Here is a 55,641-nt window from a genome sequence, read left to right as displayed (position 1 = left end):
CATGATCGCCTTCAGCGTCGTCGTCTTGCCGGCGCCGTTGCGGCCGAACAGGCAAAGCACCTCGCCCTTGTGCAGCACGAGGTCGAGGCCGTAGAGCACCTGGACCTCGCCGTAGAAGCAGTCGAGCCCGGAGATGGTCAGAGCTTCAGCCCATGGTTGAGTCATGGGGTCGTCCCCAGGTAGGCGTCCTGCACCTCGCCATTGGCGCGGACCTGCTCGGGCGTGCCTTCGGCCAAGATCTTGCCGGCGTTGAAGACGGTGATGCGGTCGACAAGCTGCATGACCACCGGCATGTTGTGTTCGATTAGAAGCACGGTGGCGCTTTTGGCGATCTCGCGCACCAGCCCGATGAAATTGTCGATCTCGCTGTCGGCCAGCCCCTGCGTCGGCTCGTCGAGGATCAGCAGGCGCGGCTTTAGCGCCAGCCCCATCGCCACTTCGAGCAGGCGCTGATGGCCATAGGACAATTGCCCGGCCGGCATGTGGGCGCGGTCGGCAAGGCCGGTGCGCTCAAGCGCCGTCATGACGCCGACATGTACGGCACCTTTCGAGCGGCCATCGGTCAGCGTGCGCTGCACCGGCAGCGCGACGTTGTCGTAGGCGGTGAGATTGGCAAAGACGCTGGTGATCTGGAAGGTATAGGCGATGCCAAGGCGGACCCTGGCGTAGGCCGGCAGGTTGGTAATGTCGGCGCCGTCGAAGACGATCATGCCCGACGACGGCTGGATGCGACCGCTGACCAGACTGATGAAGGTGGTCTTGCCGGCGCCATTGGGGCCGATGACGGCGCGAATCTCGCCCGGCATGAGGGCGAAGTCGACGCCGTCGACGGCGCGCAGGCCGCCGAAATTGCGGGACAGGCCCTTGGTCGTCAGCAGCGGCATCATGGCAGCCATCCGAGCCAGCGCTGGCGGATGGTGCCGAGGATGCCCCTGGGGAAGAACAGCACCAGCAGGATGAGGGCGATGCCGACGATCAGCAGATAGGCCGAGGTGTAGCCGCTGGTGACGTCGACGACATAGTACATGAACAGCGTGCCGATCAATGGACCGAGCGTGGTGGCAGCACCACCGAGCAGCACCCAGAGCAGCGGCAGGATGGAATATTGCACCGAGGCGAAGGTCGAGCCGACATAACCGAACAGCAGCGCGTAGGCGGCGCCCGAAGCCGCGCAGATTGTGCCGGAGACGAGGACCGCGGCAAGCTTGTTGGAAAACGTGTCGTAGCCGAGCATTTTGGTCCGCTCCTCGTTTTCGCGGATGGCGACCAGCACACGGCCATACCTGGAGCGGACGACGGCGAGCGTCACCAGCAGCACGATCGAGAACAGGACGAGTGCGCTCATGTAGCGCACGGTCGGATTGGTGAGGCCGAGCGACGTGCTGCCCAAAACAAGCACACGCGCCGACTGTGGCACGACCAGGCCCTGATCGCCGCCGGTCCAGGAGGCGAAATAGAGGATTATGAGGTAGAACACCTGCGCGAACATCATGGTGACGATCATGAAGGCGACGCCGGAAGTGCGCAGCGCCAGCACGCCGATCACCAGCGCGAGAAGCGCACCGCAGGCAAGCCCGGCGGCGAAGGCGGCCGGCACGCTCCAGCCGAGATGGATGACGGCAAGGCCGGCGCCATAGAGCCCGGCCGAAAAGAACATGGCGTGGCCGAGGCTGAGCAGCCCGACATAACCGAACAGCATGTTGTAACCCATGGCGAAGACCGCCAGCACCATGATGCGGGCGAGCAAGCCGTGATGGTATTCCGGCAGGACGAAGCTTAGGGCGAACAGCAGGGCGATGACGCCCAGATGCAACGCATAGGCTTTTGCCGGTGAAGCCTCCTTCATCGCGATGCCGTCCCGAACAGACCTTGCGGCCGGAACACCAGCACCATGGCAACCAGCAGCGTGGCGATGATCTTGGCCAGCGTCGGCGAGAAGAACACCGAGATGATGCCGTCCGACAGGCCGATGAGCACGGCGGCGACCACGGTGCCGCGCAGCGAGCCGAGGCCGCCGATTATGACGACGATGAAGGACAACAGCAGCGGGTCCTGCCCCATCAGATAATGCGCCTGGCTGATCGGCACGATCAGCACCGCGGCCACCGCCGCCAGCATGGCGCCGAGCGCGAAGACACCGGCATAGACGCGGTCGACCGGAATGCCGAAGGCCTGCGCCGTCTCGCTGTCGTATTGCGTGGCGCGCATGACAAGGCCGATTTTCGTACGCGTCAGCACGAACCACGTCGCGACAAGCAGAAGCGCGGACGCGGCGATGATCGACAGCTTGTAGCCGGAATAGCCGAACCACGGCAAAAGGATGCGGTAGCTGAAGGGCGCCTCAACCGGCCGTGCCTCGGGACCGTAGAAGGTCAGCGCCAGTTGCTGGATGATGTAGAGCATTCCGATGGTTGCGACGATGGTGGCTTCCGGATTGTAATTCAGCCGGCGCAACACCAGCCGTTCAGCGACCAGCGCGATCAGGCCGACGATCAGCGGCGCCAGCACCAGCGCCGCCAGAAAACCGAGCGCCGGATGGCCCGATATCGCCGTGGAGATCGCCCAGGCAAGCACCGCACCCAGCATAAAGAGCTCACCATGGGCGACATTGACGACACGCATGACGCCGAACACCAGCGACAGCCCAAGCGCCGTCAGCGCCAGCACCGCGGAGGTGACGAGGCCTTCGAGGGCAGCAAGGAGAAGATGAGGTCCGAAGTGCATCGGCTAAGCACCGGCGGATGCGCGAAGCACCCCCCTCTGGCCTGCCCTCTTTGCCAAGACTTGCCATCTCCCCCTCAAGGGGGAAGATTGGCAGTTCCCATGAACGCGGCCATCTATCAACCTTGGCGATTGGCGAAAGTGGTGATGACAGCCAATCTCCCCCCTTGAGGGGGAGATGCCCGGCAGGACAGAGGGGGGTGGATCGAAGCGCACTGTGCTTACAGAACCAAGCTTACAGCGGCTGGGTCGTGTAATCCCCTTCCGGCTCGTAGAGGCCGTCCTCGATCTTGGTCTTGTGGACGACGTTCAGCCGGCCGCCTTCGACCTTGGAGATGTTCTGGATGCCAAAACACTGGTGGATCTTGCCGTTGAAGGTCTTCGGCCCCTGCGGATGCTCGGGGCCTTCGGCGAACTCGGTCAAGGCCTCGGTCGCCTCGACCAGCTTGGCGCGGTCTTCGGGACCCTTGTAGCCAGCATCCTCCATCGCCTTCTTGACGACATAGAGCGTTTCCCAGCAGCCGAACATGTGGGCGGCGGTGGAGACGTCCTTCGGATCGCCGACGGCGGCACCGTTGTCGTCGATGCCGACGGCGGCGCGATAGGCCTTCTGCGCGGCGGAATCATCGGGCTGCGCGTAGCGCGGCGAGCCCTCCCAGAAATGGCTGCCGTCGAGGAATTCGAGGCCGGGGCTGTTGATGTCGGTGGCTTCGAGCGAATCGATGAAGCCGAACAGCTGCGGCCGGTTGGAGCCGTAGAATTCGCCGAGTTCCTTGACGAAGGTGAGCACCGCCGGGCCGACCATGACGTGGTAGATCACCTCGGTTTCGGCCGGGATCTGCGGAAAGTATTTGGTGAAGGACGATTCCGTCGGCGGGATGGCTATCTGGGCGATGACCTCGGCGCCCTGCGCTTTCAGCGCTGGCGGCAGGTAGTCGCGATGGTCGTAGCCGAAGGCGAAATCGGGGAATATCTGCGTCACCTTCTTGCCGGCATTCGCCGCGATCCATGGCGCCATCGCCTGGATCTGGCTCTTCACGTCGGTGATGCCGGGCTGGAAAACGTAGCGGTTGAGCTTGGTCGAGGCGACGTGGTGGCCTTCGCTGACGACAAAATAGGGCATCTTGGCCTCGCCGGCGGCGGGTGCCGAGCCGATGACGACATGCGAAAACAGCGTGCCGTAGACGATGTCGGTCTTGTGCTGGGTGGCGAACTTGCCGACCACTTCGGCGCCGCGGCCGGGATCGGTGCCGTCATCCTCGATGATCACCTCGACCGGCCGGCCGTTGATGCCGCCGGCTTCGTTGATCGCCTTGACCGCGGCGGCGGTGGTCCTGTCGTACCAGCGGCCATAGGCAGCGCCGATGCCGGTGCGGTGGCACTGGAAGCCGATCTTTATCGGCGCCGCGCTCTGCGCCTGGCTGTAGCGCACGAACCCGGGCGCGACGGCGAGACCGGCGCCCGCGGCCAACCCCTTGAGCGCCGTGCGGCGGGTGAGACCGGTCTTGGAGAGATCGAAAAACCCATTCTTGTCAGTCACGGCAGTTCCCCTTGTTTTTTTGAGTTTTGACCAATGGCTGTAGCGAGGCGGGCCACTCTTGATAAGAGCGCCGAAATTGCATGTGTACAAACTAAATCACCAAAGCCCTGATGTGGCAAGCGGGCTTTCCCGAGGGATCAATCGACGCCGTCGAAGTGGGCTTTTGTCTCATCCGGCAGCCGGCGTGGCAAGCAGCCACAGGCCTAAGACCGTATAGGCGATCATCAGCACGGTGAGCGGAAACTGGCTGAGCGCGGCGCGGGCGGGAACCGGATGCAAGCGCCAGGCGAGGCCATGCGCGACGAGCACGGCGAGCATGTGGCCGGCGATGATGACGCCGGCCTGAAAATTCCACAGCCACCATGCCGAGCCGGCGCCGGCGGCCGTGCCGGCTTCGACCCGCATGTCGGCGGTGCCGAACAGGTCCCAGCCCAGCGCAAATGGGTCGGAAAGCGCAGCCATGGCGTATTGGCCGTCGACGAGCAGCGCCGTCAGATAGTGCGCAACATGATAGGCGAGCGCGATCGGCACGATCGACCAGACCAGCAGCCCTGCAGCCTGACCGAGGGAATGCGGGCTGCCGGCAAGACGCTGGCCGAGGACAATTGCAAGGATGAACGCGGCCGCAAGCAGGACGAACGTCAGCACGAGCCCGAAGGTGCCGACGCCGATCACCGCCGTGCGGCCTGGAAACTCCAGCGGATTGAGCCCGAACAGGCCGAGCCAGAAGAAGGTTTTGGACAGGCCGTCGAAGGAGACCGACGACAGCGCAAGCAGCAGGAAAGCAATGCCGCTGAGCGACAGCGGCGCGGCATCGCTGAGCTTGGCGCCCGGCCAGCACAGACTGAGTCGACCGCCTTCATTGCGCCCGCCTTCATTGCGCTCGACTTCATTGCGCTCAAGGAGGGCGAATCGCGCAACCATGGCGAAAAAGACGGTCAGGAACTCACCGTGCCGGCTCCAGTCGCGGTAGCCGAACATCAGCATGGCGGCAAAACTCAGCAGCCAATAGAGGCCGGCGGCCCGGGCGAGCCGCGCCGGATCATCGGGCGCCGGGTCGATCAGCTCGAACCAGGCGAATGCGAAGAACAGCACGACGGCCGGCCAGTAGCCGAGCCACCGGGGCGGGCGCCATGTCTCGCGCGCGCCGAACAGGCTGGAAATGACACGCCAAGGCCCGTACCAGGGGTTCAGCCATGACCAGAGATTGCCGAGCAGCCCCTGCAGCAGAACCAGCCCAACCCAGAGCAGCGTCCAGACGGTCAGGGGCAGCGGGTTGGAAAGCGGATCGCGGCTGCCGAACAGGCCGGCCGCAACGAGAATCGCGAAGCCGGCAAAGGATATCAGGCTGACGGTTGCCCGTGCGCCGTCGCCGAACGCGAACAGCGGCAGACGCCGCCGCCAGAAGCGGGCAGGAAAGTCTGAGGGCAGCAGTGCCAGGACAAGGAAACTGGCGGCGACCGCGAGCGCACCGCCGGCGACGTAGTAGCCGGTGGGCAGAAGCAGGACGTGGCCGCGATCGGAGGCATGGGCGAAGGCGGGGGTGGGCGATGCGATGAAATCCGAACAGATGAAAGCTCCCGTCCAGAAAGAATATGCTCGCCCGCAGTGATCCTTCGCACCCCCCTCTGTCCTGCCGGACATCTCCCCCGCAAAGGGGGAGATTGGCTGGCATGTCGGCTTTCGCCAATCTTCGACGTTGCAGGAAGGGCGCCGTTCGAACGAACTGCCGATCTCCCCCCTTGCGGGCCTTGCGGGGGAGATGTCCGGCAGGACAGAGGGGGGTGGGCGGGAACTCACGCTATCCGAGATTTCCCTTTTGGCGACGCGAAACCATTCGCAGCCTTCACACCTTGACCAGCTGCTCCACGCGGTCTTTCTCGCCAAATAAACGCAGATACCGCTCGATCTCTTTCTCGTCACCGGTGGCCTTGGCTGGATTATCGGAGAGCTTTACCGCCGGGCGGCCATTGGCCTCTGTGACCTTGCAGACCAGTGAGATGGCGTCGAGCCGGTTGGTGTTGGTCGGCGCGCAGCCCTCGAAATCATTGGTCAGGTTGGTGCCCCAGCCGAAGGACATGCGCACCTTGCCGTGGAAATGGCGGTAGGTTTCCTCGATGGTCTCGACCTCGAGCCCGTCGGAGAAGATGAGCAGCTTCTGCCTGGGGTCCTTGCCCTTTTCGCGCCACCAGGAAAGGATCTTCTCGCCGCCCTCGATCGGCGGCGCGCTGTCGGGGCGGAAACCGGTCCAGTCGGCGATCCACTCCGGCGCATCACGCAGGAACGCCGCGGTGCCGAAGGTGTCCGGCAGCACGATCAGCAAATTGCCGCCATAGTAGCGCTGCCAGTCCTGCAGCACCTTGTAGGGCGACTGTTTCAATTCCTTTTCCGAATTGGCGAGCGCGGCGAACACCATCGGCAGTTCATGCGCGTTGGTGCCGAGCGCTTCCAGGTCGTTGTCCATGGCGAGCAGCACGTTGGACGTACCGGTGAAAGCCTCGCCGATACCTTCCTTGAGCGCTTCGACGCACCAGCGCTGCCACAGGAAGGAATGGCGGCGGCGGGTGCCGAAATCCGAAATCCGGATATCGGGCAGCGCTTTCAGCCGCTCGGTCTTGGCCCACATCTTGGCCTTGGCGCGGGCATAGAGCACGTCGAGCGCGAAGGGCCCGAACGCCCGCATGGCCGCGCGAGATCGAAGTTCATTGATAATTGCCAGCGCCGGAATCTCCCACAGCGTCGTGTACATCCACGGGCCGCTGAACCTCAATTCGTACTGGCCATCGCGCTTGGAAAGCTCGTATTCGGGCAGCTGGAAATTTTCGAGCCAGGCGAGGAATTCCGGTTCGAAAATCTGCTTGCGGCCATAGAAGGTGTTGCCGCCGAGCCAGATCATCTCTTTCTTCGAGAAGCGCAAGGTGCGGGCATGGTTGAGCTGATCACGCAGTTCCACCTCGTCGATCTCCTCGGCAAGGCGAACCGAGGTGGTGCGGTTGATCAGTGAGAAGGTGGCATCGACCTCGGGATACATGCCCCAGATCATCTGCAGCATCAGCAGCTTGTAGAAATCGGTGTCAAGCAGGCTGCGGACGATCGGGTCGAGCTTCCAGGTGTGGTTGTAGACGCGCCGCGCTATATCGGTCTTAGTCATGTCTCGATGCCGCCTTCACTGCTGGCTCCCTGCGGAATGCCTCTTAGCATTGAATTTTTGAATGCGCCTCCCGCTTGGCGGGCTGGCCCGACAAAAAGAAAACCTGCGGCAAGCGCGCGGCTCCGGCAATTGCAGCCTCAGGACGCGGTCTTGGCGCCGATCACTCGCAGCGCCGGGCGCTTCCTGCGGATGCCAATGCGGCCCGCCACCGGCGCATCGGCGCGGCTGTCGGCCTGTTCCTTCTCGGCAAACAGCCAGTCGATGAACAGCTGCACGATCGGCGCCGACCTCATCTCGTTGCGGCAGACGACGTAGAAATCGTCGACCGCCGGCACCGACAGGCTGAACGGCGCGACAAGCAGTCCCCTGGCGAGCAGTCCGCTTGCGGTCACCGTATCGCCAAGCGCCACGCCATGGCCATGAACCGCCGCCTCGGTCGCCATGCGAGCATCGCCGAGATGATGGCGGCGGCCGCGCTCCAGATCCAGCGCATCGGCGGCGGCCAGCCAGGTGTGCCACTCACGGCCGTCGTCGCCATGCAGGAAGACATGATCGGCGAGATCGCGCACGGTGCGGATCGGACGATTGTTGATCAGCGTCGGGCTGACCACCGGGAACAGTTCGAGGCCCGACCATTTGCGCATCCAGCAATCGGTCCAGCTGCCGTCGCCATAGTGCACGCAGACGTCGATATGCGGTGCGCGGATGTCCTTGGCGTCATTGGACGGAATCAGCGTCAGCCTGATGTCGGGATATTGCGAGGTGAAGCTGCCGAGCCGCGGGATCATCCACAACAGCAGCAGCGCCGGCACGCAGGACACCGAGAGGGCGCCGGTGCTCGCCGGCCTCGTCATGCGCTGCGTGGCGGCGGCGATACCGTCGAAGGCGGTCGACACCGCCGGCAGCAATTCGGCGCCGTGCGGCGTCAGCTTCACCCGCTGACCAGCGCGCTCGAACAGCTTGACGCCAAGCGACTGTTCGAGCGCCTTGATCTGGTGGCTGATGGCGCCATGGGTGACGTTGAGCTCAGCCGCGGCCTTGGTCAGCGAGGCGTGGCGCGCCGTCGCCTCGAAGGCCCGCAAAGGATTCAGGGGAGGTAGACGCTTGGCCATCGGGGCCTCAAAGGAGCACGATCCCGAAAAGTGGGGACCCGGTTTTCGGATAAGATCGTGCTCAACATTAATGTGAGATTTTCTCACAGCAAAGACCCTAACAATATCAATTGATTTTTCAATGCAGCTGCAAGACACTTTGGGTCGAACAGCATCAAGACGTGAAATCCGCAGGCAGCCGGCAGGATGGCGACCGTCATTGATGGCCGCTCCGCACCAGCCATGGAGGACCGACATGGGTTATGATCGCGGCAAGCTCGAAGCGTTGCGCCGCAAATATGGCGAGAGCCATGGCGGCGAGATGTTCGACCCGAAATTCCGGCGCGTCGCCGACAAGATCTTCTCCAAGAGCGGCACACGGCTGGCGCCCTATTCCGGCATCCCGACCTTCCTCGCCGCGCCCTACCGGGAAATTGCCGCCGACAATCCTGATTTCGGCGACCTGCAGGTGGCGATGATCGGCGTGCCGATGGACCTCGGCGTCACCAACCGGCCGGGTGCCCGCTTCGGGCCAAGGGCGCTGCGCGCCATCGAGCGCATCGGCCCCTACAACCATGTACTGGAATGCGCACCGACGCATGAGCTGAAGGTGGCCGACATCGGCGACGTGCCGTTCCAGAGCCGCTACCGGCTGGAGACCAGCCATGACGACATCGAGCGCCGCACCAACCAGATCGTCGATGCCGGCGTCATCCCGCTTTCGGTCGGCGGCGATCATTCGATCAGCCATCCGATCCTGAAGGCTGTCGGCAAAAAAGCGCCGGTCGGCATGATCCATATCGACGCCCACTGCGACACCAGCGGCTTGTTCGACATGACCAAATTCCACCATGGCGGGCCGTTCCGCAACGCGGTGTTGGACGGCGTGCTCGACCCGTCGCGCACCATCCAGATCGGCATTCGCGGCTCGGCCGAGTATCTATGGGAGTTCACCTACGAATCCGGCATGACCGTGGTCCATGCCGAAGAGGTGACCGGCCTCGGCATCCCTGCCATCATCGCGAAGGCGCGCCAGATCGTCGGCGATGGCCCGACCTATGTCTCCTTCGACATCGACAGCATCGACCCGGCCTTCGCGCCGGGCACCGGCACGCCGGAAGTCGGCGGGCTGACGACGCGGGAAGTGCTTGAACTCCTGCGCGGCTTCAAAGGGCTCAACATCGTCGGCGGCGACGTCGTCGAGGTGGCGCCGCAATACGACGCAACCACCAACACGGCCCATGCCGGCGCGCAGGTGCTGTTCGAGATCCTCAGCCTGATGGTGTTCAGCCCGGCGATCTCAGGCAAGGGAGCCTGACGCATCAGACCATGAAGTTCCAAGGCGACCGCCGCGCTGGAGCCGGCGGCCGCATTCAAACAAAACAAGCTTCCAGCAGGGGAACGAAAATGACACTTCACATGAAGCTCAAATCATCCATCGCAGCCGTGCTGATGCTCGCCGGCCTTGGTCTTGCCACCCAGGCCGCCAATGCCGACGCGCTCGACGACATCACCAAGGCCGGCGCCATCAATGTCGGCATTTTCTCCGACTTTCCGCCCTTCTCCTCGGCCAGTGCCGACATGAGCATCAAGGGCTATGACATCGACGTGGCGCAGTTCATCGCCGACCAGCTCAAGGTCAAACTCAATTTGGTCAGCGTGACCGGCCAGAACCGCATTCCGTATCTTACCGACAAGCGCGTCGATATCCTGATGAGCGTCGGCTATTCCAAGGAGCGTGAGCAGGTGATCGATTTCGCCGCCGCCTACGCACCCTATTATATCGCCGTCATCGGCCCGGCCGCGCTCAAGGTCGAAGGCAAGGACGACCTCGCCGACAAGTCGATCGCCGTCAACCGCGGCACGCTGGAAGATACGTCACTGACCGAGGCAGCACCCGCCTCGGCCGACATCCGCCGTTTCGACAACTACAACTCCGTCATCCAGGCCTTCATCTCGGGTCAGACCCAGCTGATGGTCGTCGGCAACGATGTCGGCGCCCAGGTGCTCGCCCGCCAGGAGGCACTGAAGCCTGAACAGAAGTTCCAGCTTCTCACCTCGCCCTCACATATCGGCCTCAACAAGAACGAGGACCGCCTGAAGCAGGCGGTCAACGACGCGGTCGCCAAGATGCTGGCCGACGGCAAGCTGGACGAAAGCTCGAAAGCCTGGCTCAAAACACCGCTCAATCCCGACAACCTCAAGGATTGATCTCCGGGGTAAGGACCTATCATGGGCTACAGCCTCGACTTCGGCTGGCTTGCCGATGCGATAGGTGCGATCGCGCGCGGGGCGGCCATGACGATCCTTTTGATCGCCGTGACCACGCTCGCGGGAACGTTCCTCAGCATCCTCGGCGCGGCAGGGCGGCGAAACGGCCCCTTGCTGCTCAAGCGGGCAATCGGCGTCTATGTCGAAATTATCAGGAACACGCCGTTCCTGGTGCAGTTGTTCTTCATCTTCTTCGGGTTGCCCAGCATCGGCGTGAGGCTCGATCCGCTGCTGGCCGCCATGCTGGCAATGACGCTCAACATGGCGGCCTACACGATCGAGATCGTCGGCGCCGGGCTCGACGCCGTGCCGCGCGGGCAGACGGAAGCAGCCCTTGCGCTTGGGCTCAGGCTGCGCCAGGTGTTCGTCAAGATCGTGCTGCCGCAGGCGCTCAAGGTGATCTATCCGGCGCTGACCAGCCAGATCATCATCATGATGCTGGAGTCGGCCGTGGTGTCGCAGATCGCGGTGCGCGAACTGACCTACGAGGCCGACATGCTGCAGGCGCGCACCTTCCGTGCTTTCGAGACCTATTTCGTGGTGACGATCGTCTATCTCGTTCTTTCCGTGGGGCTGCGCCGGCTGCTGGTCAGCGGCGGCCGCCACGCTCTGGGAGCCGGCGTGTCATGATCGAATTTACCTTTTGGGATATCGTCCGCAACCTTCTGCTCGCCGCGCGCTGGACGGTGCTTCTGTCGCTGGCGGCCTTCGTCGGCGGCGGTGTGGTCGGCATGCTCGTGCTGTTCTTCAGGATCGCCAAGAATAAATGGGCGCGGCGGCTTGCGTCGGGCTACATCGCGCTTTTCCAGGGAACGCCGCTGCTCATGCAGCTCTTCCTGATGTTCTTCGGCCTGCCGATGCTGGGCTTGCGCATCGAACCTTGGACCGCCGCAGCACTTGGCCTTACCTTCTTCGCCAGTGCCTATCTCGCCGAAATCTGGCGCAGTGGTGTCGATGCGCTGCCGCGCGGCCAGTGGGACGCCGGCGCCAGTCTCGGCCTTCACTATCTGCAGGAACTGAGGCTGATCATCCTGCCGCAAGCGTTTTCGATCACCCGCGCCCCGACCGTCGGTTTCCTGGTGCAGCTGATCAAGTCGACCGCGCTGACCTCGATCATCGGTTTCGAGGAACTGGTCAGGACATCCAACGCGATCAACAACGCGACCTTCGAGCCGTTCACCGTCTATGGGCTGGTCGCCTTGATCTTCTTCGTCATGTGCTTTCCGCTGACGCAATATGCACGCAGGCTTGAACGCGCGACGGCTACAAACTAGGGATCTGCCTCTGCGGTCAGCGCTCGAATGTCTCCCTTGGGTCAGAACTGCCGTTCACCAACGTCCGGTTCTGACCCAAGGAGGTCGTTCGCGAGTTGAACTTCGAACGTCCGCAACGGGTGGCACGCGCCGTTGAGCGGCGCGGCCTGGGAAGCTTCTTCAGTTCGGGAGACCGGCGTTGATATACCCTTCGACAAAGTGCTCCCGGTCAGCGGGATTTTGAAACGGATGTATGTCAGCCCAGCGTCGAGCCTTAAAATTAGGGTTGTCGGAAAGAAACAGTGCAGCCTCCGCCTTCGCTTCATCGAGACGACCAAGTTGCGCCAAGCTGGCCGCCAGAACACGCTGGGAGCCCGTTCGATACGTTGCTTCGTGCTTCAATGCCTCGATCGCCTCGATCGCTTCCCCATATCGGCGCGCGGCATAGTTGGCGAAGCCCAGCACCCAAAAATAGACTCGCGGGGGATATGGGTTGAGCCGGAAGGCCCTCTTGACGCTTTCGACCCCTTCACTCGCCCTTCCTTGGAAGACACGTAGATCCGCCTGCAAGGCCCATGCGTCAGCATGATTGGGATTGAGACGCAGGGCTTCGCCGAACTCCATGTCACCACGGGAAAGATCTCCCTCATAAGCATGGATGTAGCCCAATATCATCCGGGCATCTGCATTTTCCGTGTCGAGGGCTCCCGCGCGATCGGCAGCCTTCAGAGCTGTCGCACGGTGACGCTCCAGATCCTCTCCCCACATCGCCCAAGCCGCACAGTGGCTCATTGCAAGCCATGCATGTGCCGCGGCAAAGCCGGGGTCTTTTTCAATTGCCGCCCGGAGCAGCGGCCGAGCCGCTTCGTTGCCCTTCGTCGATTGCATGACCAATGCTCGACCACGAACAAAATGGTCGTACGCGTCGATGCTTGTTGCACGCGGCCCCACTGAGAGTCGCCCACGAGGAAGCGCCCCTGCAAGTGCGGCGACGATTCGTCCGACTACGTCATCCTGAAGCTTGAAGACATCATCGAGGTCGCCGTCGAAACGATCCGCCCAAACTTGCGTTATCTCAGCCACTTTAGTGAGCTCGGCATTGATACGCACGCGTCCCCCGGCGCGGCGGACGCTTCCCTCGACAATGTATGCGACGCCCAACTCCGCTCCGATCGCGCGGAGGTCGATTTGCTTTCCTCGATAGGCAAAGGATGAATGCCGCGCGATCACGGTCATGCCCGGTACTTTCGATAAGTCGGTAATCAGGTCTTCCGACAAGCCCTCGGAAAAAGGCACCTGCTCAGGGTCGTTGCCGAGGTTTCTGAACGGGAGGACGGCAACCGACAAATGGCCCTGTGCGGATCGTCGTGCTGCATCGCCCTGCGGTTGAGGCTCCATCCCATCTTCATCGTCATGGATCGATCCTGCAAACCGGTAGCCGACGCGCGGCACGGTCTTGATCCACTCCATGCCGTCGCTCGCTTCGCTCAGACTCCTCCGGAGAGCGGCAATCTGAACGGTGAGGTTGCTTTCCTCGATGCTTGTCGCTGGCCAGGCCGCGTCCATTAGTTCCGCGCGGGTCACCACACCGCCGCCTGCTTCGAGCAGCACCTCCAGGAGTGCAAGTGCGCGTGCTCCCATCGGTGTCGGCAGCCCGCGCGCCAAGAGGAGCCTCCGGCGGCGATCAAATACAAATGGTCCGAACCTTAGCGCTTCCCCAGCCATGGCTAGAATTTACACAATCTACCTTCGAATTTCGGAATTTTTCGTAGCTTTCCCCACGCCTGCGATCGGCCGGTTCTTCATTCTCCAGGCATCGGAAGATGGCTTCCGCTTTAGGAGAGTAATCATGTCGACACTGACAGCACTGGTCGGGTTCTCGCTTCTCGCCACCTCGGCACTCGCCGATCAGCCGGTAGCAAACCCAGCATATCTCGGCGTTCGATCCAACAATCCGGAACAGGAAACCTACGCCAGCCGCGTCGATAGCGCTACACTCGCGAGAACCTTAGCGTTCATTGGACCGGCCCGCAGTTTCGGCCCGGTCACCCGCGAGCCGGAGAAGGATACAGTCGCGTACACTCCGCTCTTCGTCGATCCGGACTCATGCAGGGTATCACTCAACATATACCACTGAAATGAAGTTCAACAGTGACGGTTCGAGGGACCGGACCCCCGCAGACGAGGATTCCACGCCGCGTCACCAAGGCTGCTCAAGGCATCGTTTAACAGCCCGCTTCATACGCATAACCGCATGCTATTCGACCTCGACGGCAAACTCGTTTGGGCCAGCCGAGGCTTAATCTTTCCAACAAAGAGATGAGCCGTGTCGGACTTTAAAGATATCTTAATGGAAGTACTTCGGATCGCGACCTTCCAACCCCGCGAGGCCCGCATGCGCTATCACCTTCCCCAGTGGGAAGACAGGGCGCAAGCGTCCGAAAGAAAGAGGGCGTTTGGATGCCCAAGCGCCAGTGCCTTCGACGGGAAACCTGGTGAAAGGGGGGTCGAATGAGCTTGGTGACTCCTGTGTCCTCCCTATCACCCGCTAGATCGGCTTGGTCGCGCAGAAAGCCGCTATTTGCAGGCCGGCATCACCTGATTCTAACAAACCTTGGTCTAAGTCTGGGTATAAACGCCAAGTCGCCCTCGATGGGTCCAGCCATGCGCCCGGTCGTTGTTGTCTCAGAGAACCCCGAAAACGCTGATTATCAAACGATTTTCGGGGCCTGGCCAGCAGGACATCGAACGCGATCAACAACGCGACCTTCGAGCCGTTCACCGTCTATGGGTTGGTCGCCTTGATCTTCTTCGTCATGTGCTTCCCGCTGACGCAATATGCACGCTCGCTTGAACGACGGGCGACTACAAACTAGCAAGCTGCCTCTGCGCTTAGCGTTTCGAATGCCATCTTTTGGGTCAAAAGCAGTCATTGGGGATTATCCGGTTCCGCGTTGTGAAGAACGATTGGTGACGATAACCGTGTTTCCGGCTGCCTCTTCGGAGCTATCCCCTTGTTGGAAGAAGAGTTCTGTGTACTCTCACAATGCTTTATCAAGGGCTTGGGGATGAGAATTGTAATATTCGTCGCGTTGGCCGCGACAGCGGCTGGATGCGCGACCTCTCCGGTCGACTATGGAGCGTCGCTTTCGAAGCAAGACCGGAAATGGGCGTCGCCGGAATGCCAGCAAGCCCGCATGGAGGCTTCGGACTACGACGCTCGCGAAAAAAAGCAGCCGGGCTGGGGAACCGGCGTCTTTCTTGGCCCGTACGGATTGGGGCTCGCAGCAGCCATCAAGGAGCACCAGCAGAAGCAACGAAAATTGTTCGCTCGCGCGGTGCACTTGCGGTGCTCAAGCCTTCCACTGCCAAAGGAGTTGCAAAGCGACTTAAGCCCACAGGCCGCGAGTGCAAATCAGACGAAATATCCATAGACCTCACGACCCCGCCCTCCTCGTGAGGAAGCCGCTTTCATCAATGCCCAAAGGAGAGCGGCGGCGCGATACGATCCCGGCGCAGCCAGCGCGCCAGAAGCAGCGCCGCCACCACCGCCAGCCCCAACGACAGGCCGATCCAGATGCCGACGCCGTCGAGCCCGGAATAGAAGGCGAGCAGCACGCCGAGCGGCAGGCCGATGCCCCAATAGCCGATCGCGGCATAGATCATCGGCAACTTGGTGTCGTGCAGGCCGCGCAGCATGCCGGCCGCCACGGCCTGTGCGCCGTCGAAAATCTGAAACAGCGCGGCAAAGGCCAGGAACGACACTGCAAGCCCGATCACTGTGGCATTGGCCGGGTCACCAAGATCGATGAAGGCGCTGATCAGCAGCTGCGGCCACAGGATCATCACCAGCCCCATCAGCGCCATGAACGAGACGCCGATGACAAAAGCGGTCCAGCCGGCGCGGGAAACACCTTCCGGATTGCCGGCGCCATGGGCGAGCCCGACGCGCACCGTAGCCGCCTGGTTGAGGCCGAGCGGCACCATGAAGCTGATCGAGGCGATCTGGATGGCGATGGCATGCGCGGCGAGCGAGGCCGCGTCGATCAGGCCCATGAGAAGGGCTGCCGCGTTGAAGATCGTCACCTCGAAAGCGAGGAGGCCGGCGATCGGCAAGCCGAGCCGCAGCAAGCCCTTGAAGCGCGGCCAGTCGGCCCGCCAGAAGCGCCCGAACAGTTGGTAGCGCCGAAACTTCGGCTCAAGCATCACCACCGCCGCCATGCCGGCGAACATCAGCGTGCTGGACAGCGTGGTGGAGAGGCCCGATCCGGCGATGCCCATCGAAGGGGCGCCGAGATTGCCGAACATGAACACCCAGTTAAAGAAAACATTGCAGGCGACGGCAACGAAGACGATGACCAGCGCCCAACCCGGCCGCTCCAGCGCCGAGATGAACGAGCGCAGGACGATATAGCCGTAGAAGGGCAGCACCGCCCATTCGAGCCAGCGGAGGTAGATGCCGGCCTGATAGGCCAGCGCCGGTTCCTGGCCCATGGCCAGCAACACGGCCTCGCCGTACCAGAGAAATATCCATATCGGGATTGAGATGAGGATCGCCAGCCACAGGCCCTGCCGCACAGTGCGGCGCAGATCGCGCACGGAATGGCGACGGCGGCCGAGTTCTGTGGCGATCATCGGCGAGGTCGCCAGCATCAGGCCGAGCCCGAAGATCAGAGGCATGAAATAGAGGTTGGCGCCGAGCGCGCCACTGGCCAGCGTGTCCGGACCCAGCCGCCCCATCATCATGACGTCGGTGGCGGTCATCGCGGTCTGGCCGAGATTGGTGAGAACCATCGGCCAGGCGAGCGCCAGCGTCGCCCTGATTTCCTGACGCCAAAGGTTTTCCGGCGCGCGGGCACCGGCTTCGATCGCAGACATTTTTTCGCCTATCCGATTGCGGCGCATCGGCTAAAAGCCGGAAGCCGCGTCTCAGCGCGGAAAATGGCCGTGATCGGTCCGGATTCCGCATTAACAGCACGGCTTGTCTACGAAAGGGGCAGCTATGGCAAGAGGCTGACTCAGAGTAAGAGTTGAGCCAGCAAGGGCGTACGGTCTCAACTCCGCCTGTCTGGCCCGCCTGTTTGGCCCGTCTGTTTGGAGAGAGCGCAAGCCGTTATGGTTGCGTCGTTGGCCGATCTGAAGAGCGGGCATCATATCGATTCCATCGAAAGGCATGCGGATGAGCGCGTTTCCCGAAATCTATATGGTTCGGCATGGCGAGACGGAATGGAGTGCCTCCGGGAAGCATACCGGCCTGACCGACATACCGCTGACGCCTGCCGGTGAGGAGGCCGCCGGGCGGGTCGCTGAGCGGTTACAGGGCCTTTCGTTCCAGGCTGTCTGGTCGAGCCCGTCTCAGCGCGCCTTCAAGACTTGTACGCTGGCCGGCTTCGGTTCGGCCGGCGCGAAAAAGGCCGATCTGGCGGAATGGGATTACGGCGCTTACGAGGGACTGACCACAAAGCAGATCCTCATCGAGCGCCCCGGCTGGCGTCTGTTTCGCGACGGCTGCCCTGACGGCGAGACGGCAGAGGATGTCGGCGCGAGGGCGGATCGGATCGTCAGCGAGTTGCGTGACGTCCACGGCAATGTCCTGGTGTTTTCAAGCTCTCACTTCCTGCGGGTGCTGGCCGCGCGCTGGCTCGGCCTGCCGCCGCAAGATGGCGCCTTGTTTGTGCTGGATACCGCCAGCACAAGCGTTCTCGGCTACGAGCACGACCTTGGCGAACCAATTATCCGGCGATGGAACCAGAGATAGCAGACGCATTGCAGGGTTGTTCGCGCCGCGCCTACCTGATTTCGTCCAGCGCCTGTCTCTGCCGGTGCATCTCCAAAAACACGCGGTAGTCGCGATCAAACCGGCTGGCGGCGGCCGGATTCGACGCCCGCTTCCTGCCGCCCTGCTGCATGGCGAGGCAAGCGGCGTTGAGATCAGGAAAATGCCCGGCGGCGGTGGCCGCGATCATGCCGGTGCCGAGCAGCACCGCCTCGTCGGCCAGCGGCTCGACCACCGTACAGCCGGTGGCGTCAGCATAAAGCTCCATCAGCAGCGGGTTTTTGGTGTGACCGCCGGTGACATGCAGCGTGTCGATCAGATAGCCGTTCTCGTTCAGTGCTTCCAGCACATGGCGCACGCCGAGCGCGATGCTTACGGCGGTGCGCCAATAGAGCTTGCACAGGCTGTCGAACGAGGACTCCAGCGTCAGCCCGCTTATGACGCCGACCGCATGCGGATCGGCGAGCGGCGAGCGGTTGCCGTGGAAATCCGGCAGCACATGCAGCCTTGCCGCAAGGTTCTCGCCCTCGACGGCGCGCAACTCGGCAACGCGCCGGGCGATCCTGGCGTGCATGGCGGCGTCCGGTTCCCCGCCGGCGCCATGCCAGCGGATGATATGATCGAGCAGCGCGCCGGTGGCCGATTGGCCGCCTTCCGACAGCCAAAGCCGGGGTAGGGCCGCGCCATAATACGGGCCCCAGACGCCGGCAAAGGGTTGCGGGTCGGGCGACATCGCCATGACGCAGCTCGAGGTGCCGGCGATCAGCGCCAGATGCCGGCCGATGTTGGTTTCGTCGCCGGCAAAACCGCCGAGCACGCCGAGCGCGCCGGCATAGGCGTCGATGACGCCGGCGCCGACCCGGCATTTTTCTGTCAGGCCGAGCTCAGCCGCAGCTTCCGCGCTGAGACGGCCGATATCGGCGCCGACCGGGCTGGCCTTGTCAGGCAGATTGCCATGCTCGAAAAGGTCGCCGAGCCCGACGGCTTGAAAGAAGTCGTGCCGCCAGCCGGTCTCTTCATGCGCCAGATAGGTCCATTTGGCGGTCAGCGTACATTGCGAGCGGGCGAGCGAACCGGTCGCCTTCCAACTGAGAAAGTCGGTGAGGTCGAATAGATAGCCGGCTTCGTTCCATGTTCCGGGCAGGTTGCGCTTCAGCCACATCAGCTTCGGCGTCTCCATTTCCGGCGACATCACGCCGCCAATATAGTCGAGCACGGCGTGGCCGCTTTCGGTGCATTCATCGGCCTCGGCAATGGCGCGGTGATCGAGCCAGACGATGGTGTCCCAGCGCCTTTCGCCTGACACCGACACGCTGAGCTGGCCACCATCCCTGTCCCGCACCACCAGCGAGCAGGTGGCATCGAAGGCGATGCCGACGATACCCTCCGCTGCCACGCCGGCCTTTTCGCGAGCGGCGCGCACGGCAATGCAGACCGCCGACCAGATATCCTGCGAATCGTGTTCGGCGTGGTCGGCCTTCGGCCGGTTCATGACGATCGGGTGCTCGGCGCGGCCGAGCAAGGTGCCTCCGGTGTCGAGAATGCCTGCACGGGCGCTCCCGGTGCCGACATCGACCGCGCAAACGAAACTGTTCGTCAAGGTGTTCTTACTCTCGCTCCCAGGCCTGCAATCAGATCGGGCAGTTGCAGCATGTCAGCGAATATAAAGTCCGGTTCACTCGACGCAAGCCGCGCTTTCAGTGCCGGGTTGCCGGCATGCGAACCGCCGGTGAAGGCAAGGACGCGCATGCCCGCCGCCCGTGCCGCCGCGACGCCGACGGGGCTGTCCTCGACGACGAGACAATTTTGCGGGATCGCTCCCATGTTGGCGGCTGCGTGGAGAAAAAGGTCCGGCGCCGGCTTGCCCCGCGCCACCATGGCGGCGCTGAACAGATGCGGCTCGAGCAGCCCGAGCAGCCCGGTGACGTCGAGCGCATAGCGGATGCGATCCAGCGTGCCGGAGGAGGCGACGCAGCATGGCATGGCGAGCCTCGGCAGGACCTGCCCGATGCCGGGGATAGGCCTCAGCTCGTCGCGAAATTTGCGCATCAGCCCGACGCGCATCTCGCTCAGATGCTGGTCGGTGATATCAAGTCCGAAGTCGCGGTCGAGGATTTCGCGAACGCTTTTCATGCTCTTGCCGAGGAAATGCTCATAGGCGGCGTCCTCGCTGACACTGCCGCCGGCGAGCGCGATCATGCCGAGCAATGCCGAAACGGACAGCCCCTCGCTGTCGACCAGCACGCCGTCGCAGTCGAAAATGACCAGTTCAGGCGCCATTCAGAGATTGCCGGCGAGGTAGCGCGTCAGCGTCGTACGCGCGCCATCGCCCCAGAGCGCCTTGAGCGCATTGGCAAAGGCCTCGACGAACGCCGCCGAGCGGCCAACATCGCCATAGATGTCTTCCATGGCCAGCCAGGCGGCAGGCGCATCCTTTGCCGCCCTGGCTGTGGTCTGCAGCCGGTCCCAGCTCGGATCGTTGGGTTCGATGACGGCGCCGCTATCGGTCGTGCCGAAGCAGTAGCGGCACCAAAGTGCCGATTCAAGCGCCAGGCCGGCGACGCCCTTGCCGGCCTTCAGCCGGTCGGCGATGGTCGGGATGATGAATTTCGGCTGCCGGTTGGAGCCGTCGAGGCAAAGCCTGCGGATGGTGTCGCCAATCTTCGGATTGGAAAAGCGGTGCTCGATGAGCTGGTAATAATCCTCCAGCACGGTGTCCGGCACCGGCGGCACGGTCGGGATGATCTCGTCGTGCTCCAGTCTGTCGAGAAAGCCGCGCACCAGCGGCTCCTGCATCGCCTCGTGGACGAAATGGATGTCCATCAGCCCGGCCGGATAGGCGATGGTCGCATGACCGCCATTGAGGATGCGGATCTTCATCAGCTCATAGGGCGCGACATCGCTGACGAACTGTACGCCGACCTTTTCCAGCGCCGGGCGGCCGTCGGTGAAATGGTCCTCCAGCACCCATTGCCTGAAGGGCTCGCAGAACACCGGCCAGTTGTCTTCGAGGCCGAACTCGCTCGACAGGATGCCACGCTCACGGTCAGTGGTGGCCGGCGTGATGCGGTCGACCATGCCGTTGGGAAAGGCGACGTTCTCGCTCACCCATTTCGCCAGATTCTCGTCGATCAGCCGGGCGAGCCCGATGACGCCATCGGCGGTGACATGGCCGTTGTGGGGGATGTTGTCGCAGGACATGATTGTGAAGGGCACGATGCCGTCTTTGCGTCGGCGCAACAGCCCGGCAAGAATGATGCCGAACACGGTTTTGGGCGTCGCCCCGGGCTCAGCATCGGCGACAATGTCGGGATGGGTCGGGTTGAACACGCCGGACGCCGGATCGATGAAATAGCCGCCCTCGGTTATGGTCAGCGAAACGATCCTTATCGCCGGGTCGGCAAGCCGTTCTATGATCGCGGCCGCGGCGCCCGGCATCAGAAAATCGATCATGACACCGGTGACGCGGGCGCTCATGTGGCCAGAATCCTGCTCGACCACGGTGGTCAACCAGTCCTGTTCCTGCAACTTGCCGCGGCCGACCTTTTCGCCCTCGAAGACGCCGGCGCCGACAATTGCCCAGTCGTGGCCGACGCCCGCATTGAACAGATCGTCGAGATAGACGGCCTGATGCGAGCGATGGAAATTGCCGACCCCGAAATGAACGATGCCGGCCTTGAGCGCGGCGCGATTATATTTCGGGCCGGCGACCTTTGGCGGAAGCTTGGCGAGGATGGAAGAAGAGAGTTTCACGGTCATCTGCTTTTATCCTTTGGCCGGACGGCTCTTCTCCCCGTGGAGGAGACGGGGAGAAGAGCGCCTTCGCCCCCTCAACTCATCCACTGGCCGCCATCGACATTGTAGGTCTGAGCGACGATGTATTCGGCGTCGTCGCTGGCCAGGAACACCGCCATGCCGGTGAGGTCTTGCGCCGTGCCCATGCGGCCGTACGGCACGGCCTCGCCGACCAGTCTCTTCTTCTCGCCCTTCGGACGGTTTTCGTATTTGGCGAACAGAGCATCGACATGGTCCCAGTGCTCGCCGTCGACGACGCCCGGCGCGATGGCGTTGACGTTGATCCGGTGCTTGATCAGGTCGAGCCCGGCCGACTGGGTGAGCGAGATGACGGCGGCCTTGGTGGCGCAATAGACGGCGACCAGGGCTTCGCCGCGGCGCCCGGCCTGGCTCGCCATGTTGATGATCTTGCCGCCCTTGCCGCGGGCGATCATTGAGCGGGCGGCGGCCTGCAGCATGAACAGCGTGCCGGCGACATTGACGGAAAACAGCCTGTCGTAGCTCGCCTTGCTGATCTCGACGATCGGCGCCAGGTCGAACAGAGCGGCGTTGTTGATCAGAATGTCCAGTCCGCCGGTCCTTGTCTCGACCGCTTTCACCGCCGCCTCGATCGAAGCGAGGTCGGTGACGTCCAGTTTCACGGCGTAGGCGTTGCCGCCGATCTCCGAAGCGGTCTTTTCCGCAGCTTCGAGATTGATGTCGCCGATCGCGACCGTGGCGCCCTCGCGGACATAGGCTTCGGCGAACGCCCTGCCGATGCCGCGCGCCGATCCGGTGATCAGCGCCGATTTACCCTCGAGCCTCATTGCATCATCGCCTTTCCGTCTACGCCGAAGCGGTGCAGCTTGGTCTTGTCCGGCGTCAGATAGATCGTGTCGCCGTGATGGACGGCCAGTTCGCCGTCGGCCCGCACCGTCAGCGGCCCGACACCGTCGGCTTGAACGTGCAAAAACGTGTCGGAGCCGAGATGCTCGGCGACGCCGACCGTGGCTTTCCATTCGCCTGAAGTCTTGGAGATGTTCATATGCTCGGGACGGATGCCAACGGTCTTGGCGCCATGTTTGGCCGCCGGCGCGCCTTCGATCAGGTTCATCCTGGGCGAGCCGATGAAGCCGGCGACGAACAGGTTATTCGGCGTCTTGTAGAGCTCCATCGGCGAGCCGACCTGTTCGATGTTGCCGGCGTTGAGCACGACGATCTTGTCGGCCATGGTCATTGCCTCGACCTGATCGTGGGTGACGTAGATCATCGTCGTCTTGAGCTGATGATGCAGTTCGCTGATCTCCAGCCGCATGGTGCCGCGCAGCGCCGCATCGAGGTTGGACAAAGGTTCATCGAACAGGAAAGCCGAAGGCTGGCGCACGATGGCGCGGCCGATGGCGACGCGCTGGCGCTGACCGCCGGAGAGCTGGCCGGGGCGGCGATCGAGATAATTGGTGAGGTTCAGGATCCGCGCCGCGTCCTTGACCTTCCGATCGATGGTCGCCTGGTCCTCGCCCGCCATCTTCAGCGGGAAGGCGATGTTCTTGGCCACGGTCATGTGCGGGTAGAGCGCGTAGGACTGAAACACCATGGCCAGCTTGCGCTTGGCCGGCGCCTCGCCGGTGACGTCGCGGCCGTCGATGTTGATGGTGCCGGCGGTAGTGTCCTCCAGCCCGGCGATCAGCCGCAGCAGCGTGGACTTGCCGCAGCCCGACGGGCCGACGAAGACGACGAACTCGCCGTTCTCGATGACCAGGTCGATGCCCGGAATGATGACCGTCGACCCGAACGACTTCGAGACGTGCTTGAGCGTGATGTTTCCCATGGTTTCCTCCCCGAGGGGTTATTGTCCGTCGTACATCGCTTGCGGCGGTGCTACTTCACGGCGCCAAAGGTCAGGCCGCGCACCAGCTGCTTCTGGCTGAACCAACCCATGATCAGGATCGGCGCGATCGCCAGGGTCGAGGCGGCCGAAAGCTTGGCCCAGAACAACCCTTGAGGGCTTGAGAAGGAACTGATGAAGGCGGTGAGCGGGGCGGCCTCGGTGGTGGTCAGCCGGATCGTCCAGAACGCCTCGTTCCATGCCAGGATGATGTTGAGCAGCATCGTCGAGGCGATGCCCGGCACCGCCATCGGCGTCAGCACATAGACGATCTCGTTCCAGAGCGATGCGCCATCCATGCGCGCCGCTTCCAGGATCTCGCCCGGGATTTCGCGAAAATAGGTGTAGAGCATCCACACCACGATCGGCAGGTTGATCAGCATCAGCATGATCATCAGGCCGATGCGGCTGTCGAGCAATCCTGTGTCGCGGAAGATCAGGTAGATCGGGAACAGCACGGCAACCGCCGGCATCATCTTGGTGGAAAGCATCCACATCAGGATGTCCTTGGTCCACTTGCCCGGCGAGAACGCCATCGACCAGGCCGCCGGTATGGCGACGAGCAAGGCAAGGATGGTCGAGCCGACCGACAGGAACACCGAGTTGAGGAAGAACTTGAAGTAACCGCGCTGCGCCTCGACCGCGGTATAGCTCTCCATGGTTCCCGACGGAAACAGGTTGAAGCCCTGGATGGCCTCCTGCTCCGACTTGAACGACGTGATGATCGTATAGAGGATCGGGAAGAAGATCAGCAGTGCGACGATCCAGGCGGCCGCGGTCGCGATCGTCTTGTGCTGGGTGCTGACTGCACGTGCCATCGTTTCCTCCCTTATTTGTCCAGGTTCTTGCCGACCGCGCGCATGGCGAAGAAGGCGACGATGTTGGCGAGAATGACGGCGAGGATACCGCCGGCGGATGCCTGGCCGATTTTGAACTCCAGCAACGCCTTCTGGTAGACGAGGAAGGGCAGGTTTGTGGAGGCGTAACCCGGGCCGCCATTGGTGGTGACCAGGATCTCGGCATAGACCGACAAAAGGAAGATCGTCTGGATCAGGATGACGACGGTGATGGCGCGCGACATGTGCGGCAGCGTCAAATAGATGAAGCGGCTGATGAAGCCGGCCCCGTCCATCTCGGCGGCTTCCTTCTGCTCGGCGTCGAGCGACTGCAGGGACGTCAAGAGGATCAGTGTCGCAAACGGCAGCCACTGCCAGGCGACGATGATGATGATCGCCGGCATGGGATATTGGCCAAACCAGTCGATCGGCTGCCCGCCGAAGAAGCGCGCAATGTCGGCAAAGACGCCGTATTGCGGATGCATGATCATGTTCTTCCAGACCAGCGCGGCCACCGGCGGCATGACGAAGAACGGCGAGATCACGAGAATGCGGACGATGCCCTGTCCCCACATCGGCTGATCGATCAGCAGCGCCAGCAGGATGCCGCCGATCACCGTGATCAAAAGCACGCTGGCCACGAGGATAAGCGTGTTGAGGATCGACTGCAGGAATGCCGGATTGGAATAAAAAAGCGCGTAGTTCGAGAAGCCGACGAACCCGTCGCGGATCGGGTTGAGCGGGTTGTACTGCTGGAAGGAGAACCACAGGGTGAATGCCAGCGGCACGATCATCCAGACGAACAGCAGCACCACGGATGGCGCGATCATGTAGCGGGCAAGCGAACGGGTCTGCTGAGTAGCCATGACGGTCACCCTTCGAAGGTCAGCCAAATTTTCAGAGTTTGCCAAGTTTTCAGAGCTTGAAGGTGGCCGCCCGAACTGGGATTCGGGCGGCCCCTGCCGGCCATGATGGGCAACCGGCTTTCGGCACCGGGAGGAGCCTACTGGATATAACCGCCCTCGGTCATCGTCGCGGTGGAAGCGTCCTGGGCCTGCTTCAAGGCGTCGTCGACACTGGTCTGGCCGGCGAGCGCCGCTGAAAACAGCTGGCCGACGGTGGTGCCAAGGCCCTGGAACTCAGGGATGGCGACGAACTGGACACCGACATAAGGCACCGGCTTGACGGTCGGATGCGTCGGATCGGCGGCGTTGATCGAGTCCAGCGTCATCTTGGCGAACGGGGCGGCCTTCTGGTATTCGGGGTTGGCGTAGAGCGAGGTGCGCGTTCCGGGCGGAACATTGGCCCAGCCTTCCTTCGAGGCGACGAGCTCGAGATAGTCCTTGCTGGTTGCCCAGGACACGAACTTCTGAGCCGCGTCAGCCTTCTGCGTGCCGGCGGGAATGGCCAGCGACCAGGCCCACAGCCAGTTGCCGCGCTTGCCCAAGCCATTGTCGGGCGCCAGCGCATAGCCGACCTTGTCGGCGACAGTTGAGCTCTTCGGGTCTGAGACGAAGGAGGCAGCGACGGTGGCGTCGATCCACATGCCGCACTTGCCCTGCTGGAACAGCGCCAGGTTTTCATTGAAGCCGTTCGAAGATGCGCCCTCGGGGCCATTGGCCTTCATCAGGTCGACATAGAACTGCAGCGTGTTCTTCCACTCGGGCTGATCGAACTGCGGCTTCCAGTTCTCATCGAACCAGCGTGCGCCGAAGGAGTTCGACATGGCGGTCAGGAAAGCCATGTTCTCGCCCCAGCCGGCCTTGCCGCGCAGGCAGACGCCGTTCACGCCATTGGCGCGATCGGTCATCTTCTCGGCGGCCTGCTTGATGAAGTCCCAGGTCGGCGCGTCGGGCATCGTCAACCCGGCCTTCTCCATCAGGTCCTTGCGGTACATGACGAAGGAGCTTTCGCCGTAGAACGGTGCCGCATAAAGCTTGCCATCGACCGACAGGCCGTTGGCGATGGCCGGGATGATGTCCTTGACGTCATAGTCGTCGCCGAGCTTGTCGAGCGGCAGCAACCAGCTCTGCTTGGCCCAGATCGGAACCTCGTAGGTGCCGATGGTCATCACGTCGTACTGGCCGCCTTTGGTGGCGATGTCGGTGGTGACGCGCTCGCGCAGCACGTTCTCCTCGAGCGTGACCCACTGGAGCTGGATGTCGGGGTTCTTGGCGGTGAAGTCGTCGGTCAGCGTCTGCATGCGGACCATATCGCCATTGTTGACGGTGGCGATGGTGATGGATTCGGCATGCGCGGCGAACGCGAGGGTGCTGGCCGACAACAGACCCAGGGTGAGCGTGCGAAGTTTCATCAAATTCCTCCCATAGACCAAGCTGAGCATTTGCCTTGGCTATGAGCAATTACTCACCTCGCGTGATTTATGTCAAGCCGGATTCGTTGCTGCAGCGCAGCACGCAGCCTCGTGCGGCATCCGGTTCCAGACGCGTTCGGGGTATTTTGAAGACGGTTGCGATGGATCTCGGCATCCGCGTGGAACGACCTATTGGCCGGCAATCTCGGCCAGGATCCATTCGCGAAAAGCGCGGATCTTCGGCACGTTGCGCCGCGCCTGAGGATAGACCAGCCAATAGGCGTGGCCGTCGTCGCCGACCAGATCGAAAGGCTGGATCAGGCGGCCATCGGCAAGCTCGGCCTTGAAGAGAGCGGCCGTCACGATCGCTACGCCCTGCCCGGCAATCGCGGCGTTCGCCTCGTAGGCCTGCGCCCCCATGCTGGTGCCGGGGCGCTTGGCGAGTTCCTCGACCGGCAGGCCGGCGGCAATAAACCAGTCCCGCCACCAGATGTCGCCGGGGTCGAGGATCGGCAGGCGTAACAGATCGGCAGGCTCCTTCACCCCGCCGATGGTCGCCGCGAGTTTCGGGCTCAGCATCGGCGTGAAGTCCGCATTGAAAAGCTTGTGCACCTCCACGCCCGGCCAGTTTCCGCCGCCCGAACGGATGGCGATGTCGATGTCCTCGCGGGCGAAATCGACGAGGCGGTTCGATGTATCGAGACGCACGGCCAGCGATGGATGCGCGACCTGGAACGAGCCGAGATGCTGCGCCAGCCAGTTCGAGGCAAAGGTCAGCAGCGTCGAGACGCAGAGCACCCCATCGGCGCCGCTGCGCGCCGCGGCATAGGCTCCACCCAACAGGGCGAATGCCTCGCTGACCGCAGGCGCCATGCGTTGCCCCGCCTCGGTCAACACGATCTGCCTTGGCCGGCGCAGGAACAAAGGCGCCCCGACGCGCTCCTCCAGAAGCTTGATCTGATAGCTCGCCGCCGCCTGCGTCATGCCGAGCTCGCCGGCGGCCTTGGTGAAGGAAAGATGCCGCGCCACCGCCTCGAACACCCGGATCGCCTGAAGCGGCGGGAGCTGGGAGACCTGCCGTGACTTGAGTTCAGGCATAAGCCCTCCTTATGGGCCGTGATCGACGTTTGATTGGCAGCAAGGCCCGATCCAGCCGATATTTGAGGTCGACGATCACTCTCGTCTACAGCGCCGCGCGTCCTTTTGGACGCGCAAAGGACGCTGTAGCACTTTTGATTTTGCGCATGATCCTTTCCGAAAATCGATATCGATTTTCGGGTCATGCGCCAGGCATAACGAAGGCTGACGATCATGACCACGGTACAGGAAAAGCTATTTCTGACGCCAGGCCGAGGCTGGTTTTTGCGGCTGGCGCGCGGATTGGCACGGCACGGACCCAGGAATCGGGCCTATCTCGACATCAGGGAATTGCCGCCGCATCTACAGCGCGACATGGGTTTTCTTGACGGCAACGATCCTTGTGGCCGGCGCAAATAGCCTTGCTGGACTTATCGCAAATCAGCTGGTGGCCAGCAAGGCGGCGGCGGTCCGTTCGTCGGTGATGAGGCCGTTGACCAGCCGCCGGTTGACAGCCGCAAGGATGCCCGGCAGTTTCCGCTCGCCCATGGCGAGCGCGATCACCAGCGACTTTTCACGCGACGGCAATGATGCCGACGACACCCTGTCATTGGTGATGCCCTCGATCATCCGGCCTTCGCGATCGAACACCCAGCCGACGATCTCGGCGACGCCGCCTGCCTTTTGCAGCGCTTTCAATTCACTCTCCGAAATGAAGCCGTCCTCGTAAAGCGGCGCCTTGGGGCCGAGATCGCCGATGCCGACGAAGGTGACGTCGGCTTCCGCGGCAAGCGCCAGCGTCGGTTGGATCATCGGCTGGCTGAGCAGCATCTCGCGCTCCGCCGGCGAGGAGGCGATGACCGGCAGCGGCATTGGGAAGGACCGCGCCTTGACCCTGTCGGCCATGGTGAAGATGACGTTGTAGAAGGCGGCCGAACCGTCGGGCGAGATGTTGCCGGTCAGCGACACAATTTTGTGCTGCGGGCATTCCATCGGCGGCAGCTGCTCGATCGCCGCCTTCAGCGTGCGGCCGGTGCCGATCGCCATGACGATCGGCGTCGGCGAGCGCAGCCGCCGCTCGATCTCGGCAGCCGCCGCCACGGCGACGCCGATGTTGGAGGAGGAAGCGGGATCGCTCGGCACCACCTCGACCAGATCGAGCGCGAACCGCGATTTCAGCCGTGCCGCGAGGTCGAGGCAATTGGCGATCGGGTGGTCGACACGCACCTTGATCAGCCCCTCCGACACCGCCAGCGATACCAGCCGCTGCGCTGTCTGCCGCGAAATGCCCAGGCTCGAGGCGATCTGGTCCTGCGTGTTGCCGGCGACATAATAGAGCCAGCCGGCGCGCGCCGCGTCGTCCAGCCTGTTGCTGCCGCTGTCCTGCCGGGAATTCAACTTGCTGCCTCCCTGCCCCCGAGCATCGAGGCGGGAGCGCCTTACTTTTACGGCGAAACGCGCGTGTGCGCAATTGCCTACCGCCAGAGCAATTGCTTAGCAGGTACTCGATGTGCCTGTGGTGTTTCCAGTGGATGATCGTAGCCAAGCAATTTTTGAAGTCCGGCAATTCATGAACTCCGGCAATGTCGGCGCGGCGGTTTATCTCCCGACGCAAACCCTTTAAGGGATTCGGACAAAGGAGCCTCGCATGACGCCGAAAGCGGTTTTCTGGGACATGGACGGCACGCTGGTCGACAGCGAGCCATTGCACGAGGCGGCGCTGATAGCGGCGCTGCACAGCGTCGGCATCGCGGCGCCAACCAACCTGCATGAGCGGGTGCTCGGCATTGCCGCATGGCCGGTCTACGAAATGCTGCGCGACGAGTTCGGCCTCGACCTGCCCTTCGACGACTGGATCGTGCGCAAATACGACCACTATCTGCCGATGGCCGAGACGCTGAAGCCGCGCCCCGGCGCGATCGAGATCTATAAAGAACTGCGCGCGCTTGGCGTGGCGCAAGCGGTGGTGTCCAATTCCGACCGGCTGGTCGTCGACGCCAATCTGCGCATGGTCGGTCTTTTCTATCCCGGCATGAAGACGATCAGCCGCAACGACGTGCGCGAAGGCAAGCCGCACGCCGAGCCCTTCCTGCGCGCGGCATGGCTGGCCGGTGTCGATCCGGCCGATGCCGTGGCCGTCGACGACAGCGTGACCGGCGCCACGGCGGGACTGGCGGCGGGGATGAGGACGATCTTCTGGCCGGGGGCGCCTATGGAAGGGCCGCCCGGCGCAATCATTATCAACAGCGCCGACGAATTGCGGGCTGAGCTGGGGCTTTAAGCTTGGCAAGTGGAGTGGCCGCAACCTAGACGCGCCGATGATTGGCGAAACCGGCGATGAGAGCGTCCTTCTCCCCGTCACTATACGGGGAGAAGTGCCCGGCAGGGCGATGAGGGGCGGCGCCGAGATTGACAAGGAAGGCGCTTTTCCGAGAGATCACAGTCAGGCCGAGTTTTGACTTCGTCCCACACTTTCGGGCGCTTGCGCCGCCCCTCATCCGCCTGCCGGCACCTTCTCCCCGTATAGTGACGGGGAGAAGGGGCTCTCAGTTCCGGTAAACCGGCTCCTGCTCGTCGAGGATCGCCTTCAATTCGGAAAGGTGCCGCTCGGCTTGGCCGGGATAATCTTCCTGCTCCGTTGCTGCCTTCTCGGCGATTTCGTCCGACAGGACCCGCAGCGGTCGGCCGGTCCACAGCGCCTTGATGTAGGTCTCGGCGGCGCGTTCGAAATAGAACATGCGGTTGAAGGTGTCGGCAACGGTATCGCCGATGACCAGCACGCCATGGTTGCCCATGACCATCACCTTGACCTTCGGATCGGCAAGCAGTTGCGAGCAGCGTTCGCCCTCTTCCTCGAAGGCGAGCCCGCCATAGTGGCCGTCGACGACGTGGCGGTTGAAGAAGATCGCCGAGTTCTGGTCGATCGGCGGCAGCGTCGAGTCGGCGAGCGAAGCGAGCACCGTGGCGTGGATCGAGTGCACATGCATGACGCAGCGCGCATGACGCACGTTGCGATGGATGGCGCCATGCAGGCCCCATGCCGTCGGGTCAGGTGCATTCGGGCCGGAGAGCGTATCGGGGTCGTTGGCGTCGATCAGCAGCAGGTCACTCGCCTTGATGCGCGAGAAATGCACCTGGTTGGGATTCATCAGGAATTGCGAGCCGTCATCGTTGACGGCCAGCGAGAAATGATTGGCCACGGCTTCATGCATGTTGAGCCGCGCCGTCCAGCGGAAGGCGCAAGCCAGATCGACGCGCTCCTCGTAGAAGGGCAGGTTAGTCAGCATTTCCTTCTGCAGGCGGGCGATGCTCATCGAAAACCTCCGTGAAAGAAGCGAGGATGCCGCGCGCCGCAGATGCGCGCAACCGGTTTCGTTTGGTGCAGACGAGCGCTTTGCCTCACGCCGCAGTGCTTCTGGCGGCGTCGACGCTTAGCCCGCCATGCTCGACGATGAAATCGATCACCTCCTGCAGACCCTTGCCGCGCGACAGATCGGTGAAGCCGAACGGCCGCTTGCCGCGCATGCGGGCGGCGTCGCTCTCCATGACGTCGAGATTGACGTTCACATAAGGGGCGAGATCGCTCTTGTTGATGACCAGGAAATCGGACCGGGTGATCGCCGGCCCACCCTTGCGCGGGATTTCCTCGCCTTGGCAGACCGAGATGACGTAGAGCGTCAGATCGGCGAGGTCGGGGGAAAAGGTGGCGGCAAGATTGTCGCCGCCCGATTCTATGAAGACGATATCGAGATCCGGGAATTTCTTGGTCATCTCGGCGATCGCCTGCAGATTGATCGAGGCGTCCTCGCGGATGGCGGTGTGCGGGCAGCCGCCGGTTTCGACGCCGATGATGCGATCCTCGGGCAGCGCCTGAAGCCGGGCCAGCATTATGGCGTCTTCCCTGGTGTAGATGTCATTGGTGACGACGGCGATGGAGAACTCGTCGCGCAGCGCCTTGCAGAGCTTTTCGGTGAGCGTCGTCTTGCCGGAGCCGACGGGGCCGCCGATGCCGATGCGAAGAGGACCATTGGCTTGTGTCATCTAGGGAACTCCGTGATGGCAAGGAAGGCGAAGCCGAGCCCTACAACCAGGCAGAGCGGCGAATAGTAGCTGACATCAAGCCGCGCGAAAGGCTGTTCGGGCGCCAGCCGGCGCCACCAGGGCGTGAAGCCGGCAATGCCGCGCCCCAGGAAGACGAGTGCGATGAGCAGCGCTGTCGCGACAAGCCCGGCCTTGGGAAAGAGCGTGGCAAACATGCCTTCAAGCGCCATCGGCCACAGTGTCGCCAGGCCGAGGCAGGCGGCGACGGCGAAGCTGGCGAAGGGCGCCGGCATCTCGTCGACGCCGCGAAAGCCGACCACCGCGCGGGCACAGGAGGCAGCGTCCCTACCCGGCCAGATCCCGCCAATACCCCAATAGACATGCAGCGCGGTGATCAGCAGCAGGACGAGCGAGAGCGCGAAGGCGAGAATGATCATGAACGGAACAGCCGCGAATATTGCGTCTCGTGCTTCATCGCCATGACATCCGAGACGAACGCGCAGCCGCCGAGATCATCCAGCGTCGAGCCGGCAGCACGGGCGGCGACGTTGAGCGCCAGCGGTTCGAAGCCGGCAAGCAGCGCGGTGGCGCCCGTCTGGCCGACGACGCCGAGTCGGATCGCAGCCTGGACGAGGTTGGAGAAGAAGGCCTGCAGGAAGGCCGACAGCGCATCCTGCAGGGCAATGGCGTTGCCGCCAGAAACGGCGCCGACGGCGACGCAATAGGCGCACTCGGCCGGCAGACGGTCCAGCACCTGACACGGCCATGCCGATGCCGCCTTCAGGAAGGCGGCGCCCTGCAGCATGGTCTCGGCATGGCGCTCTCGCGAGCCGGCCAAAGCCTCGGCGAGTGCGGCGATTTCGGCGAGATCGCCGGCTTGGCGGGCGCGCCGCCAGCTTTCGGCAAACAGCACGGCATCGTTCCAGCCCGAGCCCATCTCGACCAGCGTCTCCAGCCATGCGACGAGGCTTTCGCTGTCGGCGACCAGCCCGGCATGCACGGCTTGTTCGAGACCATGGCTGTAGGAAAAACCGCCGACCGGGAAGGCAGGCGACAGCCACGCCATCAGCCGCAACAAAGCGATGTTGGAAGGCTGGTCAGTCATGGTCGTGCGAGTGGCTGTGCGAGTGCGACTCGCTCTGGGTTTCGGAATGCGCTTCGGCGTGGCTGTGTGCATGCGCTTCGGCATGGGTATGACCGTGACTGTGCCCTGAATAGGCGCCGCGCATCGGTGCGAACGGTTCGGAAACGTCGCTCACGGTTGCACCCAGCCCTTCAAGCATCGCCTTGATGACGTGATCGCGCAGGATGAGGATGCGGTTAGCCTCGATGGCGGCGGCAAGATGCCGGTTGCCGATATGCCAGGCAAGCTCGGACAGATGGACAGGGCCGCTGGCACGGATATCGTAGAGCGGTTCCTCGGCCGCGACGATCTCGATATGACGGCCATCCTCCAGCACCAGCCGGTCGCCATCGTTCAAGGTCACCGGTTCGGGCAGGTCAACCAGCACTCTATCGCTACGGGCCGTTTCGATGGCGCGGCGGCGCAGATGCCGCTCGTCATGGGCAAGCACGGCACGATCATAGGGCGTGACCGCTCCCGCTTGGCCGGCGGCGAGCACCGAGACGGCACGCGGGAATTTGGTGAAATCGGTGCGGATGTCGAGCTTCATGTAAAAACTGCCTTTCCCAACAAGCGTAGCCTATCGCGTCCGCCGCCCCAATGGTGCTCAAACAATCGTGTCGAAGAGCCGCAGGATAAATGCTGATCTGTAGTGATCCTTCGCGCCCCCCTCTGTCCTGCCGGACATCTCCCCCACTTGGGGGGAGATCAGCCGTCACCACCGCCTTCGCGAACCGCCACTGTCGCAGAAGCGAGCGGTGCGCCCAAGCTGCCGATCTCCCCCCTTGTGGGGGAGATGTCCGGCAGGACAGAGGGGGGCGCTGTCCCTCGGCCTTCAAAGGTTCTGCACCGTCGTAACGCTCTGAGGCAACGATGCCGCCAAGGCGATGGTCGGTGTCAAAACAAAAAATACCTCTGCGCCATCGGCAGCACGGTGGCCGGTTCGCAGGTGAGCAATTCGCCGTCGGCGCGGACCTCGTAGGTTTCGGGGTCGACCTCGACATGCGGGGTGGCGTCGTTGAGCACCATCGAATGCTTGCCGATGCCGCCGCGGGTGTTGTCGACGGCGACCATCTGCTTGTCGACGCCGAGCCGGCCGCGCAGTCCGGCATCGAGCGCGGCTTTCGAGACAAAGGTCACCGACGAGTTGGTCATCGCCTTGCCATAGGCGCCGAACATCGGCCGGTAGTGCATCGGCTGCGGTGTCGGGATCGAGGCGTTGGGATCGCCCATCGGGGCGGCGGCGATCATGCCGCCGATCAGCACCATGTCCGGCTTAACGCCGAAGAAGGCCGGGTTCCACAGCACCAGATCGGCGCGCTTGCCGACCGCCACCGAGCCGATTTCGTTCGACAGGCCATGCGCGATGGCCGGGTTGATCGTGTATTTGGCGATGTAGCGGCGGACGCGGAAATTGTCGTTGTCGCCGGTTTCCTGCGGCAGCGAACCACGCTGGCGCTTCATCTTGTCGGCGGTCTGCCAGGTGCGGATCGCCACTTCGCCGACGCGGCCCATCGCCTGACTGTCGGACGAGATGATCGAGAAGGCGCCGATGTCGTGCAAAATGTCTTCGGCGGCGATGGTTTCCTTGCGGATGCGGCTTTCGGCAAAGGCGATGTCTTCGGGGATCGACGGCGACAAATGATGGCAGACCATCAGCATGTCGAGATGCTCGGCCAGCGTGTTGACGGTGTAGGGCCGGGTCGGATTGGTCGACGACGGGATGACGTTGGGCAGGCCGCAAACCTTGATGATGTCGGGCGCATGGCCGCCGCCGGCGCCTTCGGTGTGGAAGGCGTGGATGGTGCGGCCCTTAATCGCCGCCACCGTGTTTTCGACAAAGCCGGACTCGTTCAGCGTGTCGGTGTGGATCATCACCTGCACGTCATAGTTGTCGGCGACCGACAGGCAGCAGTCGATTGCCGCCGGCGTCGTGCCCCAGTCCTCGTGCAACTTAAGCGAGCAGGCACCGCCCAGCACCATCTCTTCAAGCGCGGCCGGCAAGGACGCGTTGCCCTTGCCCGACAGGCCGATGTTCATCGGGAAGGCGTCGAAGGACTGGATCATGCGCGCCAGATGCCACGGCCCAGGCGTGCAGGTGGTCGCCAGCGTGCCATGCGCCGGTCCGGTGCCGCCGCCGAGCATGGTGGTGATGCCTGACATCAGCGCCTCCTCGATCTGCTGCGGGCAGATGAAGTGGATATGCGCGTCAAAGCCGCCGGCGGTGAGGATCTTGCCCTCGCCGGCGATGATCTCGGTGCCGGGGCCGATGATGATGGTGACGCCGTCTTGCATGTCCGGATTGCCGGCCTTGCCGATCGCGGCGATGCGTCCGTCCTTGAGGCCGATATCGGCCTTGAAGATGCCGTCTGATGCATCGACGACCAGCGCATTGGTGATCACGGTATCGACCGCGCCTTGAGCGCGGGATACCTGGCTCTGGCCCATGCCGTCGCGGATGACCTTGCCGCCGCCGAATTTCACCTCTTCGCCATGAAGGGTGAAATCCCTTTCGACCTCGATGAACAGTTCGGTATCGGCAAGCCGCACCTTGTCGCCGACGGTCGGGCCGTACATCTGGGCATAGGCGGCGCGGGTGATTCTAGCCATCAGCAATTGCTCCCGAAATACGGCCCAAAACACAGCCGGCCGAAGCCCGGCCCCACATTGTCGCCATCCTATGGTCACGCAATGACCCGCTGAGCGACACCTTCCGATCCCATTTAACGTTTGAGGTGGCCGGGTCACCCCAAAACGACCGTTCGCCAACCGATGGAAAGGAAGATCCATGCGCAAAACGATAAGTCTCGCAGCCGCCGCCACCCTCCTGCTCGCGACCGCTGCCAGCGCCCAGCAACAGCCTGCGCCGCAACCCGGCGAGCCGCCGGCTTCGCCCGCTCCCGCGGCGCCCGGCGCCCAGCCGGAAGCGCCGGCGATTCAGACCGTCAACGTCGTCGACATCGAGGAACTGCCGGAGGAAACGAAGACGAAGGTCAACGAAGTGATCGCCAAGCGCGGCGAGGACGGCCTGCAGAAATTGCGCAGCTCGATCGACGCGACCCCCCAGGTCAAGTCCGCGCTCGAAGCCAAAGGACTGACCTCCGCGCAAGTGATCGCCGCCAGCATGGATGCCAATGGCTCGCTGACCTTGATCACCAAGAAAGCGAGCTGACGATGCGCTGTGGCGGGCCGGCACAAGGCCGGCCTGCCGCATCCGGGAGGGAACCTTCGCAGGGCGGAATACGTTTCGACTTTTTGGCCTAGTAACGAGTCTCGAAAGCGGCTCCGAGAGCGAGCGATGGCGATCACCACCTTCCCCGACACCAGATGGCTGCATATGATTGCCGCAACTGCGTTTCTCGCGGCGAGCGTTCCCCAGGCCGCGCTGAATGCGCAGGGCCTCGAAGGCCCGGATACGGTCAACAAGATCATCGGCTCGGAGGTCGGCCAGGAAGAGACCAACACGGCTGTGGAAGCCGGCAAAGTCGCCACGGCGATCGACCGGACGCGTGAAAACATCGGCACGGTGCGCAAGACGTCCAAGCTCGACAAAGTCGACATCGTGTTCCTTACCGACGCGGCGCGCACGGAAGGCGGTCTGCCGCCGGCGATAGAAAGCAAGGTCGAGCAGCATCAGGACGACATTGCGGAACTGCGCCAGGAGATCGAGGCGAACGCATTGCTGTTCAACGCCATCGACTCTCGACGCGTGCAGACCGAAGACGTTCTCGCCGTGGAATTCGACGATCCTGGAAAGGTCGTCATCTACGCCGCCGCCAAGCCGCCCAGCTGAGCCGAAACTGCTCGACGCTTCTGATCTCACAACGCGCCCATGATTTTTTGCTGAAACCCGTAGACCTCGCGCTTGCCGCCGAGCGGCACCAAAGTGACGTCGCGCTCCTGGCCGGGCTCGAAACGCATCGCCGTGCCGGCGGCGATGTCGAGGCGCATGCCCCGCGCCTTGTCGCGATCGAATTTCAGCCCCTCATTGGTCTCGAAGAAGTGATAGTGGCTGCCGACCTGGATCGGCCGGTCGCCGCTGTTGGCCACTTTCATGGTGACGGTCGGCTGGCCCTTGTTGAGTTCGATCTCGCCGCCTGCCGTGATGATTTCGCCCGGGATCATCGCCAGCCTCACAAGACGCCGAAGACGAGGCCGGCGGCGAAAAGCAGGATCGCCGAGAGCGACGTGCGTTTGATCGTTGCGGGGACCATTGATATGCCTTCCGTTATCAGGATCGTGCCGTCACGCGGCATTGCGGGCCGGGCCGCAGCCTTCGGCCTTGAGGACGCGCTTTGTCGAGGCGGGATATTTGTTCAGCATCGCTGCCGGCCTGATCGGCCGCACTGAAAAATTGCCGCCGCAATTCGGGCAGACGCCACCCAGCACGTTTGCCGCGCAATCGGCGCAGAAGGTACACTCGAAGGTGCAGATCAGCGCATCCGCCGCCTCAGGCGGCAGGTCCTTGTCGCAGCATTCGCAGTTGGGGCGCAGTTCAAGCATTTTCTTCTCCTCACCTTATCGGTTCATGCACGGTCACCAGCTTGGTGCCGTCGGGAAACGTCGCCTCGACCTGGACGTCGTGGATCATCTCGGCGATGCCCTCCATCACCTGCGCGCGGGTGACGACGTGGGCGCCGGCCTCCATCAGTTCGGCGACCTGGCGGCCGTCGCGGGCGCCCTCGACGACGAAGTCGGTGATCAGTGCGATCGCCTCCGGGTGATTGAGCTTGACGCCGCGTTCGAGCCGCTTGCGCGCCACGATTGCCGCCATGGCGATGAGCAGCTTGTCCTTTTCCCTTGGCGTCAGGTTCATGCGTTTTCCTGGAATGGCGTAATCGGAATCAGAGTGACCATAATTTGGGCAGACCCGCCCGTCCGTTGAGCAATTCGACAAGCGGAACCAGCCGCTTGCGGAGCTGGTAGCCGTCCTCGGCAAACAGCCTCGCAAGAAGCTTGCCAGATTTCTTCACGCTCCAGACGCTGGCGTCGCCCTGGCCGCCGATGATGTCCCGGGCCGGATCGAGCAAAGCCTCCACCCGCGGCGAGATCATCAGCACCGTCGCCATGGCGATGGCGCCGCCGGCCACGGCGGAACGGCCCAGAATGGCCGCAATGCCGGGCCCGATGCGGAAATCCTCGGCATGAACGAGCGCTCCTTCCTGGCTGACGCGCCAGCGGTCATGGAAATTGCCGTGCGCCGCGCGTTCGCCCATGGCGAGGCGGCCGAAGACGGTCGCCTCGAGCACCAGCGCCTCGGCACCGGCGGCAAGCTCCAGGTCGAGCCTGCGGGCAAAGGCCGATCGATCAAAGACGATGGTTTCCTGCGGCAGCCAGCCGATGCGGCCGCCGGCGCCGACCGTCAGCTTCACCTGCACCTCGGCACGATCGGACGCGGCGCGGTAGATCTTCTCGCAGGCCTGGGTGGTTATGGTGGTGGAGGCGCCGGCGCCGACATCGACCTCCCAGCCGAGGCGGTCGCCGCCGGTCAGCCCGCCGGCGGTGTTGATCAGGACGGCTTCGAGCGGATCGGCCGAGACGGCCGGCATGCGGATCTTGGCGGAACCATCCTGATAAAGCCGCCGAAGACGCGTGCGGCCGCCATTCCTGTCGCAAGCAAGCTGCGCCGTTCCGGCGACGCGCTGGGCCGGCGGCACATAGGTCAGGCCACGTTCGATCATATCCATGGCGCTAACGATAACCACACTCATATGGTTTGAATCCGAAATTCGTATCACTTTGGAGCAGGGTAATGAACGAATTTCGGATTCAAAGCCACACTGGAGCGCCGCGCTCCCCTCGGACGCGCGAAGGACGCTCCAGCACTTTCCAGTTGGCGCATGATCCGTTCCGGAAAACCGATTCCGGTTTCCGGGGTCATGCGCTGGCAACTTATAGCATTCTTGTGTGATTTGGATTTGAGGTTCCTAACCGCCGGTGCCATTAAAGTCGTAGGAACCTCAAATCCAGACCACACCGCCGGCTTTGTCGACATATAGCTTGTTGCTTGACAACGTTTCGGTTTCTATAGAGGAGCCGTCTTGGTACGGTCACACAGCGCCTGGCGGGATAAAAGGCGATGATGACGATTTGAGCCTGGGGAAAAAGAGGCGCTGATCAGTTGGCGTCGAGAAACGACAAGGGTTGGGGAAGGAACCGAATGGCTGACCAGCTGGCAACGGACATCATCGAGAAGATCAAAGCTCATGCCGAGCCCGGTGGCGAAGAAATCACCACCAGCACCGAACTGACCTCACTTGGCATTCATTCGCTGGAACTGACGGAGATCATCTTCGACCTGGAGGAACAGTATGGCATCGAGATCGAGATGAACACGGTCGATGCCTGGAGCAATTTGAAGAACGTCGGCGACATGGTCGAGGCGGTTCGCGCGCTGATCGCGAAAAAAGCCTGAATGCACAAGCGCGTCGTCATTACCGGCATCGGCGGCATATGCGGGCTCGGCACCAATGTGCCCGCGATCTGGGACGAGATGCGCGCCGGCCGCTCGGCCATCGGCCCGATCGTCAATTCGGAGCTGCATGACCTGAAAATCAGGGTCGGCTGCGAAATCAGGACGCTTCCCGATCACGGCATCGAGCGCAAGCAGGTCGTCTCGATGGACCGCTTCAGCCTTTTGGCGACGATCGCCGCGCGGGAGGCCGCGCAACAAGCCGGACTGAACTCGCACGCAGCCAATACTTACCGGGCGGGCGCTATCGTCGGCGTCGGCGTCTGCGGCTGGGAGGCGATCGAAGAGAGCTATCGCGCCATCCTGCTCGAAGGCAAGAACCGCACCGGCATCTTCACCGTGCCGAAAGTGATGCCGGGCGCTGCGGCCGGTCATGTCAGCATGAATCTCGGCCTGCGCGGGCCGGTCTTCGGCATCACCTCGGCCTGCTCCTCGTCCAACCACGCCATTGCCTCGGCGGTCGACCAGATCAGGCTCGGCCGCGCCGACGTCATGCTCGCCGGCGGCACCGATGCGCCGCTGGTCTGGGGCATCCTGAAAGGCTGGGAGGCTCTGCGGGTGCTGGCGCCCGACACGTGCCGGCCGTTTTCGGCCGATCGCCAGGGCCTGGTGCTCGGCGAAGGCGCCGGCATGGTTGTGCTGGAAACCTACGAGCATGCCATGGCGCGCGGCGCCACGATTCTTGCCGAAATTGCCGGCGCCGGCCTTTCCGGCGATGCCTCCGACATCGTCGCGCCGACCATCGAAGGGCCGGAGGCGGCGATGCGCTTCTGCCTCGTCGATGCCAGGCTCAACCCGGAAGACATCGACTATGTCAATGCGCATGGCACCGGCACCAAGGCCAACGACCAGATCGAGACGGCGGCGATCAAGCGCGTCTTCGGCGATCATGCCTCCAGGCTTTCGATCTCCTCGACCAAATCGATGCATGCCCACTGCCTCGGCGCGTCGGGCGCGCTGGAGCTGATCGCCTGCGTGATGGCGATCCGCGAAGGCATCGTGCCGCCGACGGCCAATTTTCGCGAAACCGACGCCGATTGCGATCTCGACATCACGCCGAATGTGGCGCGCGAGCGCAAGGTGCGCGCGGCGATCAGCAACGGCTTCGCCTTCGGCGGCACCAATGCGGTGCTGGCGTTCAAGGCGGTCTGACCGCAACCGGATCATCCAAATACGGCGAGACTTGTTGCCACTCGCCGCGACCGCGCGCTTCCGCGCGAAAAATCCCCGCCCTGGAGTTTCGATGACCGACCTGTCCGCCTTTCCGATCGCCACGCGCTGGCCGGCCAGCCATCCCGACCGCATCCAGCTCTATTCGTTCCCGACGCCGAACGGGGTGAAGGTGTCGATCGCGCTGGAGGAACTCGGCCTGCCATACGAGGCGCATGCGGTGAACATCGGCAAGAACGAAAGCTGGACGCCGGAATTCCTGTCGCTGAACCCCAACGGCAAGATCCCGGCGATGATCGATCCGGACGGCCCGGGCGGCAGGCCGATCGGGCTGTTCGAATCCGGCGCCATCCTGCTCTACCTCACCGACAAGACCGGAAAGCTGGTCCCGGCCGACCCGGTGCGGCGTTACGAAACGATCCAGTGGGTGTTCTTCCAGATGGCCTCGATCGGGCCGATGTTCGGGCAGGTCGGCTTCTTCCACAAATTCGCCGGACGCGAGATCACCGACAAGCGGCCGCTGGCGCGCTATCGCGACGAATCGCGGCGGCTGATCGGTGTGCTCGAGACGAGGCTGAAGGGCCGCAGCTGGATCATGGACAACGATTACACCATCGCCGATATCTCAATGCTGGGCTGGGTGCGCAATCTGATCGGTTTTTACGAGGCAAGGGAGCTGGTCGGCTTCGACGACTTTCGCAATGTCGCGGCATGGCTGGAACGCGGCCTTGCCCGCCCGGCGGTGCAAAAGGGTCTTAGTATCCCCGCCAGGGGCTAGCTCAATCGGCCGCAGGCGTCGAGAAGCGGCTGGGCCTATTTTGCCTTGGTTTTGGGTTTTGAGCCGCCCTTGCCCATGACGGAAGCGGCAAGAGACGCAGCGCTCCTGGCGGTGGCGACAACCGCACCGGCTGCGACATTGGCCGTCGTTTTGACCGTGCGCATTGCGCTATCTGCCATGGAGCTGCCGGTTGTCGATTTCCTCGGCTTGGCGGGTTTTGCCGTGGCCTTGGCTGCGGCCGGCATCACCTTCTTCGGTGCTGCCTTGCCAAAGGTGCGCTTTGCCGCATCCTTGGAGCGGGCGGCGACCGCTGGGCCAGCGCCTGTCTTTGATTCAGTTGCCTTTGAGCGAGTTGCCCTGCCCTTGCGGGGCGCAGGCTTTCTTGCGTTGGTTGCCATCGGAGTTGCCATTGGACAGTTTCCTCATGTCAGCATCATTGCCGTATCTGACATAACGGCCGGAAAGTCCTAAGGTTCCAGGCGCGGGCTGTCCTGCAAATCAGGATTGATCGGCGAGATCACCAGATCGGCAGGGCGGCGGCGGGCAAGCACGCGGTCGATGTTGGGCATGTCGTTGTAGGCGATCCAGGCGCGGGCGTCCTCATCGGAGCGGCCATGCTCGTGCCATCGCTCCAACAGCCGGCGCTCGAGCTCGGCGCGCGGCACATCGACGAAGATCGAGAAATCGAACAGCGGCGCCAGCCGCGACCAGGGTTCCTCGTCAAGCAAGAGATAATTGCCTTCGACCAGGATGAACTTGGTGTCGGCGGCGATGATCGAAGCGGCCGCACGCGAGAGCTCCATGCTGCGGTCGAACACCGGAATGGCGATTTCGGGCTCGGCCGCGCGGATGCGCTTCAGCAAGGTTTCGAAACCGGCAAAGTCAAAGGTTTCCGGAGCGCCCTTGCGCGCGCGCAGGCCGCGCTGCTCAAGCACGGCATCGTCGTAATGGAAGCCATCCATCGGCACGATTTCGGCCGCCCCTTCCGGCAACAGCTCATGCAGGCGGGCCGACAGCGTCGACTTGCCGGCGCCCGGGGGACCGGCGATGGCAACGACAAAACGCCGCGCCTTGCCGGCGCGCTTGAAGATGGTGGCGGCGAGATGAGCAGTCTCGGACATCGGAGCCTTTCTGGCTGGGTGTTTTGGATCGCATCTTGGCGATAGTTCGCGGGAAATTCAAACGCGGGAATGGCGTTGCCCAGGGTAGTCGCTTCAGTAGTGATCTCTTGCTACTTGTGTTGAAGACCGACCAATTGTCGAGGTCGACGCCGCTGCCCCCTCATCCGGCCGCTTCGCGGCCACCTTCTCCCCGTTGGGGAGAAGAGAGAAGCGTCGGCGCTGGCGATCTCCTCTCCCCTCGGGGAGAGGTCGGATTGCCCCGAATTGCCCTTTGCAATTCGGTTGGCAATCCGGGTGAGGGGGCAGCGCCAACGCTCGCAGTGGAAGGGGCGAACTCCAACCTGAAGCGATCGCCCAGGACACTCAGGCTGGGACCGACCTGCCGAGCCGCAGGAAATCGCTGTCGAAAGCCACTTCCCGCATCGTACCGTCTGCCGCCGTGAGGCGCATGTGCCCCTGCGCGGTGGCGATGTCGCGCGGCGGCTCGCCGCCGGTTTCTTGAGGCAGGGCGCCGATGATGTGGCGGAACGAGACATTGCGGCCTTCGCCAAGGGCAAAGGCGGTCGCCACCCCTTCCCGCTTCAGCCAGTTGTCACCCAGCGATGCGGCATGGCCGAGCGCGGTGCGGCCGTCCTCGATGCCGAGCACGCCGCGATGGCGGCCGCTCCACGGCGCGTAGTCGCGACCGCCATTGCTGATCCACAGCATGGTGACCGGCAGTTCGGCCGGGTTCTTCAGCACCACAACGAGATCGGCTTCCGCTTTTCGCGCCAGTGCGGTCCAGCCCGGCCCGCCATGGTCGGTCTCGACCAGCGTGACAAAGTCCTCACGGCTCTGGTCCATGCGATAGTCGGTCAGGTCGAGCGTGCCGCCAGCGGCGGCGGGAAAATGCGTCAGGTCGGTGGAACGCGAGGGATAGGCGAAGAGGAAACGGCCGCGGGCCGGATCGGGCTCCAGCGGGTCGTCCGGCGTTGCGGCAAATCGCTTCGGCGAGAAAGCCAACTTGCCGCCGTCCTTCATCACCGTCATCGGATGATGGGCGACGGAAATCGCGCCCGAACCGCCGGAAAAGACGTGTTCCTGATAGAGAAAGGGATGGTCGTCGCGCAGGGTGAGTATCTTGTCGACCGTCGCGCCCATGACCAGGTGCTGCAGCCTGAAAACGGCCCGCCAGCCATCGGCAGTCGCCTCGGAGGCGACGACATCCCAGCGGCTGTTGGCCGGCCAGCCATGCAGGGGTGCTTCCTCGACATCGCTGCGCGAAAACGGCGCGCAGAGGAAATCGCCGGACAGGCGAACGGTGCCGGCGGGCAGGTCTTGCGGCAGCGTCTCGCGCGGCTCGTCGATCCACGGCGCGCGATGCAGCGGTTTTAGCCGGCGCCCGTCGATATCGACCGTCATGTCGGCGAGATGGCCGACGGTGAGATCGACCGTTACCGAAATGCCGTTTGCCCTGATGGTGAGCGTATCCATGGCGCACCTGCTGATTCTGCCGGCGCCAGCAAACCCGCTCGGTGCCGGTTACGCAAGCTGTGGCCGGCACTTCGTATCGGAGACAGGCCCCCTCATCCGGCCCTTCGGGCCACCTTCTCCCCGAGGGGAGAAGAGGCTGACGCCGGCGTTTGCGCCCTTCTCTTCTCCCCGACGGGGAGAAGGTGGCCGCGAAGCGGCCGGATGAGGGGGCTGCCTGAAGTTGACGTAGCGAAGCGGAACCTGGGTGAAGATCATTCGCCCGAATGCAGCTCTCCTCGGGCCTGTGGACGAGGGATAATCCTGGGCAACACCGGCATTAACCAAATAGACGGCGCCATTGGGTTACGCTAGTTTCCCGTTCGTTTCAGCAACTGCCACCTTTCAGAACAGACCCATCTTGTCCCACCCGCACCTCTTTCCGCTCCTCCAGAAATTTGTCGCGGCGCTGGCGCTGCTGCTGCTCGTTGCCGGCTGCGCGACGACGCCGACGGAGACCATGCTGGCGGTGCCGGCGCCGGCGCAGAAATATGCGGCTGTTGTCATCGACGGCAGCAGCGGCAAGACGCTGTTCGAGGCCAATTCGACGGCGCCGCGCTATCCGGCGTCGCTGACCAAGATGATGACGCTCTACCTTCTGTTCGAGGCGCTGGATCAGGGCCGCATCAGCAAGACGACGCTGATCCCGGTGTCGGACAACGCCGCCAGGCAGCCGCCGACCAAGCTGCGCTTCAGGCGCGGCGAGACGATCGATGTCGAATCGGCGATCCGCGCGATCACCGTCAAATCGGCCAATGACGTGGCGGTCGCCGTCGCCGAATATCTCGGCGGCAGCGAACAGGCGTTTGCCGCGATGATGACGGCCAAAGCGCGCCAGATCGGCATGCGCAGCACCGTCTTCCGCAATGCGTCGGGCCTGCCGGACGCCGGCCAGCTGACGACGGCGCGCGACATGGCGGTGCTCGGCACGGCGCTGCGCGCCCGCTTCCCGCAGCATTTCCACTATTTCTCCGAAAGCGACTTCATGTTCCGGGGCAGGCTGGTGCGCGGCCACAACGACATGCTCGGCCGCGTCCGCGGCGTCAACGGCATCAAGACAGGCTATATCAGGGCCTCAGGCTTCAACATCGTCACCTCCTACGATGCCGACGGCCGCCGGCTGATCCTCGTGGTGATGGGCGCCGACAGCGCGCGCCAGCGCAACGACCACGTCGAGGCGCTGATCCAGCGCAACCTGTCGCCGACGTCGAACACGACGACGCGGCTGCTGTATGCCGAGCAGTGAGGGGTGGAAGTTCGGCAGCGATGGGGGCGAGCTCTTGATCGGTGTGGGTGGTTCAACTTGACAGGTGACGGCAATTATGCTAGGAATTTATTCATCGTGCTGATTTGCGCCGACGACCCGCCCGCCGAGGCGGGTTTTTCATTTCAGGCTTCGGCCCACTTGCCCGTTGAAGCCTGCGCCTGCTTCCGCTAAGAAGCCGTGGCCGGCCGGTTCACCGGCTGGTTCGTTTTCCGGATTATCGATCCTGAAGGCACCCGTAGCTCAGCTGGATAGAGCGCTGCCCTCCGAAGGCAGAGGTCACAGGTTCGAATCCTGTCGGGTGCGCCATTAAGTCACAGAAATCATTCGGTAAAATTCTCCTTTTCCAACTTCTTTTTCGACAGTCGGTTTCTGCGGTAACCGGGTAACACTTACTTGCCTGATGGCGGGCAAGAAATCAGGATCGGACTGCCGAAATTTGCCTCTGAACGATCTGGCGCGCGCTGAACTTGATAAAACTGTGAACGTATGCAGGCCTTCGACTGCAAAGTCAGACATTTGCTCGTGGACGCGCTATCAGACTAACTTGAACTATTGTCGATCGATGATTTAAGGAGGGGCGATGCCGATAGCGACGGTCAAACAACTCTGTACCACGAGCCCTCTCGTTGAGAGCGACAGCCTAGTCGAGCAGGTAGCTCAACTTGAGGATTTTGCTTCGGGTAAAATCGACGGCCGAGATTTCTTTCGACGCAATCACTTCACTGCGGGCCTGGAATTGCTCGTGCAACGCGGATTTCAACGTCTGGCAGGAAAAACTGACGATGGAGCTTTCTATCTTACCCAGGCAATGGGCGGCGGTAAGACACACAGCTTGATCGCTTTTGGCTTGCTTGCGTCTGATCCCGATTTGCGGAAGGAAGTAGTCCCACGTATCGCCAGCGGCACCGAGTTTGGTGCCGCAAAAGTGGTGATCTTCAATGGCCACCAGAACCCCGACAGTCTGTTGTGGGGATACGTTGCCGACAAGCTGGGCCATGGCGATGTCATGGCTCCCTTTTGGCAAAAAGGTGCACGATCGCCGGGGGTTGACGAGTGGGTAGCTGTTCTTGGCAATGAACCGGTGCTTATCCTCTTAGATGAGTTGCCCAGCTACCTCCAGATGGCGCAGGGCGAGCCCGTCGGAAACACGACGCTTGGTGATCTGACGATTGGTGCGCTTGAACGTTTGTTTAATGCCCTGCCTCGATGCCCGCGTGCATGTGTAGTCGTCACGAATTTGAAGGACGACGTCTATCTTGATGGTTCCGGCCAGCTTCGAACGCTCATTGAGAGCCTCACCAAGCACTACGACCGGAACGCGCAAGCGATCACCCCGGTCCAGCAGAATACCGGCGAGGTATTTGCGATTGTTCGAAAGCGTCTCTTCGATAGCCTGCCATCCGCCGACCGGATCGATGAAGTGGCTCAGGCTTATGTCGACGCGCTTCAAAAGGCCAAGCGCGTCGACACTATCGCGACTACGCCGGAGACGTTCATCGAGCGCATCCGGGAAACCTATCCCTTCCATCCTTCGATCCGTGACATCGTCGCCCGTTTCTCGGAGAACCGCGGCTACCAGAAAACCCGTGCGCTCATTCGATTGCTGCGCCTCGCCGTGCGCGGGGCGCTCAATGCGAACGACAATGCCTTCCTGATCGGACTTCAACACCTCGATTTCAACGACCAAGGGACGCTTGAGGAAGTCCGCAAAATCAATCCTGCTTATTCCAATGCAATCTCGCGGGATGTGGCGGACCGAGGCAACGCTCTGGCTGAAAAGATCGCGGCCGCGGATGGTGTTCCAACTGCATCGGCAGTGGCCAAGGTTTTGCTGATGTCATCATTGTCGACGGCCGAATCACCGCTGCGTGGCCTGACGGACGGCGAACTGATCGAGACACTGGTCGATCCGCTCCTGGAGGTTTCTGAAATCAAGGCTGCCCTCGGCCGAATCCAGGGCCAAGCTTGGTATCTTTTTCAAGGTGTTGATCAGCGTGTCTTCTTCGGCCAGACCGCAAACGTGACAGCTGAGATCACCGAGATCGCTTCGAACATCGCTGAAGAACAGGTCGATCAGACGCTTCGAGCGAAGTTGCAGGAGGTATTCAAACCTCGCACCGGCGCGCTCTATTCCGATCGGATGGCGATCTTACCCGCGCTCGACGAAATCCAGCTCGATGATGACCGTCCGACACTCGTTATCCTGGAACGGGCCGCCGATAAGCTGCCTCAGGACTTTGACGACTGGTGGAAAAAACAGGACCTGCAGAACCGGGTTCTGGTTCTCACCGCCGATCCGAACGCGGTTTCGACCCTTCGAACAAGCGCGCGGCGCACGCGGGCCATCGAGAAGGTCGAAGAGCGGATCAAGGGGCAGCACGGCCTATCGTCGTCGCAGATGCAGGAACTTCAGGGCGTCAAGGAGCGCGAGGCCGCCGGCTTCACCAGCGCGCTTCGCGAGACCTTCAAGACGATTGTTTTCCCGACCGGCAAGGCGCTCCGCAAGGTTGACGACTTCCGCATGGAATTCGACCGCAACGACTATTCCGGCGAACAGCAGATCGTCGATACGCTGACGAAGCGTGGCAAGTTCATCTCCAGCGACAAGTTCGACGCCGAATTCGAAACCCTCCGCCTCGACGCCGAAGACATCCTCTTCGACGCCGACGCCGTTCAGCAATCCTCGCTGAAGCGCAACGCTGCGGTACGATCCGGTTGGTTCTGGCTGCCGCGTGGCGGGTTCGATCAACTGGTGAAGACCGCCGTTCAACGCGGCTTCTGGCGGGAACGCGAAGGGCTGATCGCGAAGAAGTGGGAGCGCAAGACGAAAGTCTCTGCGCGCCTGGACGATTTCGGCCCGAATCCGCTCGAAACGGGCCGGTTCCTGATCAACGTCACGCCCGAAGACGCGGATATGGTCTATGTGTCCGAGAACGGGCCTCCCGATCCGGCGACGGCAACGAAACTCAACGGGCGCGTCCATGAGACGGCGGCTGCAGCGGCATGGTTCGTAGCGGTCGATAGCAAGGGCGAAGCCAAGACCGGCGACGCCTTCGAATGGCGCGCGCCGATCCGCGTGAAACCGGATGTGAAGAGGGTTTCCGGTGGGCACAAGGTGACGTTCGTCGTCAGTCCGCGCTCGGCGCAGGTTCGCGCCACTTTCGACGGCTCAGATCCGAAGAGCGGCCCGGTCGTTGGTGCGGAGATCGATGCGCCCGCCGGAGCCACCCGCCTTCGGGCGGTTGCGGATATCAACGGCCAGTTCAGCGAGGAAGAAAGCGCTCCGCTGCAAGGCGGCATGAACGAGCCCGGCGGCGGCCGCTATAGCCCGGTCAAGCCCGCACTGAAGCCCGACGCGCCGGCGACCATGACCTCGCGTTTCGAGCCTAAGGATACCGCTACCGCCTTCTCCGCGCTTGATCGCCTCGCAAAGACGCCCGACGTGCGCATCCTGGGTGGTTCTATCGAGGTCAATGGTGCGCGCTCGGAGGCTGATTTCCTCACCCTGCGACTTGGTCGCGATGTCCCCGTCCCCGCCGCTGATCTTGATGCGCTGGTGAAGACCCTCGTTGAGAGGCTGAACGCCTCGGCTCCGACCGTAAAATTGCGCCTCGATGGCATCGCATTCCCGTCGGGACGCGAACTGACTGCGTTTTGCGACGCGGCAAGCGAGGATTTTGATCGTGTGATGTGGACGCAGATGTGAGGATCGCGTTGGTATAGCCATGAAAGCAGTGAGCCAAGGATCCGGGATCCCAAACTTTGATTGCGCCGATATTTACGAGGAGCACGGCTATCTCGTGCGCCTGACGAAGGGTCGCGACGCGAAGGTGCAGGTCTTCGAGGTCTTCGGGCGACCGCCGACAGAGCGCGAGGCGCAATGGGCGCCGGAGACGATTCTGCGCTGCGAAACCTCGCGCGATGTTTGGGATGTGATTTCGCCGGAACTGCGCTCTGAGTTCAATCGCCGGCTCAAGGCGGAGGGCAAGCCTGCCGGCCGCTGGGGTGCCGAGGAAACCGCGGTGCAGCGGCTTTTGGGGAAGGAACTGCTGGTGCTTCTCTGGGCGGTCGAGCTGGCCGATGTGAAGCCGGAAGAAGTCGCCGTCGCGATCCGCAATTGGGTCGGCCTGAAGGCCGAAGAACGCTGGTGGCTCTACACGATGACGGCCGCTGCGACCGGCCTTGCCCATCAATATGGGATGGGTTGGCGCGGCGCGTTGCGCCAGGCGCTATGCTTCGGCACCCGGAACGACGCTTTTCACCTGGGCACGATCGCAGGCCGCGGCACGCTCGCACCGCGCGCGAATGAAAGCTATGCCGGGGCAGGCGGCAAGGCGAAGCGTGCCAAAGCCAAGAAATCAATGCCCGACGATCCGGGTTTCCTCTTCGCCCCGCCCCTGCCTACCGAATAGGTTTGCAGCGTTAGCGTCAAATAGAGATCCGGAGTTTCGATGACCGCGCAAATTACTGCAGGACAACAAGAGGGCGCCAAGGGTCTTGCGCCATTTTCCCTGAAAAATGCGCCTTCATTCATTGAGGCAGAGTTTCCTGTTGGACGGCTCTCGGCGGAAGCCTACAAAGAGCGCAAAGCGGGGCAGGGACAGACTCTGACGGCACTCGGCTCCTATTGGAAGGGAAGGAAGCCGCTCATTCTCGTTCGTGCTGTGGTGCTTGGTTGCCTCATGCCAACGAGCGATGATCCCGCCACTGATCTCGAAGTCTTCCTGAAGCTAATGGCAATGGATGACGAAGCATTCGGCCGACGATTCGACGGAAGCGCATCGGAGTTCGCGCGGCTGTTTCCGGCCCATGCTGAACTTATCACTGAGGAGCTCGGAAGCAGACGCGTGTGGCGCGACGATTTGATGAGGGTCGACCGGCAGGCGCGCGTTGCGGAGGCCTTTGCTAGTCGTCCGTACGCCGAGCGCCTGATGCGCGTGCGTCGGCCGGAAGAATGCGACGTGTCAGAACTGCTGGCCGGCATCTGGCCGGCGATAAACCAGCACCTAGGCACAGACGCTCGCTCACTGCCTGAGTTGGTCGAACAATTGGGCATTGCCAGGTTCGGTCATCGACCCAAAGTGGCTGACACATTTTGCGGCGGTGGATCGATCCCTTTTGAGGCAGCGCGCATCGGCTGCGATGTCTATGCCTCGGACCTCAACCCTATCGCATGCATGCTAACCTGGGGCGCGTTCAACATCATCGGGGCGTCCATGGAAAAGCGCGCCGAAATCGAGCGTACGCAGAAGGACGTCGCGGCGGCCGTTGATGCAGAGATTGTTCGGCTCGGCATTGAGCACGATAAGGACGGCAACCGCGCAAAAGCGTACCTCTATTGTCTCGAAACCCGATGTCCGAAGACGGGCTGGATGGTGCCTATGGCACCATCGTGGGTCATTTCCAAAAAGTGGAATGTTGTGGCCAAGCTCGTACCTGATCACGCCGCCAAGCGGTACGAGATTCAAATTCATTCGGGCGTACGGCTTGACGAGATGGTGGAAGCTGCAAACGGCACGGTTCGCGACGGACGATTAGTGCACCCGATGAACCCGGAGCGCTCTGGCGTCGAGATAAAGACAATCCGCGGTGATTTTCGGGATGAGAAAGGTGTCAACCGCAACCGCTTGCGTCTTTGGGACAAGTCGGATTTCATCCCACGTCCTGATGATATTTGGCAGGAGCGGCTCTACGCGATCCAGTGGATTACCAAGGACAGTTTGGGCAAGAGCCGCCAAGAATCCTATTTCGCCGGCGTAACCGCGGATGACATCGCAAGGGAACGAACCGTAGAAGCGATTGTTCGCGAGAATTTGGCACGGTGGCAAAGCGAAGGGCTCGCGCCGGACATGCCGATTGAACCGGGGGATGAGACAACTCGTCTATTTCGCGAGCGTGGTTGGTCACATTGGCATCATCTATTTGGAGCTCGTCATATTATCGCCTTAGCAAAATACAAAGAAGCTGCAAATAAGTACCCAGAATTATATTTGGATTTAGCACAATCCCTAAATATTACTTCTCGCAACTGCATGATCAATAGCACCGCCAGCCAAGGAGGCGCTGTCAAGTATGACCATGTTTTTCACAATCAGGCGCTCAATACGTTTCTGAATTATGGCTGTCGGGGCGTCGCAAGTGTACTGGAGTCCGGCCGATTGGACACGGAAAGCTTTCCAATTCCGTCGACGCGAGCACATATAACGCCGATGCCTGCTACCTCAGTCTCCAACATCGTAGATATGTTCGTAACTGACCCTCCCTACGCAGATGCGGTGAACTATCACGAAATCACCGAGTACTTTATTGCCTGGCTCCGCAGGAACCCGTCGCCTCCTTTCAGATGGTATCCACGAGCATATGCGCGGCCGCCTGGGCATCGATTTCGTCGACGGCGGCAATCGCGAGGTCAAGAACATCGAGCGCGCGCTGCACATCTGGACCTGGTCGCCGAAGACAGCCGCGCCCGCCGATGCAGTCGGTGGATTGCAGCCGCCGCTCGGCAAGCCGTCGATTGCGGTGCTGCCGTTCGACAACATGTCGGGCGATCCCGAGCAGGGCTATTTTGCCGACGGGATCACCGAGGACATCATCACCGACCTTTCGAAGGTCTCGGGCCTGTTCGTCATCGCCAGGAATTCCTCCTTCGCCTACAAGGGCCAGGCGCCGGACGTGCGCAAGGTGAGCCGCGAGCTCGGCGTCCGCTACGTGCTGGAGGGAAGCGTGCGTCGGGCCGCCAACCGTATCCGCATCAACGCCCAGATGATCGACGGAACGACGGGCGGCCATCTCTGGGCGGAGCGCTACGATCGCGGTCTCGAAGACATCTTCGCGGTTCAGGACGAGGTGACCCGCACCATCGTCAGCGCGCTCGAGGTGAAGCTTACCACCGGCGAGGAGGCGCGGCGCGGGAAGCACGGCAAGGTCGATCCGGAGGTCTACGATCTGATCGTCCGCGCCCGCCAGACCGCCTTGCAATTTCGTCCCGAGGCATCGGTGGAAGCGCGCAAGATGCTGGAGCGCGCACTGGCGATAGATCCGGGGCTGGCTCTCGGCTATTCGGGGCTCGCCATGGTCACCTTCGCCGACTACGCCAACCAGTGGAACGGCGCGACCGAGGACAACCTGACCAAGGCGCGGGAACTGGCGCACAAGGCGATCGAAACCGACGACACCGAGCCGCAAGGCCATGTCGCGCTTGCGATCTGCCTTTCCTGGATGCGGCGCCTGGACGAGGCGGAGCATGAAGCGGAGCGCGCCATCGCTCTCGACCCCAATTCCGCACAGGCCTTCAGCGTACTTGGCAGCGTGAGGGATTTCCAGGGGCAGCATGAAGATGCGGTTGCGCTTTTTACCCGGGCCCATCGGCTCGATCCCCAGTTCGACATGTCCCTGCACCTAATGGGAAGGGCCCTCCTGGCGCTTGGCCGCTTGGACGAAGCCGAGATCGCGTTCAAGCGGCGGCTGGTGCTAGCGCCGCGGACGGACATGACGCGCTTCTATCTCGCCTGCCTCTATGGCCTCACCGGACGCCACGACGAAGCGCGCCGCTACTGGCAGGAGACGCAGCAGGTCAATCCGAATTTTTCCGTCGAACGCCTCGGTCAGATACTCCCCTATCGGGATCCCGGTCAGCTCGGTCGGCTGATGGAGGGGCTGCGCAACGCACACCTGTCGCCTCGAACAGGCCGCGATCGAATGCGCCGGCAATGCGGCACAGAACCGCGAGCTCTCGTCGCCAACGCCGGCATCCAGTCAGCCGTCTTTCAATTCGACCGATGCTCGGCTTCAAGCCGACCGTCACCGCCGGCATCATCCTGTCCGGTATCGAGATGGTTCACATGATGCGCAAGCACCAGGCGAGGTACACCTACAATCCCAATCCATCCCTGGCCGAGCAGTTCGCCATTCTCGCCGCCTGACCAACAGCGCACCACTTCTCCCTGCGTCCCAAGTCAGCCGTTGCAACAAAACCAGTCCCGGATCGTGGCGGAGACGCTGGTGCCTGGCACGTCGGTGGCCGAAGCGGCGCGCCGGCGCAACATGAACGCCAACATGCTGTTCATTTGGCGTCCCGAGGTCGGGCAGGGCCGCCTGCCAGCTGTCGCGCCCCAGCCGAAAGGGGCCGACAAATCCGCTGCGATGGAGTTCATCCCGATTGGCATCATCGGTCGCGATGACGGGCCCAGGCCTATAAGCGCGGCGCCGCGATGCAAGCCTCGCTCCCGATTATTTCGGGGCCCACTGAGCCGGAGCCGCGCGATACCTTGAGGAGACCCTGGAGCGGAGGGATAAGCGGAATCCAGACACCTGATTATTGCGGATGTGCCGAGGCGGCGGTAGCTTACCTCCGGGCCATCGAACACGGGCCTTCGGGCTAAGGACGGGGTCAAATGAACAGAAGACGTCTATTGCGGACAACCGCAGCAGCCCTCCCCTTCCTGCACAGCCTGTGGTCGTGGGTGCTCAGCCCGATCCAGGCGGCGGCAGCAGACCGTTCTATGTCGCGCGTCCGTCCGACTCACCCGGAATGGCCGTCCCAGGCAAGTTGGGACCGGCTTAACCAGGAGGTCGGGGGTCAACTCGAAAAGGTTCGCTCACCGCTCGCCGCGTGCATGGAAGCGCCGTCGAGCCCCCGCTGTTGGTGGCGCCTGGCTCCCAAGGTGCCGGCGACGGCGGTTGCGTGAACTCCACGCCGCGCTCTGTCAGCCGTTCATAGGCCGCCCCGACATCGGGTGTAATTAGAATTGCACTCGGCGTCTCGCCGGGCGTGTCGTCGGGCCGCTCTGTGAAAAGCAGATGGGTGGGCGACTCCCCGACGGCCAGCTCGATCCAGCGGAGACCGTCCCGATAGGGAGCATCCGTCGCGACCTTAAGCCCTACCTTGTCGCGATAGAATGCGATCGCGCGATCCTGGTCGCGCACTGGCAGATGGGCGAATTTTACATGGCTGAACATATGATTCTCCTTGGTCCCGCCCGGCCCTCCTCACCCCTCCATTGAACGATGAAGAACGATGAACGCTCTCGCTGCATCGCCTACCCGGCGCCACGGCCAAGACGGTGAGATCGCCGACGTCGAGGACACGGTCGCCGCCGGCTCAGACATTCCAGGGAAGCCTCCCGGAAGCACTGAGTCACAAACCACGTAAACCATCTCTTCCGAAGCCCGCGCCCACAGGTCACGTGCCTGAAACCCGGAACTGTGGATCGGCGCGGTCGCGTCGGCCGTTTGCCTGCGCCAACGGTCGGCGCGATCTTTATTGTCGCTTCTTTTTTCAGCCCATCTTGGCAATGACCTTTGCCATATCGTTGGCGTCGAACGCCCTTAGGGTCTGCGTTCGGACGTTGCCGAGCGAAGCTATTGATAAGCTGAGCGCGGTCGCGGCTATATCATCGTCGGCTTCGGTAATCGCGACCACGTCGTGCTGACCGAGCGTCCAGTAAAGCGAATGCACTTTGACCCCGCTTTTGGCCGCCATCTCCTTGAATGCTTCAGCACGCTTTACGGTGTCCTTGACTGTCTTTGCCCCCTGATCCGTGAAGTTGGTGAGCAGCACATAGTAAGCCATATTATCCTCCCATAGACAGGGAGGCGTGCGGGCGCTTCGGCGACCGCCGTATCTCCCGCCTCAAAGCATAGCACGTCACGCGAACTGCGTCCCATTGCTAAGGCCGATTGCAAGAATGGCTCCCTTATGACGCCTTGGCTCGGGAACAGTGGGCGGAAGGCCCTAGCAGGCCGTTGAAGAAGGATCACGTTTGGCCTGGAGGATGGCCTCGTCGCCATTGTGATGCGAATGTGATCTCGATCGAGCCGTGGTCCAGCAGTTCGGCGAAGCCATCCCTGCGACGTCGTCCAACTCCTCGCAGCCGGCCCAAGTGTAGGAAGACCGTCGAGGGACTGTAGCTGAGATCGACGGCCACTTGGAGGACAAGACTTACAGCACGCTTTCGCCACCAGCCAGAACGATTGTCATAGCGGTGTCTGTCGCTGTCCTGAGTCCAGAAGCTCGAGTCTCGATTTTCGGGCAACAATCTTCGCCCGATGTGAGGACGGGTTCATGTAAAGCGCTCTATCGCAGAGATGGTGGCGAAGTTTTCCTTCGCTGATCCGGACAAGGTCGACCGGCTGTCGAACCAGTTTCCGGTCTAGAACGGCGCACCCCGGCTGACATTTCCGATGATCGTTGTCGATGAGTTGGTGCGCGGTACGACCATGTTTGTGTCGGCGCGGTGGGGTCTGATCCAGAATTGGGCGAAGGACCCGAAAGGTGGCGCACAGCCGAATCAACGCCAAGAGCGAGACTTTGAAGACCGACGGCCGAGTGGTGCCGCGCGAAGGCGGCGACTGGCAGGTGTCAAACGTGCGGTGCCGTGCCAATCGGCAGCTTTGCCCATTCCAAGATTGCGGGTCCCTGATATATTACTCTGACCATCTCGTTCGCAGGATCCGTTTTGCGCATATGCAG

54 protein-coding genes, 1 tRNA gene and 3 pseudogenes (1 of these 58 only partly in view) are annotated in these 55,641 nt (G+C 62.6%); 24 read left to right on the top strand and 34 right to left on the bottom strand.

Translation table 11 applies throughout. The features are described from left to right. The 8 genes from AC0L3I_RS12020 to gcvA (AC0L3I_RS11985) all read right to left on the bottom strand — a co-directional run. Positions 1-165, bottom strand: partial view of an ABC transporter ATP-binding protein gene (locus AC0L3I_RS12020; RefSeq protein ID WP_473527035.1) — the 5' end (the start) only. 555 nt of this gene lie to the left of the window's left edge; only the first 165 of its 720 coding nucleotides appear in the window; the start codon lies at positions 163-165; its stop codon lies beyond the left edge, outside the window. After that, the gene (locus AC0L3I_RS12015; protein ID WP_473488403.1) at positions 162-887 is read right to left on the bottom strand and encodes an ABC transporter ATP-binding protein; all 726 of its coding nucleotides are present in this window, start codon (positions 885-887) and stop codon (positions 162-164) included. Before AC0L3I_RS12015 ends, AC0L3I_RS12020 begins: the two co-directional genes overlap by 4 nt. Further along, positions 884-1,846: a branched-chain amino acid ABC transporter permease gene (locus tag AC0L3I_RS12010; protein WP_473527034.1), complete on the bottom strand. Its 963-nt coding sequence runs from the start codon at positions 1,844-1,846 to the stop codon at positions 884-886. The genes AC0L3I_RS12015 and AC0L3I_RS12010 overlap by 4 nt, the downstream gene beginning before the upstream one ends. Then, positions 1,843-2,724 carry a branched-chain amino acid ABC transporter permease gene (locus AC0L3I_RS12005; protein ID WP_095491192.1) on the bottom strand — a complete coding sequence of 294 codons (882 nt, stop codon included), beginning with the start codon at positions 2,722-2,724 and terminating at the stop codon, positions 1,843-1,845. The genes AC0L3I_RS12010 and AC0L3I_RS12005 overlap by 4 nt, the downstream gene beginning before the upstream one ends. Before the next feature lie 232 nt (positions 2,725-2,956). Further along, entirely contained in the window at positions 2,957-4,261 is a 1,305-nt protein-coding gene (locus AC0L3I_RS12000; RefSeq protein ID WP_473488401.1) for an ABC transporter substrate-binding protein, read from the bottom strand. Between the two features lie 168 nt (positions 4,262-4,429). Next, positions 4,430-5,905 carry a hypothetical protein gene (locus AC0L3I_RS11995; RefSeq protein WP_473527033.1) on the bottom strand — a complete coding sequence of 492 codons (1,476 nt, stop codon included), beginning with the start codon at positions 5,903-5,905 and terminating at the stop codon, positions 4,430-4,432. Between the two features lie 202 nt (positions 5,906-6,107). Then, entirely contained in the window at positions 6,108-7,412 is a 1,305-nt protein-coding gene (gene pncB / locus AC0L3I_RS11990) for a nicotinate phosphoribosyltransferase (protein ID WP_473488399.1), read from the bottom strand. 137 nt (positions 7,413-7,549) lie between these two features. Next, on the bottom strand, positions 7,550-8,524 hold the full coding sequence (gene gcvA, locus AC0L3I_RS11985; RefSeq protein WP_123146136.1) for a transcriptional regulator GcvA: 975 nt from the start codon (positions 8,522-8,524) through the stop codon (positions 7,550-7,552). A 235-nt stretch (positions 8,525-8,759) separates the two neighbouring features. On the opposite strand from gcvA (AC0L3I_RS11985), the gene speB reads away from it, so the two are divergent. The 4 genes from speB to AC0L3I_RS11965 all read left to right on the top strand — a co-directional run bounded on the left by speB (position 8,760) and on the right by AC0L3I_RS11965 (position 12,048). Next, entirely contained in the window at positions 8,760-9,821 is a 1,062-nt protein-coding gene (gene speB / locus AC0L3I_RS11980) for an agmatinase (RefSeq protein WP_473527032.1), read from the top strand. 89 nt (positions 9,822-9,910) lie between these two features. After that, on the top strand, positions 9,911-10,714 hold the full coding sequence (locus AC0L3I_RS11975) for a transporter substrate-binding domain-containing protein (protein WP_254024590.1): 804 nt from the start codon (positions 9,911-9,913) through the stop codon (positions 10,712-10,714). Between the two features lie 21 nt (positions 10,715-10,735). Then, positions 10,736-11,404 (top strand): amino acid ABC transporter permease, encoded by a 669-nt coding sequence (locus AC0L3I_RS11970; protein WP_473488397.1) that lies wholly within the window; start codon positions 10,736-10,738, stop codon positions 11,402-11,404. Next, positions 11,401-12,048 (top strand): amino acid ABC transporter permease, encoded by a 648-nt coding sequence (locus AC0L3I_RS11965; protein WP_473488396.1) that lies wholly within the window; start codon positions 11,401-11,403, stop codon positions 12,046-12,048. Before AC0L3I_RS11970 ends, AC0L3I_RS11965 begins: the two co-directional genes overlap by 4 nt. Positions 12,049-12,207: 159 nt before the next feature. Here the strand turns inward: AC0L3I_RS11965 and AC0L3I_RS11960 are convergent, their stop codons facing one another. Then, complete coding sequence (locus AC0L3I_RS11960; protein WP_473527031.1) at positions 12,208-13,752, bottom strand: winged helix-turn-helix domain-containing protein; 1,545 nt, start codon at positions 13,750-13,752, stop codon at positions 12,208-12,210. Positions 13,753-13,876: 124 nt separating this feature from the next. On the opposite strand from AC0L3I_RS11960, the gene AC0L3I_RS11955 reads away from it, so the two are divergent. From AC0L3I_RS11955 to AC0L3I_RS11945, 3 genes and pseudogenes are all read left to right on the top strand, one after another. After that, complete coding sequence (locus AC0L3I_RS11955) at positions 13,877-14,164, top strand: hypothetical protein (RefSeq protein WP_473527030.1); 288 nt, start codon at positions 13,877-13,879, stop codon at positions 14,162-14,164. A 601-nt stretch (positions 14,165-14,765) separates the two neighbouring features. After that, positions 14,766-14,903 (top strand): annotated as a pseudogene (locus AC0L3I_RS11950) (amino acid ABC transporter permease); the annotation flags it as partial. Positions 14,904-15,095: 192 nt separating this feature from the next. Continuing rightward, the gene (locus AC0L3I_RS11945) at positions 15,096-15,461 is read left to right on the top strand and encodes a hypothetical protein (protein ID WP_473488456.1); all 366 of its coding nucleotides are present in this window, start codon (positions 15,096-15,098) and stop codon (positions 15,459-15,461) included. 40 nt (positions 15,462-15,501) lie between these two features. Here the strand turns inward: AC0L3I_RS11945 and AC0L3I_RS11940 are convergent, their stop codons facing one another. Continuing rightward, positions 15,502-16,905 (bottom strand): MATE family efflux transporter, encoded by a 1,404-nt coding sequence (locus AC0L3I_RS11940; RefSeq protein WP_473527029.1) that lies wholly within the window; start codon positions 16,903-16,905, stop codon positions 15,502-15,504. A gap of 301 nt (positions 16,906-17,206) precedes the next feature. Between AC0L3I_RS11940 and AC0L3I_RS11935 the strand changes: the two genes are divergently transcribed. Beyond that, positions 17,207-17,785: a histidine phosphatase family protein gene (locus AC0L3I_RS11935; protein ID WP_473488394.1), complete on the top strand. Its 579-nt coding sequence runs from the start codon at positions 17,207-17,209 to the stop codon at positions 17,783-17,785. Positions 17,786-17,816: 31 nt separating this feature from the next. Here the strand turns inward: AC0L3I_RS11935 and AC0L3I_RS11930 are convergent, their stop codons facing one another. The 9 genes from AC0L3I_RS11930 to gcvA (AC0L3I_RS11890) form a co-directional block, all read right to left on the bottom strand. Beyond that, entirely contained in the window at positions 17,817-19,403 is a 1,587-nt protein-coding gene (locus AC0L3I_RS11930) for an FGGY-family carbohydrate kinase (protein ID WP_473527028.1), read from the bottom strand. Next, positions 19,400-20,083, bottom strand: a complete 684-nt coding sequence (locus AC0L3I_RS11925) for an HAD-IA family hydrolase (RefSeq protein WP_473488392.1) — start codon at positions 20,081-20,083, stop codon at positions 19,400-19,402. Before AC0L3I_RS11925 ends, AC0L3I_RS11930 begins: the two co-directional genes overlap by 4 nt. Further along, complete coding sequence (locus AC0L3I_RS11920) at positions 20,084-21,562, bottom strand: mannitol dehydrogenase family protein (protein WP_473527027.1); 1,479 nt, start codon at positions 21,560-21,562, stop codon at positions 20,084-20,086. Between the two features lie 71 nt (positions 21,563-21,633). After that, complete coding sequence (locus tag AC0L3I_RS11915; RefSeq protein WP_473527026.1) at positions 21,634-22,404, bottom strand: L-iditol 2-dehydrogenase; 771 nt, start codon at positions 22,402-22,404, stop codon at positions 21,634-21,636. Next, positions 22,401-23,405, bottom strand: a complete 1,005-nt coding sequence (locus AC0L3I_RS11910) for an ABC transporter ATP-binding protein (protein ID WP_473488389.1) — start codon at positions 23,403-23,405, stop codon at positions 22,401-22,403. The genes AC0L3I_RS11915 and AC0L3I_RS11910 overlap by 4 nt, the downstream gene beginning before the upstream one ends. A gap of 50 nt (positions 23,406-23,455) precedes the next feature. Continuing rightward, positions 23,456-24,280 (bottom strand): carbohydrate ABC transporter permease, encoded by an 825-nt coding sequence (locus AC0L3I_RS11905; RefSeq protein ID WP_473488388.1) that lies wholly within the window; start codon positions 24,278-24,280, stop codon positions 23,456-23,458. An 11-nt stretch (positions 24,281-24,291) separates the two neighbouring features. Further along, positions 24,292-25,164, bottom strand: a complete 873-nt coding sequence (locus tag AC0L3I_RS11900) for a carbohydrate ABC transporter permease (RefSeq protein WP_473488387.1) — start codon at positions 25,162-25,164, stop codon at positions 24,292-24,294. Between the two features lie 137 nt (positions 25,165-25,301). After that, positions 25,302-26,612, bottom strand: coding sequence for an ABC transporter substrate-binding protein (locus AC0L3I_RS11895; protein WP_473488386.1), 1,311 nt, complete (start codon positions 26,610-26,612; stop codon positions 25,302-25,304). A 189-nt stretch (positions 26,613-26,801) separates the two neighbouring features. Further along, entirely contained in the window at positions 26,802-27,710 is a 909-nt protein-coding gene (gcvA, locus tag AC0L3I_RS11890) for a transcriptional regulator GcvA (protein ID WP_473488385.1), read from the bottom strand. Positions 27,711-27,923: 213 nt separating this feature from the next. On the opposite strand from gcvA (AC0L3I_RS11890), the gene AC0L3I_RS11885 reads away from it, so the two are divergent. Continuing rightward, positions 27,924-28,109 (top strand): hypothetical protein, encoded by a 186-nt coding sequence (locus AC0L3I_RS11885; protein ID WP_473527025.1) that lies wholly within the window; start codon positions 27,924-27,926, stop codon positions 28,107-28,109. A gap of 21 nt (positions 28,110-28,130) precedes the next feature. On the opposite strand, the gene AC0L3I_RS11880 is transcribed toward AC0L3I_RS11885, so the two are convergent. Beyond that, positions 28,131-29,087: a sugar-binding transcriptional regulator gene (locus tag AC0L3I_RS11880; RefSeq protein ID WP_473488384.1), complete on the bottom strand. Its 957-nt coding sequence runs from the start codon at positions 29,085-29,087 to the stop codon at positions 28,131-28,133. Between the two features lie 250 nt (positions 29,088-29,337). On the opposite strand from AC0L3I_RS11880, the gene AC0L3I_RS11875 reads away from it, so the two are divergent. Further along, complete coding sequence (locus AC0L3I_RS11875) at positions 29,338-29,970, top strand: HAD family hydrolase (protein ID WP_473527024.1); 633 nt, start codon at positions 29,338-29,340, stop codon at positions 29,968-29,970. A gap of 265 nt (positions 29,971-30,235) precedes the next feature. On the opposite strand, the gene AC0L3I_RS11870 is transcribed toward AC0L3I_RS11875, so the two are convergent. The 6 genes from AC0L3I_RS11870 to ureC all read right to left on the bottom strand — a co-directional run bounded on the left by AC0L3I_RS11870 (position 30,236) and on the right by ureC (position 35,463). Further along, the gene (locus AC0L3I_RS11870) at positions 30,236-31,003 is read right to left on the bottom strand and encodes a class II aldolase and adducin N-terminal domain-containing protein (protein ID WP_123146120.1); all 768 of its coding nucleotides are present in this window, start codon (positions 31,001-31,003) and stop codon (positions 30,236-30,238) included. A gap of 85 nt (positions 31,004-31,088) precedes the next feature. Continuing rightward, a complete protein-coding gene (ureG, locus tag AC0L3I_RS11865; RefSeq protein ID WP_473527023.1) occupies positions 31,089-31,730 on the bottom strand; it encodes an urease accessory protein UreG in 642 nt (213 codons plus the stop codon). Then, a complete protein-coding gene (locus AC0L3I_RS11860) occupies positions 31,727-32,167 on the bottom strand; it encodes a DUF3995 domain-containing protein (RefSeq protein ID WP_473527022.1) in 441 nt (146 codons plus the stop codon). Before AC0L3I_RS11860 ends, ureG begins: the two co-directional genes overlap by 4 nt. Then, a complete protein-coding gene (locus AC0L3I_RS11855) occupies positions 32,164-32,835 on the bottom strand; it encodes an urease accessory protein UreF (RefSeq protein ID WP_473527021.1) in 672 nt (223 codons plus the stop codon). The genes AC0L3I_RS11860 and AC0L3I_RS11855 overlap by 4 nt, the downstream gene beginning before the upstream one ends. Further along, positions 32,828-33,403 carry an urease accessory protein UreE gene (ureE, locus tag AC0L3I_RS11850; RefSeq protein ID WP_473527020.1) on the bottom strand — a complete coding sequence of 192 codons (576 nt, stop codon included), beginning with the start codon at positions 33,401-33,403 and terminating at the stop codon, positions 32,828-32,830. The genes AC0L3I_RS11855 and ureE overlap by 8 nt, the downstream gene beginning before the upstream one ends. A 347-nt stretch (positions 33,404-33,750) precedes the next feature. Continuing rightward, positions 33,751-35,463 carry an urease subunit alpha gene (ureC, locus tag AC0L3I_RS11845; RefSeq protein ID WP_473527019.1) on the bottom strand — a complete coding sequence of 571 codons (1,713 nt, stop codon included), beginning with the start codon at positions 35,461-35,463 and terminating at the stop codon, positions 33,751-33,753. A gap of 178 nt (positions 35,464-35,641) precedes the next feature. Here ureC and AC0L3I_RS11840 point away from each other — a divergent pair, with 178 nt between their 5' ends. Then, positions 35,642-36,025, top strand: a complete 384-nt coding sequence (locus AC0L3I_RS11840; protein WP_258121036.1) for a hypothetical protein — start codon at positions 35,642-35,644, stop codon at positions 36,023-36,025. Between the two features lie 126 nt (positions 36,026-36,151). Further along, positions 36,152-36,646, top strand: coding sequence for a hypothetical protein (locus tag AC0L3I_RS11835; protein WP_473527018.1), 495 nt, complete (start codon positions 36,152-36,154; stop codon positions 36,644-36,646). Between the two features lie 26 nt (positions 36,647-36,672). Here AC0L3I_RS11835 and AC0L3I_RS11830 read toward each other — a convergent pair whose 3' ends face one another. The 4 genes from AC0L3I_RS11830 to AC0L3I_RS11815 form a co-directional block, all read right to left on the bottom strand. Beyond that, positions 36,673-36,978 (bottom strand): urease subunit beta, encoded by a 306-nt coding sequence (locus AC0L3I_RS11830; protein ID WP_065011660.1) that lies wholly within the window; start codon positions 36,976-36,978, stop codon positions 36,673-36,675. Positions 36,979-37,098: 120 nt separating this feature from the next. Continuing rightward, positions 37,099-37,356, bottom strand: a complete 258-nt coding sequence (locus AC0L3I_RS11825; RefSeq protein WP_473527017.1) for a DUF1272 domain-containing protein — start codon at positions 37,354-37,356, stop codon at positions 37,099-37,101. A gap of 10 nt (positions 37,357-37,366) precedes the next feature. Next, entirely contained in the window at positions 37,367-37,669 is a 303-nt protein-coding gene (locus tag AC0L3I_RS11820; RefSeq protein WP_023801505.1) for an urease subunit gamma, read from the bottom strand. 28 nt (positions 37,670-37,697) lie between these two features. Continuing rightward, positions 37,698-38,540, bottom strand: a complete 843-nt coding sequence (locus tag AC0L3I_RS11815; RefSeq protein ID WP_473527131.1) for an urease accessory protein UreD — start codon at positions 38,538-38,540, stop codon at positions 37,698-37,700. A 473-nt stretch (positions 38,541-39,013) separates the two neighbouring features. On the opposite strand from AC0L3I_RS11815, the gene AC0L3I_RS11810 reads away from it, so the two are divergent. The 4 genes from AC0L3I_RS11810 to AC0L3I_RS11795 all read left to right on the top strand — a co-directional run bounded on the left by AC0L3I_RS11810 (position 39,014) and on the right by AC0L3I_RS11795 (position 41,744). Beyond that, positions 39,014-39,268 (top strand): acyl carrier protein, encoded by a 255-nt coding sequence (locus AC0L3I_RS11810; protein ID WP_010912831.1) that lies wholly within the window; start codon positions 39,014-39,016, stop codon positions 39,266-39,268. Continuing rightward, positions 39,269-40,477, top strand: a complete 1,209-nt coding sequence (locus AC0L3I_RS11805) for a beta-ketoacyl-[acyl-carrier-protein] synthase family protein (RefSeq protein WP_473527016.1) — start codon at positions 39,269-39,271, stop codon at positions 40,475-40,477. Between the two features lie 91 nt (positions 40,478-40,568). Further along, positions 40,569-41,273, top strand: coding sequence for a glutathione S-transferase family protein (locus AC0L3I_RS11800; RefSeq protein ID WP_473527015.1), 705 nt, complete (start codon positions 40,569-40,571; stop codon positions 41,271-41,273). 138 nt (positions 41,274-41,411) lie between these two features. Further along, positions 41,412-41,744, top strand: coding sequence for a hypothetical protein (locus AC0L3I_RS11795; protein WP_473527014.1), 333 nt, complete (start codon positions 41,412-41,414; stop codon positions 41,742-41,744). Here AC0L3I_RS11795 and AC0L3I_RS11790 read toward each other — a convergent pair. Beyond that, complete coding sequence (locus AC0L3I_RS11790) at positions 41,741-42,394, bottom strand: nucleoside triphosphate hydrolase (protein WP_473527013.1); 654 nt, start codon at positions 42,392-42,394, stop codon at positions 41,741-41,743. The genes AC0L3I_RS11795 and AC0L3I_RS11790 overlap by 4 nt on opposite strands. Before the next feature lie 363 nt (positions 42,395-42,757). Further along, entirely contained in the window at positions 42,758-43,867 is a 1,110-nt protein-coding gene (locus tag AC0L3I_RS11785) for a hypothetical protein (RefSeq protein WP_473527012.1), read from the bottom strand. 397 nt (positions 43,868-44,264) lie between these two features. On the opposite strand from AC0L3I_RS11785, the gene AC0L3I_RS11780 reads away from it, so the two are divergent. From AC0L3I_RS11780 to AC0L3I_RS11745, 8 genes and pseudogenes are all read left to right on the top strand, one after another. Further along, positions 44,265-45,149, top strand: a complete 885-nt coding sequence (locus AC0L3I_RS11780) for a D-alanyl-D-alanine carboxypeptidase family protein (protein WP_473527011.1) — start codon at positions 44,265-44,267, stop codon at positions 45,147-45,149. A gap of 250 nt (positions 45,150-45,399) precedes the next feature. Further along, positions 45,400-45,476: transfer RNA gene (locus AC0L3I_RS11775), tRNA-Arg, on the top strand. Between the two features lie 274 nt (positions 45,477-45,750). Beyond that, on the top strand, positions 45,751-48,876 hold the full coding sequence (locus AC0L3I_RS11770) for a DUF499 domain-containing protein (protein ID WP_473527010.1): 3,126 nt from the start codon (positions 45,751-45,753) through the stop codon (positions 48,874-48,876). 19 nt (positions 48,877-48,895) lie between these two features. Next, positions 48,896-49,582, top strand: coding sequence for a DUF3780 domain-containing protein (locus AC0L3I_RS11765; protein ID WP_473527009.1), 687 nt, complete (start codon positions 48,896-48,898; stop codon positions 49,580-49,582). A 39-nt stretch (positions 49,583-49,621) separates the two neighbouring features. Continuing rightward, entirely contained in the window at positions 49,622-52,417 is a 2,796-nt protein-coding gene (locus tag AC0L3I_RS11760; protein WP_473527130.1) for a DUF1156 domain-containing protein, read from the top strand. Further along, a pseudogene (locus tag AC0L3I_RS11755) lies at positions 52,389-52,619 on the top strand (tetratricopeptide repeat protein); the annotation flags it as partial. The gene AC0L3I_RS11760 and the pseudogene AC0L3I_RS11755, both read left to right, overlap by 29 nt. Before the next feature lie 320 nt (positions 52,620-52,939). After that, a pseudogene (locus AC0L3I_RS11750) lies at positions 52,940-53,092 on the top strand (IS6 family transposase); the annotation flags it as partial. Between the two features lie 64 nt (positions 53,093-53,156). Beyond that, positions 53,157-53,441 carry a transposase gene (locus tag AC0L3I_RS11745; RefSeq protein ID WP_473527129.1) on the top strand — a complete coding sequence of 95 codons (285 nt, stop codon included), beginning with the start codon at positions 53,157-53,159 and terminating at the stop codon, positions 53,439-53,441. 288 nt (positions 53,442-53,729) lie between these two features. Here the strand turns inward: AC0L3I_RS11745 and AC0L3I_RS11740 are convergent, their stop codons facing one another. Together AC0L3I_RS11740 and AC0L3I_RS11735 are read right to left on the bottom strand one after the other, a co-directional pair. After that, on the bottom strand, positions 53,730-54,128 hold the full coding sequence (locus AC0L3I_RS11740) for a VOC family protein (RefSeq protein WP_473527008.1): 399 nt from the start codon (positions 54,126-54,128) through the stop codon (positions 53,730-53,732). Positions 54,129-54,447: 319 nt separating this feature from the next. Next, positions 54,448-54,741 carry a GYD domain-containing protein gene (locus AC0L3I_RS11735; protein WP_123146088.1) on the bottom strand — a complete coding sequence of 98 codons (294 nt, stop codon included), beginning with the start codon at positions 54,739-54,741 and terminating at the stop codon, positions 54,448-54,450. Between the last annotated feature and the right edge of the window lie 900 nt (positions 54,742-55,641).

Source organism: Mesorhizobium sp. WSM4840 (genome assembly GCF_055811755.1).
Note: the sequence above shows the minus strand (reverse complement) of the source record. Positions and strands in the feature narration are given on the sequence as shown.

Excerpts from the sequence above, each read along its gene's own strand:
- AC0L3I_RS12015 (WP_473488403.1), bottom strand. The coding sequence starts at position 887 with ATGATGCCGCTGCTGACGACCAAGGGCCTGTCCCGCAATTTCGGCGGC.
- AC0L3I_RS12010 (WP_473527034.1), bottom strand. The coding sequence starts at position 1,846 with ATGAAGGAGGCTTCACCGGCAAAAGCCTATGCGTTGCATCTGGGCGTC.
- AC0L3I_RS12005 (WP_095491192.1), bottom strand. The coding sequence starts at position 2,724 with ATGCACTTCGGACCTCATCTTCTCCTTGCTGCCCTCGAAGGCCTCGTC.
- AC0L3I_RS11995 (WP_473527033.1), bottom strand. The coding sequence starts at position 5,905 with ATGTCCGGCAGGACAGAGGGGGGTGCGAAGGATCACTGCGGGCGAGCA.
- pncB (WP_473488399.1), bottom strand. The coding sequence starts at position 7,412 with ATGACTAAGACCGATATAGCGCGGCGCGTCTACAACCACACCTGGAAG.
- gcvA (WP_123146136.1), bottom strand. The coding sequence starts at position 8,524 with ATGGCCAAGCGTCTACCTCCCCTGAATCCTTTGCGGGCCTTCGAGGCG.
- speB (WP_473527032.1), top strand. The coding sequence starts at position 8,760 with ATGGGTTATGATCGCGGCAAGCTCGAAGCGTTGCGCCGCAAATATGGC.
- AC0L3I_RS11975 (WP_254024590.1), top strand. The coding sequence starts at position 9,911 with ATGACACTTCACATGAAGCTCAAATCATCCATCGCAGCCGTGCTGATG.
- AC0L3I_RS11970 (WP_473488397.1), top strand. The coding sequence starts at position 10,736 with ATGGGCTACAGCCTCGACTTCGGCTGGCTTGCCGATGCGATAGGTGCG.
- AC0L3I_RS11965 (WP_473488396.1), top strand. The coding sequence starts at position 11,401 with ATGATCGAATTTACCTTTTGGGATATCGTCCGCAACCTTCTGCTCGCC.
- AC0L3I_RS11960 (WP_473527031.1), bottom strand. The coding sequence starts at position 13,752 with ATGGCTGGGGAAGCGCTAAGGTTCGGACCATTTGTATTTGATCGCCGC.
- AC0L3I_RS11955 (WP_473527030.1), top strand. The coding sequence starts at position 13,877 with ATGTCGACACTGACAGCACTGGTCGGGTTCTCGCTTCTCGCCACCTCG.
- AC0L3I_RS11945 (WP_473488456.1), top strand. The coding sequence starts at position 15,096 with ATGAGAATTGTAATATTCGTCGCGTTGGCCGCGACAGCGGCTGGATGC.
- AC0L3I_RS11940 (WP_473527029.1), bottom strand. The coding sequence starts at position 16,905 with ATGTCTGCGATCGAAGCCGGTGCCCGCGCGCCGGAAAACCTTTGGCGT.
- AC0L3I_RS11935 (WP_473488394.1), top strand. The coding sequence starts at position 17,207 with ATGAGCGCGTTTCCCGAAATCTATATGGTTCGGCATGGCGAGACGGAA.
- AC0L3I_RS11925 (WP_473488392.1), bottom strand. The coding sequence starts at position 20,083 with ATGGCGCCTGAACTGGTCATTTTCGACTGCGACGGCGTGCTGGTCGAC.
- AC0L3I_RS11920 (WP_473527027.1), bottom strand. The coding sequence starts at position 21,562 with ATGACCGTGAAACTCTCTTCTTCCATCCTCGCCAAGCTTCCGCCAAAG.
- AC0L3I_RS11915 (WP_473527026.1), bottom strand. The coding sequence starts at position 22,404 with ATGAGGCTCGAGGGTAAATCGGCGCTGATCACCGGATCGGCGCGCGGC.
- AC0L3I_RS11910 (WP_473488389.1), bottom strand. The coding sequence starts at position 23,405 with ATGGGAAACATCACGCTCAAGCACGTCTCGAAGTCGTTCGGGTCGACG.
- AC0L3I_RS11905 (WP_473488388.1), bottom strand. The coding sequence starts at position 24,280 with ATGGCACGTGCAGTCAGCACCCAGCACAAGACGATCGCGACCGCGGCC.
- AC0L3I_RS11900 (WP_473488387.1), bottom strand. The coding sequence starts at position 25,164 with ATGGCTACTCAGCAGACCCGTTCGCTTGCCCGCTACATGATCGCGCCA.
- AC0L3I_RS11895 (WP_473488386.1), bottom strand. The coding sequence starts at position 26,612 with ATGAAACTTCGCACGCTCACCCTGGGTCTGTTGTCGGCCAGCACCCTC.
- gcvA (WP_473488385.1), bottom strand. The coding sequence starts at position 27,710 with ATGCCTGAACTCAAGTCACGGCAGGTCTCCCAGCTCCCGCCGCTTCAG.
- AC0L3I_RS11885 (WP_473527025.1), top strand. The coding sequence starts at position 27,924 with ATGACCACGGTACAGGAAAAGCTATTTCTGACGCCAGGCCGAGGCTGG.
- AC0L3I_RS11875 (WP_473527024.1), top strand. The coding sequence starts at position 29,338 with ATGACGCCGAAAGCGGTTTTCTGGGACATGGACGGCACGCTGGTCGAC.
- AC0L3I_RS11870 (WP_123146120.1), bottom strand. The coding sequence starts at position 31,003 with ATGAGCATCGCCCGCCTGCAGAAGGAAATGCTGACTAACCTGCCCTTC.
- ureG (WP_473527023.1), bottom strand. The coding sequence starts at position 31,730 with ATGACACAAGCCAATGGTCCTCTTCGCATCGGCATCGGCGGCCCCGTC.
- AC0L3I_RS11860 (WP_473527022.1), bottom strand. The coding sequence starts at position 32,167 with ATGATCATTCTCGCCTTCGCGCTCTCGCTCGTCCTGCTGCTGATCACC.
- AC0L3I_RS11855 (WP_473527021.1), bottom strand. The coding sequence starts at position 32,835 with ATGACTGACCAGCCTTCCAACATCGCTTTGTTGCGGCTGATGGCGTGG.
- ureE (WP_473527020.1), bottom strand. The coding sequence starts at position 33,403 with ATGAAGCTCGACATCCGCACCGATTTCACCAAATTCCCGCGTGCCGTC.
- ureC (WP_473527019.1), bottom strand. The coding sequence starts at position 35,463 with ATGGCTAGAATCACCCGCGCCGCCTATGCCCAGATGTACGGCCCGACC.
- AC0L3I_RS11840 (WP_258121036.1), top strand. The coding sequence starts at position 35,642 with ATGCGCAAAACGATAAGTCTCGCAGCCGCCGCCACCCTCCTGCTCGCG.
- AC0L3I_RS11835 (WP_473527018.1), top strand. The coding sequence starts at position 36,152 with ATGGCGATCACCACCTTCCCCGACACCAGATGGCTGCATATGATTGCC.
- AC0L3I_RS11830 (WP_065011660.1), bottom strand. The coding sequence starts at position 36,978 with ATGATCCCGGGCGAAATCATCACGGCAGGCGGCGAGATCGAACTCAAC.
- AC0L3I_RS11825 (WP_473527017.1), bottom strand. The coding sequence starts at position 37,356 with ATGCTTGAACTGCGCCCCAACTGCGAATGCTGCGACAAGGACCTGCCG.
- AC0L3I_RS11820 (WP_023801505.1), bottom strand. The coding sequence starts at position 37,669 with ATGAACCTGACGCCAAGGGAAAAGGACAAGCTGCTCATCGCCATGGCG.
- AC0L3I_RS11815 (WP_473527131.1), bottom strand. The coding sequence starts at position 38,540 with ATGGATATGATCGAACGTGGCCTGACCTATGTGCCGCCGGCCCAGCGC.
- AC0L3I_RS11810 (WP_010912831.1), top strand. The coding sequence starts at position 39,014 with ATGGCTGACCAGCTGGCAACGGACATCATCGAGAAGATCAAAGCTCAT.
- AC0L3I_RS11805 (WP_473527016.1), top strand. The coding sequence starts at position 39,269 with ATGCACAAGCGCGTCGTCATTACCGGCATCGGCGGCATATGCGGGCTC.
- AC0L3I_RS11800 (WP_473527015.1), top strand. The coding sequence starts at position 40,569 with ATGACCGACCTGTCCGCCTTTCCGATCGCCACGCGCTGGCCGGCCAGC.
- AC0L3I_RS11790 (WP_473527013.1), bottom strand. The coding sequence starts at position 42,394 with ATGTCCGAGACTGCTCATCTCGCCGCCACCATCTTCAAGCGCGCCGGC.
- AC0L3I_RS11785 (WP_473527012.1), bottom strand. The coding sequence starts at position 43,867 with ATGGATACGCTCACCATCAGGGCAAACGGCATTTCGGTAACGGTCGAT.
- AC0L3I_RS11770 (WP_473527010.1), top strand. The coding sequence starts at position 45,751 with ATGCCGATAGCGACGGTCAAACAACTCTGTACCACGAGCCCTCTCGTT.
- AC0L3I_RS11765 (WP_473527009.1), top strand. The coding sequence starts at position 48,896 with ATGAAAGCAGTGAGCCAAGGATCCGGGATCCCAAACTTTGATTGCGCC.
- AC0L3I_RS11760 (WP_473527130.1), top strand. The coding sequence starts at position 49,622 with ATGACCGCGCAAATTACTGCAGGACAACAAGAGGGCGCCAAGGGTCTT.
- AC0L3I_RS11740 (WP_473527008.1), bottom strand. The coding sequence starts at position 54,128 with ATGTTCAGCCATGTAAAATTCGCCCATCTGCCAGTGCGCGACCAGGAT.
- AC0L3I_RS11735 (WP_123146088.1), bottom strand. The coding sequence starts at position 54,741 with ATGGCTTACTATGTGCTGCTCACCAACTTCACGGATCAGGGGGCAAAG.